We start from the raw sequence: 57671 nt of genomic DNA on the forward strand, positions 1-57671 counted from the left end.
GTTTTTAAGGTTCTTTTTAAAATTTTTTATAATCAGCTGATTAACGCTCATCCTGCACACCGCCCAGAACGCCCTGCGTTTTCATGATGTCCTTAAAGAAATCCTGTCTTGATTGGCCGCCCCTGTTCAGCTGCGTGTAGATCTGTCCGTCCTTAATAAAGATGACGCGGCTGCAGTAGCTTGCCGCAGCAGGGTCATGCGTGACCATGACAATGGTCGCTTTGAGCTTGGCGTTCAGGTCTGTCAGCTTGTTCAGCAGATCGGCAGCTGATTTGGAATCAAGTGCTCCGGTCGGTTCATCCGCAAAAATGATGCTCGGTTCGTGGATAAATGCGCGGGCTGCAGATGTTCGCTGCTTTTGACCGCCTGAAATCTCGTTTGGGTACTTGTCCTTCAATTCTGCAATGCCAAGCTCGCTAGCAAGAGTTTCAAATCGCTGATCTGCTTCCTTCTTGGGTACTTTTGAAATAGAAAGCGGCAGCAGAATGTTTTCCTTCACAGTCAGCGTGTCGAGCAGGTTGTATTCCTGAAAAATAAACCCGAGATGGTGCTTCCTGAATTCAGCCAGCTGCTTTTCTTTCATGCCTGTCATCTCTTTGTCCTCAATGCGGATTGTGCCCCCGCTTACTTTATCAATGGACGAAAGGACGTTTAAAAGCGTGGTTTTGCCGGAGCCGGATGCTCCCATGATGCTCACGAATTCACCCTCTAAAATCGAAAGATCAATGCCTTTCAGCACGTTCTGTTTATTAAATTTGTTACCATAGCTTTTCTGAAGTTTGGCTGCTTCTAAAATGGCCATCTGTTTGTGCCTCCTCTTTATTCAATACCTTTATTATAAAAAGAGGTAAAGGTCTTTTCCTTTTATTGTGCGAACAAATAAAGAAAGCATGTGACATTGTTGTCACATGCTCATGACAGCTGCGAAATCGTTCTTTTTCGGGAAGGAAAGAGTAAAGACCGTCTCCTGACCCGGAACGGATGCCGCATGAATCTCAATCAGAAGCGGGGCAGCAGCTTTTTTAGCCAAATAAAGGCCCATTCCGGTCGCCGCCTGATCCTGATGATTGGCTGTGGAAGTGAATCCTTTGTCAAAAATCCGGGGAAGATCTCTCGCCTCAATGCCTCTTCCGAAATCCCTCATTTCAAGCTTGGCGTTTCCATGTTCGAGATAGCTCCGGATTTCAATGTCAGATGCCGCGCTGTATTTCACCGCATTCGTCAGAATCTGCCTCAGAATAAACGCAAACCACTTTGCATCTGTGAGTACTTCCCGCTGCAGGAGTTCTATGTCAAAACCAATGCCCTTTTGGATACACCAGGCCTGAAGGGTTTTCAGCTCGCTGAAGAGAACATCCTCAAGGTCGATCATCTCAATATAAAGATCGTTCTCAATGAACGGGATTCGCTTTTGATGGAGCTGCTGGTCGAGCAGCAGGTGAATGCGGAGCCATTCATAGGTTAAGTTGGTTTTCGTCTGTCCGTCCTCCATCCGTTCAATCATCAGGTGCATCGCCGTCAGCGGGGTTTTCACCTCATGAATCCAGGACAGAAGGTCATCTTTTTCCTGCTCAAGAGAGATATAGTGGCGCTGCGCGTCTTTTTTCAGAAGCTCGGTGTGATCCACCAGCGTCTCCTCAACCAGCTCTTCAAAAGCGCTGCCGGGTACCGGAATACTTGTCACATCAAGATTTTTTTCCCTGTCCTGGAGCGCTTTAAAAAAGGCCGTTTCTTTCTGATAGCGGACAGCCAGGAACACAAGAAAGGACAGAAGGGATAAAAAGACGATATACAATACGCTCTTAAACGGAACCGCATTGTCAATGAACGAAATAAACAGGAACAGAAGATGAACCGCGGCAAAAAAGAGAATCCAGCTTATGCGCTCTTTCAAAAAAACACGGATCATAGAGTTTCCTCTTCCAAGGCCACATAGCCCTGTCCCACTTTTGTCTCAATAAACCTTCCGAGTCCAATCTCCTCAAGGCGCTTCCGCAGCCTGTTCACATTCACCGTCAGCGTGTTGTCGCTGATAAACCGCTTATCATCCCAGAGACTGTTGATCAGCTTGTCTCTGCTTACAATCTTATTCTTCTGTTCAATTAAAAGCTTCAGAATGAACATTTCATTCTTCGTAAGCTCGACGGTCCCTTGATCATTTGTCACGGAATTCCGCTCATAATCAACCGCAGCACCGCACCACGTCTTGAGGTGAACCTGTTCTGTGCTGTAGTTATAAACCCTCCGCAGAATGGCCTGGATTTTCGCAATCAGCACATCAAAGTGAAAGGGCTTCTGTACAAAATCATCAGCTCCAAGCTGCATCGACATCACCATATCTGTCGGATGATCCCGTGAGGATAAAAAGATGATCGGGACATTGGAATGAGAACGGATCATCCGGCACCAGTGAAACCCGTCGAACTTCGGCAGCTGAATGTCAATGATCACAAGATCCGGCTTCACTTCCGAGAATTCCTGCATCACCCTGCTGAAGTCCGTTATGCCGTAAACGTCGTACGACCATTGATTCAGTCGGTCTTTTATCTCTGTAAAAAGAGAAAGGTCATCTTCAATTAATAAAAGTTTAAACAACTGCCTCACCACTCAGATAGATTTCAGATACTTCAAGTTTATAGCAAATTTTGGACATTTTCCATCATGCAAAAAAAGACACCCCATAAAGGGTGCCCGTTAAAGAGATGCCTGAACCTCAGCAGGTGCCGCGTGCTCTTTTTTTCCATGAAGCATGTAGTAAAGCGCAATGCTTAGCATGACGGCAAATCCGAGGATGACGTAAAGCGTGCTGTAGCCTGTAACCGGAATGACGAACCCGAGAAGGTAAGGCCCAAACCCGAGTCCTGCATCTAAAAAGATGAAGAATGTGGACGTGGCAAGCCCCATCCGGTGCGGAGGCGTCAGTTTAACCGCAATCGCCTGCGTGGCAGACTGCATATTGCCAAATCCGAGTCCGATCAAAACGCCGGAGAGAAGAAACACCGTGCTCGTACTCGCCGTACTTAGAAGGAACAGCCCGGCTGCAAACAGCACAAACGCCGGATACATGACATAATTGGCCCCTTTTTGATCGAGCAGCCTGCCTGTGAACGGACGCGACACAAGGACAGCTGCGGCATAAACGATGAAAAAGAAGCTCGCTGTGCTGACAAGGTTAATGTCCATCGCATAAAAGTTGATAAAGGACAGAACGCTCGAATAGCAGAACGCCACAGCCAGTGTGATAAAAGCAATCGGCAGTGCCTGGGGCTCAACAAAGCTTGAGAGGCTGAATCCTTTAACGGCCGCATGCTTTGGCTGGCTGGCAAGAGGGGGAATTGTGACGAAAAAAGCAATCAGCAGGCTGAGGATGCCAAGCGCGACACAGAACATGAAAATCGTCTGGAAGCTCGCATGCTGGCTCAGATAAATCCCGATGAACGGCCCGATCGCTGTAGCAAGCGTCGCACTCATGCTGTAATACCCGATTCCTTCCCCTTTTCTTGAGGCAGGAATTATCTGTGCCACAATCGTTCCCGTCGCTGTACTTGCCATGCCTAGGGTAATCCCGTGCAGAAGGCGGTTAGCTAAAAGGAAGCCCAGTCCAAGTTCAAAAAAGTAAAAAGAAGTTGTGATCGTAAAGAGAATCAGCCCGGTATACAGAATTTTTTTCCGGCTGAAGCTTGCAATCAGCCTGCCGATGAACAGCCGACCAATCAGCGCGCCAATGATAAAAATGCCTGTCACAAGACCGGCTTCACTTGTTGATGCATGGTATTCATCCACCGCAAACACCGCGATGGTCACCATTAATAAGTAAAAAATCAGGGTTAAGAAAAAGTTAATGGACGAAACAACGATAAAGTCCTTCGTCCACAGTTTTGATTGATTCAACGGTCTTCACCTTACTCTCTAATATTTTTCCGGATGTCTTCCATGACCCGGATGCATGCGAGCTGTTCTTCTTCTGAGATGCCTTTCAGAATGTCCAGCTCATATTCATCAATGGTGATCCGGACCTTTTCATACAGCTTTTGTCCTGCTTCAGTCAGCTGCATCCGTTTCTCGCGTTTATCTTTTCCGGCAACCTGTTCAACATAGTTCAGCTCTTCAAGCTTGCTGATAGTCCTTGTCACCGTCGGCTTTTCAACGCCCTGATAGCCGGCAAGCTCGACCAGTGTCGCCGTCCCGTAATTGGACAAATAATGAAGAACAGACCACTGCGCCCTGTATAAATCATGCTTCGCAAGCTCCAGATTCAGCCTGTTTTCGAACGGTCTGTATAGAAGCAGAAGTTGCTGAAAAAATTTCTGATACGTTTTTATGGAAAACACCCCGCTTAAAATAGTTACCTTAGATAACAGTTATCCTAAGTAACTAATATAGCAGAGAAAATCAGCCGTGTAAACCGGAATGCCTGACTTGATGATTGACATGAAACGGGAATATATGTTATTTATTTAGTGGGTTAGCACTCTAAGGTGATGAGTGCTAAAAAAGCTGAAAGGAGATTTTTAACATGGCAAAAATGCAGTTTAAAGCAGAATCCAAGAGATTATTAGACATGATGATCAACTCGATTTACTCCCAGAAAGAAATCTTTTTGCGCGAGCTGATCTCAAACGCGAGTGATGCGATTGATAAAATCTACTACAAGGCTTTAACAGATGACAGCCTGTCATTTGATCAGAGCAGCTATTACATAAAAGTGAGCGCAGATAAGGAAAAGCGCACCCTTACGATTGCCGATACAGGAATCGGAATGACGAAAGAGGAGCTTGAAAACAACCTCGGAACCATCGCACAGAGCGGTTCTCTTGCATTCAAGAGCGAAAATGAGCTGAAGGACGGGCATGACATCATCGGCCAATTCGGCGTAGGATTCTACTCTGCGTTTATGGTTGCGGATGCGATAACGGTAACAACAAAAACAATCGGCTCAGGCGAAGCATACAGATGGCATTCTGACGGTGCGGACGGCTATACAATCGAGCCGTGCGAAAAAGAGGAAGTCGGCACGGAAATCGTCCTCAGCATCAAGCAGAACACAGAAGAGGATTCTTATGATGAGTTTTTGGAAGAGTACCGCCTGAAGGCTATCATTAAGAAGTACTCGGACTTCATTCGCTACCCGATTAAGATGGATTCAACGGTCAGCAAGAAAAAAGACGGCAGCGAAGACGAGTTTGAAGAGACGGTCGAAGAACAGACGATCAACAGCATGGTGCCGATCTGGAGAAAAAACAAAAACGAGCTGACGGATGAAGATTACGAGAACTTCTATCACGAAAAGCATTACGGCTTCGATAAACCGCTTAAGCATATCCATATCAGCGTAGACGGTGCTGTGCGCTACAATGCCATTCTCTACATTCCGGAGCAAATTCCGTATGACTACTACTCAAAAGAGTTTGAGAAGGGGCTTGAGCTGTACTCCAACGGGGTGCTGATCATGGAAAAATGCGCAGATCTTCTTCCTGACTATTTCTCTTTTGTCAAAGGAATGGTTGATTCAGAGGACCTGTCACTGAACATTTCACGCGAGATTCTGCAGCAGGACCGCCAGCTGAAGCTCATTGCAAAAAACATTAAAAACAAGATTAAGAGCCAGCTTCAAACCCTTCTGAAAGATGAGCGCGAAAAATATGAAACGTTCTACAAGTCGTTCGGAAGACAGCTGAAATACGGTGTGTACAGTGATTTCGGAGCGAACAAAGAAGACCTTCAGAACCTTCTCATGTTCTACTCTTCAAAAGAGAAAAAGCTGATCACGCTTGATGAATACGCAGCTGCGATGCCAGAAGGCCAGCCGTACATTTACTACGCAGCAGGCGAAAGCCACGAACGCCTTGAAAAGCTTCCGCAGACGGAAGTTGTGGCAGATAAAGGCTACGATATCCTGTATTTCACAGACGAAGTCGATGAATTTGCGATCCGCATGCTCATGTCTTATAAAGAAAAAGAATTCAAGTCGATCTCAAGCGGTGACCTCGGCATTGAAGCAGATGACAGCGACACGGGCACAGAGACAGACGAACAGGACAGCAAAGAGCTCTTTGAAGAGATGAAAACCATCCTCGGCGGAAAAGTAAAAGACGTCCGCATCTCAAAGCGTCTGAAAAGCCACCCTGTCTGCATCGCGACAGAAGGCGAAGTCACAACAGAAATGGAAAAAATCCTGAAAGCCATGCCGAACAGCCAGAACATCAAGGCCGAAAAAATCCTTGAAATCAACAGCAGCCATGACGTCTTTGCCTCGCTGAAAGATGCGTACGCAAACGACAAAGAAAAACTGGCGCTGTACACAAACCTCCTCTTCAACCAGGCCCTCCTCATCGAAGGACTGACAATCGAAGATCCGGTAGAGTTTACAAACGATATTTGCAAGATTATGGTGTGAAAATAGTAAGCCGGCAGGGACCAAGTGGTTCCTGCCGGTTTTTATTTTGGTGTGGCGAATCCGCGGCGGTCGATGTTTAGCTGACTTGGCGCAGTAGCAAATCAATTAATAAATGCCCAAGATCTTGTTAAAAAAAAGAGGTATTTGGTGTGCGGAAAGGGAGTTGGTTGTAAAACAGGGAAAGTTGGTTGTTACGCATTGATTGTTGGTTGTAAATGGAGTGAAGCTGGTTGTATTCGCCGAATTGTTGGTAGTATCGCACTCCTCCAGATGAGCGGATCCGCGCTGCGCCGTGATTTAGCCGACTTACATAGTCCAGGACCGCAATATTCAACTGACAAATGCCCAAGATCTTGCTGGAAAAAGAGGTATTTTGTGTGTAGAAAGGGAGTTGGCTGTAAAACAGGGAAAGTTGGCTGTAACGCATGGATTGTTGGTTGTAAATTGAGTGAAGTTGGTTGTGTTGGCCGGATTGTTGGTAGTAACGCCTCATCCCCGCTTAGCGGACTGCGCTGCGCCGTGATTGAGCCGTTTTACATAGTCCAGGACCGCAAATCAACTGACAAATGCCCAAGATCTTGCTGGAAAAAGAGGTATTTTGTGTGCCGAAAAGAAGTTGGCTGTAAAACAGGGAAAGTTGGCTGTAACGCCTGGATTGTTGGCTGTAAATTGAGTGAAGTTGGTTGTGTTGGCCGGATTGTTGGTAGTAACGCCTCATCCCCGCTTAGCGGACTGCGCTGCGCCGTGATTGAGCCGTTTTACATAGTCCAGGACCGCAAATCAACTGACAAATGCCCAAGATCTTGCTGGAAAAAGAGGTATTTTGTGTGCCGAAAAGAAGTTGGCTGTAAAACAGGGAAAGTTGGCTGTAACGCCTGGATTGTTGGCTGTAAATTGAGTGAAGTTGGTTGTGTTGGCCGGATTGTCGGTAGTAACACCCGCATCCCCGCTTAGCGGACTGCGCTGCGCCGTGATTGAGCCGCTTTATATAGTCCAGGACCCCAAATCAACTGACAAATGGCCAAGATCTTGCTGGAAAAAGAGGTATTTTGTGTGCCGTAAAGGGAGTTGGCTGTAAAACAGGGAAAGTTGGCTGTAACGCATGGATTGTTGGTTGTAAATTGAGTGAAGTTGGTTGTGTTGGCCGGATTGTCGGTAGTAACGCCCGCATCCTCAATTAACGGACTGCGCAGCGCCGTGATTGAGCCGTTTTACATAGTCCTGGACCGCAATTCAACTGACAAATGGCCAAGATCTTGCTGGAAAAAGAGGTATTCATCACCTAATCCACAAGAAAAAACGCCATTCCCCAGAATGGCGCCTTTCCCAATTACTTCGGATGCATTTTAAATTTCAAAAACAGCTCGTTATAGTAAGCAAGGTTCTTTTTCCCGAGGTTTTCGTACACTTCAAGCTTTTCCGTCAGCTCAGGCGGAGGATAGAATCGCTCGTCGCTGACCATGTCCTCAGGCATGTATTTCAGTGCCTCTTTGTTTGGAGTGGAGTAGCTTACGTACTCTGTGTTTTCCGCAGCCACCTTGGCATCAAGCATGAAGTTGATGAATTGATGGGCTGCCTCCACGTTCTTTGTCTGTTTTTGGGATGACCATGTTGTCGAACCAGAGATTTGAACCTTCTTCAGGTACAACGTACTCGAGGTCTTCATTTTCATACATAATTTCAGAAGCGACCCCTGACCATACGAGACCGATCGCCGCCTCCTGGTTTTCAAGAAGCATCCGGCTTTCATCCCCGACAACCGCTTTAACATTCGGAGTAAGGGTATCAAGCTTACGTTTGGCTTCCTCGAGGTGCTCCGGGTTCGTATCATTCAGGGAATAGCCGAGGCTGTTCAGCCCCATCCCCATGACTTCCCGCGCACCGTCAATCAGGAGGATCTGGTTTTTAAGCTCCGGATCCCAAAGGTCGTTCCAGCTCTCGATTTCCTTCCCGCCGATCATGGACGGGTTGTAGACGATGCCGACTGTTCCCCAGAAATAAGGAATGGAATACTTGTTTTCAGGGTCAAAGGGCAGGTCCATGAAGCGCTGGTCAATGTTTTTCAGGTTTGGAAGCTTTGAGTGATCAAGCGGGATCAGCAAATCTTCCTGCCGCATTTTATCAATCATATATTCAGACGGAACCGCAATGTCATACGTCGTACCGCCCTGTTCAATTTTCGTCATCATTGCTTCATTCGAATCAAATGTTTCGTAAATGACCTTAATGCCGGTTTCCTTTTCAAAGCGGTCAACTAAATCCGAATTAATATAGTCCCCCCAGTTGAAAATGGTCAGGGTGTTGCCGCCTGAATAACCCTGAGACGAGTTCAGCTCGGAAATGGCGTATAAAAGAATGCCGGAAACGAGAGCAATGGCAATAAAGACGCGAACCAGCTTCTTCATTTTTTAACCCCCCATCCGTTTTGTCTGTTCCGCTGGGTGATGAAGTAGTAGACAATCACAAGCAGTACGGTAAACAGGAACAGCAGAGTGGACAGCGCATTGATGTTCAGAGCGATTCCGCGCCGTGCAAGGGAGTAAATTTCAACAGAAAGCGTCGTGAATCCGTTCCCTGTCACGAAGAAGGTTACCGCAAAGTCATCAAGCGAAAACGTCAGGGCCATGAAGAACCCTGCGAAAATACCGGGTGTGATGAACGGAAGGACAACCTTTGTCATCACATTCCATCTGCTTGCTCCAAGGTCGCGCGCTGCATCGAGAAGTGTCGGGCTCATCTCCATCAGTTTTGGCAGCACCATCAGGACGACAATCGGAACACTGAAGGCAATGTGAGAAAGAAGCACTGAGTAGAATCCGAGCTTGATTCCTGCCATTGTAAACAAGATCAGGAATGATGCCCCGATAATTACGTCCGGACTTACAATCAGCACGTTATTAAGCGAAAGTAGCGTATTTTTTGTCTGTCTGCTTTTAAACGAGTGGATTGCAAGAGCACCCATGACCCCGATAATCGTTGAAATCAAAGCGGACAAAAGCGCGATGACAAGGGTGTTCAGCACAATGATCAGCAGCCTTGTATCTGTAAAAAGCTCTTTATACCAGTCAAGCGTGAAGCTTTCAAAATTGTACATCGTACCGCCGCTGTTGAACGAGTAAAACACAAGGAAGAAAATCGGCGTGTACAAAATCATGAAAATCAGCACTAAAAAGATGCGTGACAGAGGGGATATTTTTTTATCCAACTTACATACCCCGCTTTCTGTTTCCGGTAAGGAAAATAATCAGGAACATAAAGATAATCAGGAATACCGCAATAGTCGAACCCATTCCCCAGTCCTGCGTAACTAGGAAATGCTGTTCAATCGCCGTTCCAAGCGTAATGACCCGGTTTCCGGCAATCAGCCTTGTCAGCATGAACAGGGACAGAGCCGGGATAAACACAAGCTGGCAGCCTGCCTTCACGCCGTCAATCGTAAGCGGGAAAATGACCCTCCTGAAAGCGGTCCAGCTTGATGCACCAAGGTCTCTCGCTGCATCGAGCAAAGTCGGGTTCAGCTCATTCAGCGAGTTGAAAATCGGCAGGATCATAAACGGGATGAAAATATAAACAGAAACAAAGATAAAGCTGAAATCTGTAAACAGCAGCTGCTGAGAACCGATTCCGACCGCATCAAGGAAGCTGTTGGCCACACCGTACGTTCCGAATATTCCAAGGAACGCATATGCCTTCAAAAGAAGGTTGATCCATGAAGGAACAATGATCAGCAGCAGCCATAAATGCTTATGCTTCGTATAGGTGAGCAAATAGGCCGTCGGATACGAAATCAGCAGAGATAGAGCCGTTATTAAAAACGCATACCAGAAAGAGCTGAGCGTCATTTTCAAATAAACAGGTGTAAAGAAATTCTGGTAATTGGCTAGCGATAAGTTGCCTTCAATATCGATAAATGAGTAGTAAAGAACAAGAACAATCGGTGCGATAACAAAAAGCGCGATCCAGAGTGCATAAGGAACCATGTACAAATTGCGGGTCAGCTTATTTTCCATGCTCTTCTCCGTCTTCATAAGCTTCAAGGCGCTTATCAAATTCTTCTTCTGTTTCATTAAATCTCATAACATGAATGGCCTCGGGATCAAAATAAAGACCGATTTCATCCCCGACCACCGCTTTTTTCGTCGAGTGAACGAGCCACTCATTCCCGTCCGCGTCGTAGCTGCTTATCTCATAGTGAACACCGCGGAAGAGCTGGGAATCTACGCGCACCTGCAGTTTCCCCCGCTCTTTCGACGTGATTTCAAGATCCTCAGGACGGATGACAATTTCAATCGGTTCGTTTGGATTCAGACCCTGGTCGACACACTCGAATTGTTTGCCGGTGAATTCAACAAGGTAGTCTTCTACCATCGTGCCGCTGACAATATTGGACTCTCCGATGAAATCGGCTACGAACCGGTTGATCGGCTCGTCATAGATGTCTGTTGGCGTTCCGCTCTGCTGAATTTTCCCTTTATCAAGAACGAAGATTTCATCGGACATGGCGAGTGCTTCTTCCTGGTCATGCGTGACAAAGATAAAAGTGATGCCGAGGCGCTGCTGCAGCTCGCGTAGTTCATACTGCATTTCCGTCCGCAGCTTCAAATCAAGGGCAGAAAGAGGTTCATCCAGAAGAATGACTTCAGGCTCGTTGACGATTGCACGAGCGATTGCAACACGCTGGCGCTGTCCGCCTGACATCTCCTTGATCTCGCGGTTTTCATAGCCGTCAAGGTTTACAAAGCTTAACGCTTCCTTCACTTTCGACTTGATGTCGGCGCTGTTCATTTTTTTAATGCGAAGGCCAAATGCCACATTTTCAAAAACATTCAAGTGAGGAAAAAGAGCATAGTCCTGAAAAACGGTATTCACCTGACGTTTATTGGCAGGAACATCGTTGATTTTTTTGCCGTTGAAAAGGATTTCACCTTCAGACGCTTCGGTGAATCCGGCAATGAGCCTTAGGATTGTTGTCTTCCCGCAGCCTGATGGACCGAGCAGGGTGTAAAATTTCCCGCGCTCAATCTCAAAGCTGACATTGTTAAGGACAGCAGTGTCATGATCGTATTGCTTTGTGACCTGCTTAAACTGAATAATGGTGTTTGTCATGATCATTCTCCCTCTTCGTTTGCTCACGCGCAAAGCAAGTAGTCATCTATATAAAATACGAAAAAACGTTCATTTACAGCGGGTATACATGTGAATAATTATACATGAAAAGACACAAGTATATCCAAATTGGGAATTGTAAGCCACATATGACATTATGAACTCATTTTGAGGCGACCGCAAGAAAATAAGTCAAGCTTCTTCCATGAAATAATTTCAAATTCAGTGCAATATCCACCCGCTTTTGGGGATAGTAAGGATTGTTAAAAAATCAGAAATGGAAGGTGTTTTATGTTTACAAAAAAATCAGCAGTAAAAAAAGCAGTCAGCAGTATTTTATTAGCTCTTATCCTATTAGTCGGCATGCCTCTTTCCGGCTCTGCAGTCGGTAAAGGAGCAAGCGGATCGGATGTATCTGTCATTCAGGGGATGCTTAAATCAGTAGGAAGCTATTCCGGAAAAATCACCGGTAAATATGACAGCGTGACAGTTCAGGGAGTAAAGTATTTTCAAAAACGATACGGTTTGCCGGTAACTGGAGCTGTAGATGACAGAACATTCCAGTCTCTTCTTTATGCGTACGCAAAAGTGAAAAATCTTTCTGGCGGCGGAGCAGGTAAAGGTGCAGGCAATGGCGGCGGAGCAGGAGCAGGTGAAGGAGGCGGCAATGGCGGAGGCCAGGGCGGCGGATCAGGAACAGGTGAAGGAGGCGGCAATGGCGGAGGCCAGGGCGGCGGAGCAGGAACAGGTGAAGGAGGCGGCAATGGCGGAGGCCAGGGCGGCGGAACAGGAACAGGTGAAGGAGGCGGCAATGGCGGAGGTCAGGGCGGCGGAACAGGTGAAGGTGCCGGAGAAGGCGGAGGCCAGGGCGGCGGAACAGGTGAAGGTGCCGGAGAAGGCGAAGGCCAGGACGGCGGAACAGGTGAAGGTGCCGGAGAAGGCGAAGGCCAGGACGGCGGAACAGGTGAAGAAGCTGGAGAAGAAGAAGGCCAGGGTGAAGAGCAAGGTGAGGCTGGTGAGGAAGAAGAGGAAAAAGGTGAGCTAGAAGAAGAAAAAGGAACTGAGGAAGAAGGCCAGGAGCAGGAAGAAAAACAGCCGGCTGAAAAAGAAGGCAACGAGAAAGAGCCTGCTGAAGAAAAAGCACCTGAAAAGGCCGGAGAAAAAGAAAGTGAAGGAAAAGAAAACGGCAAAAATTAAAAAGAAGAACGCTTTGGAGCATGCTCCAAAGCGTTTTGTTATTAGTCAGCTTTTTCTTCAAACAATTTAGCAATCTCCACAATGACGTAAACCGACTTCATCATGTTTTCAACGGAAATAAATTCATATTTTCCGTGGAAGTTCTCTCCGCCGGTAAAGATATTCGGCGTAGGAAGTCCCATGTAGGAAAGCTGGGAACCGTCCGTTCCGCCGCGGATCGGTTCAACGACAGGCTGGATGTCCAGGTTTTCCATCGCTTTATAGGCAATGTCAACAATGTGTTTGACCGGCTCTATTTTTTCTCTCATGTTGTAATACTGATCGTTCATATCGAGCAGGATGCGGTCGCTTCCGTATTTCTCTTTCAGTTTGGCAACGGCGTCTGCCATCGTTTGTTTTTTCTGCAGGAAGGCCTCTTTGTCAAAATCCCGGATAATATAGCTCAGTTTTGTCTGCTCCACATCCCCGCTGAAAGATAGAAGGTGGAAGAACCCCTCGTATCCCTCAGTAAGCTCCGGTGCTTCCGCGGCTGGCAGCAAGCTTTGAAGCTCCATGCCGATTTTGATGGAGTTGACCATTTTTCCTTTGGCCGTTCCAGGGTGAATGTTCGTTCCTTTAATGGTGACTGATGCACCGGCTGCACTGAAGCTTTCATACTGAAGCTCTCCAAGTGGCCCGCCGTCCACTGTATAAGCGTACTTGGCATCAAAAGCTGCCACATCGAACTTGTGGGGGCCGCGTCCGATTTCTTCATCAGGTGTAAAGGCGACTCTGATCCGGCCGTGCTTGATATCCGGGTTTTTCACTAAGTAATCCATAGCTGTCATGATTTCGGCGATGCCTGCTTTGTTATCTGCACCGAGGAGAGTCGTGCCGTCCGTTGTAATCAGAGTGTGGCCGTGATAGTTTGCCAAGTTCGGAAAATCCTTTGGAGACAGAGTAATTTCACCGTTTAACGCAATGTCCCCTCCCTCATAGTTTTCGTGAATCTGAGGGTTCACATTTTTCCCTGTGAAATCAGTGGCTGTATCTGTGTGGGCCAGAAATCCGATTGTCGGAACCTGCTTGTCTGTATTGGCCGGAAGCGTCGCCATCACATAGCCGAATTCATCCATAGCAGCGTCTTCGAGTCCGATTGCCTTCAGTTCTTCCACGAGTTTTTTCCCGAGTGTAAGCTGTCCTTCCGTTGACGGGCAGGATTCATTGCTGTCATTTGATTGAGTGTCAATCTTTACGTAGGAAGTAAAACGTTCCATTATTTCTTGTTTCATAGTAGTCACTCTCCTCTTAATTGTTCCAAAACAGTTTGGGCATGAAGCCCTTCGTGAAAGTCTGCAAGATTTGCTTTTTCTCCTTTGAGCGCTTTTGTGAGCTCCATAACAAGTGAGCCGGTAAGACTCTCGTCTGCTTCGATCGGCAGCAGTCTCTCCCCAAGCTTACCGCCTTTGAGATCCGCCCAGTTGAGCAGGGAAAGAGTTCCCTCTGTCCCGTATGCGGTAAAGCGGATTTCTTCGTCTCCGGCAATCCCGCTCAGTCCGTCTATCAAAACGGGTGTGCCGTCTTCAAGCTTTAGCCTGGCAAGGATGCCGATTTCGCATGAATTTGGATCTTCAGGGAATTGAACGGACTTGTCCAAAACGGTAACAGGACCGAAGATTCGTTGAATTTGATGGATATAATGAACTCCGACCTCGAGCACAAACCCTCCCTGCTCTTTGCCCGCAACCCATTCATTTTGCTGCCACGGCCGGGGCCAAGCAGGGAAATGCATCTTCAGCTCAAGTCGTCTGAGCTTCCCAATATAGCCTTTTTTGATAAGAGATGCGAAGGTGCTGCTGCCGGCACTGTATATAAGAGGGAAATTCATGGCGTGAACAATGCCTTTTTCATCAGCAAGTTTTGCTAGACTTTCCGCTTCCTCAAGCGAGTTTGCCAGCGGCTTTTCACAAAGTACATGTTTCCCGGCAAGCATCACATCTTTTGCAATCCCGTGATGGAATTTCGGCGGAACGGCTATGTAAACAAGGTCAAAATCTGCTTCCTTCAAAAGATGAACATGGTCAGTAAATGACAAAACGTCTCCTATTTTCTCTGATGTTTCACGTGTAACGTCAGGATTCCGGTCGCAAATTGCTGAAATGTTGATTTCCGGATGATTGACAAAGCTGCTTAATACGCGTTGTCCGATGGCTCCTAAGCCGATAATGGCTGCATGTATCATGTCCTGTCCCCTTTGCTGATTACTGATAATTAATTATAATCAGAATTCAGGTTTTTTCCTAGTATAAGAGAGAATGGCTTGGGTTTGGTTCATCTGTTATTCTAATAAAGTCGTATATTATGCAGATCGGAGCAGGAAAAAATGACGATTGATCAAGTACAGCGGGCTCATCTTACAAGAGTCCAGGATTATATAGAAGAACAGCTGCACAAAAAATTGACGCTTACCCATCTTGCAAAGGTATCTACCTATTCACCTTATCATTTTCATCGTCTTTTTTCGGAATTTACTGGAGAGACACCGGCTGACTATGTGAAGAGGCTGAGGCTTGAAAAGGCAGCGCATTCATTGATTTATGAGCCTGAAAAACCAGTGACGGACATTGCAATGGACTGCGGGTTTTCATCCCTATCCTACTTTACATACACGTTTCATGATACCTTTCAGCACAGTCCAAAAGTCTGGCGGGAAGGTGGATACTTAGAGAAATTTCCGAGAGTATATGTAAATAGCAAGAAATCGAAACAAGATAGCAGTAAAAGGAAAGAAAACACGCAGCCTCCAGGGTATACTGGGTTTCAGTGGCTCAATCTTAATAAAGTAAAGGTCATGGTTCTGCCGAAGCGTGATGTCATCTTAAAACACCGGATTGGAGAATACTCAGCAGAAATCAGCCAGACGTGGGAGCATCTATACCGCTACTGTAAGGCAAGGGAGATAATGAATGAATCCACGATGCTGATCGGGGTTCCGCGTAACAATCCTTATTTGACACCACCCGAAAAATGCCGCTATGACTGCTGCATTTCAATTGAAGGAAATCATGCGATTGAAGGATTAGAAATATCTTCTTTCGATGGCGGGAAATACGCTGTCTATGAATTTGAAGAACCTCTCAATTACAGCATGAGAAAGCAGCTGATCGAATGTTATTCAGAGCTCTACAGCTACTGGCTGCCCAAAAGCGGTTTCCGCCACCTGGGAAATCCCGTGGAGATTGTACAGATAACTTCTATAGCAGGGTCACTTGAGCTTGAATGCAAAATCAAGGCTATTGCGCTTGAAATCGAACCTTATTAAAAGAAAGGACTGAAAAGAATGTTTGAGGAATTTAATATCATTGCTGTACTGGCAGGAGGTCTGCTTTATATGGCATTTGGCGCATTCTATTATTCACCGCTTTTATTCGGAAAAACCTGGACGAGCATGAATCCGGGTGGAATCAAAGATTCTGTCAAATATACAGGCTCTGCCGTCATTGCACTGCTAACTTCTTTTCTGATTTATACACTCATTCAATTAACTGGCGCAGACGGTGCGGGCCCGGGTTTATTAACCGGATTAATAGTAGGGGCAGTGCTTGCGCTTGCCTATTTAAAAAATACCCTTTTTGGACTGATGAATTGGAAATCATATGGCATTGCCGTGCTTGACCACGTGATTGCGTGTTCGCTTCTTGGCGTGCTGCACGGGTTATGGAGCTGACGAAGGAGGCGGATTGCCTTCTTTTTTTGTGTTCTGCTATCATTACAGCATGAACTCGAATGGAGATGGAGCTTATGACTATCAAGCCTGTGCACCCTTCCTTTTTTGAGAAGCCGACCCTTGAGCTTGCACAAGAGCTCTTAGGCCAGTTGCTTGTGAAAGAAACCGCTGAAGGAACAGCTGCAGGCATAATCGTCGAAACGGAAGCCTATATCGGGCCGGGAGACCGGGCAGCCCACAGCTTTGGCGGGCGCCGCACACCCAGAACGGAAGTGATGTTCGGCTCCGCTGGATACGCCTACACCTACGTTATGCACACCCATTGTCTCGTGAACGTTGTGAGCGGGGATAAGGATGCTCCTGAAGCCGTGCTGATCCGGGCAGTCGAGCCCGTTACCGGAGAAGAGCTGATGAAAAAAAGACGCCCTGGAGTCAAAAGAGACAGGGACATGACAAACGGCCCCGGCAAACTGACGAAAGCACTGGGCATCACAATGGCGGATTACGGCCACCCGCTGTGGGACAGCCCATTATATATTGTAGAAGGTATTAGACCGCACGGAATTTCAGCGGGGCCCCGCATCGGCATTGACAACAGCGGAGAGGCAGTGAAATATCCATGGAGATTCCGGGTGAGCGGAAACCCTTATGTATCGGGGACGAAAAAGAATAATCAGAGCTGAGAGTCCCTTTTTTGGGGGCTTTTTTTATTAGCTATCAATCCAGTGGATTGCAGCGGAAGGAACTTGACTCCTGCGGGATGAAGAGGGCACGGAAGATCCCGCAAGCGCAGCGAGGAAGCTTCCGGCACTCCCCGCGGAAAGCAAGTTCCTGGAGCGGAAAGGAACGGGTAGAGCCGAAACCGGACTTCTTTATCCAAAAACAGCAAGAACTTAATAAATTCTTAAACATTCCACTGACTGCCTATTAAGAATTTCCAATTACACTATAGTTATTCACCAGGTTTAGCTATACTTTTGAAAGGAGCGTGAGAAAAAATGGCAAATTATAACGTACTGGTCGTAGATGATGAAAAAGAAATCCGCGATGCAATAGAAATTTATCTTAAAAATGAAAATATAACCGTCATCAAAGCGAAAGACGGCGTAGAAGCCCTTGAAAAACTGAACGAGCACCAGATTCATCTTATCTTGCTGGACATCATGATGCCCCGGCTTGACGGCATTTCCACAACTTTTAAAATCCGTGAGAAAAAGAACATACCAATCATTATTCTAAGTGCGAAAAGCGAAGATACCGATAAAATTCTCGGCCTGCAGGTCGGAGCGGATGATTATGTGACAAAGCCGTTCAACCCGATGGAGCTGATTGCGAGAGTCAAATCCCAGCTGCGCCGCTTTGTGACACTCGGAACGTATGAAGGAGCGCAAAAAACAATTGATTTAAACGGACTGACCCTTGACCAATCAGCTAAAGAAGTCACTGTAAACGGCGAGAACGTCAAGCTGACCCGCATTGAATACAGCATTGTCGAGCTGCTGATGCTGAATGCGGGACGCGTGTTCTCCATTAATGAAATTTACGAGCGTGTATGGAATGAGCCGGGCTACAACGCCGAAAAAACGGTGGCCGTCCATATCCGCAAAATCAGAGAGAAGATTGAGATTGATCCTAAAAATCCTAGATATTTAAAGGTGGTATGGGGAATTGGGTACAAAATGGAGAAGTAGTCTGGCGTTTTTTTTCATCATCATGATGCTGACCTACGGAATCAGCGGGGTTTTTACCGGAATAGCAAATGGAGATAAATACTTATTCAAAAACTATTTTCAATCTGTTGAATATCAGGAACGGGTAAACTACTTTGCGAATCTTTTAAGCTTATATGAACTGAACGGTCTGACAAAAGAAGAAGCAAAAAAGAACGTCACTGTTTCTGCGGAAGAAATCGATGAACACCGCTACAGATACGGAAGTTTAAGCGAGCAGATGATGAATATTGAAGGACAGTATGATGCGGATATTTCAGCCGCCAAGGAAAACGGCAACACCGAGGTGGAAAAAGTCCTGACGGAAGAAAAGAATAAAAAGATTGCGGACATCACCATGAATTTCAAAGATGATGAGCATGTCAGGGAAAAGATTCTGGCGGAAAAACAGAAAGAAATTGACCGGTTTTTTGAAGAAATCTATAAAGATCCTAAACCGGAATTTGAAGCAATTAAAAACGAATTTTTCTATTATTTAAAAAGTATAGATTCAGAAGAGATTTACACGAACCTGCCATTATCCGCCAAGGATGATCCAAAAGCATTCTTAACTAAAAAAGACATGTATCATGTTGAGAACTATTCGGGAGCAAGAGGATATATTTATTCGACTGATGGTTTCAACTATTTCGGCAGCGGAGAAGTCATGAATTCATTTGACGGCCTGCAGGAGAAGAAATTCACCGGCCAGATCGCCCTGCCTAAAAACGCACCGTCAGACAGTGTAACCATGATTGAACTTCGTGATTTTCAAAAATCACAGACAATCTACTATGCACACTCTATAAGCGGAGTGCTGGCACTGATGATCAGTGTCCTACTTTTAAAGAGACGCCGTCTGTTTGATCCGATTCTGAAAAGCGTCTGGTCTGACAGGTATAACCGCTTGCCGCTGGATGTCAGATTTGTGCTTGCCGGAATTGCGCTTATCGGGAGCTTAATTTCCCTGTTTGGAGTAATCGACTACTATCCGTTCCGCTATGGATACGAATGGCTCTATTCCTTTATCTTTCTGGTTTTAGGAGCATGCTTCATCTCTGCTCTGATCATTCAATCCTTCCTTCTTGTCCACCAAGTTAAAATCGAAGGAAATCTGAAAAAAGAATGGAACACGACTCTTCTTTATAGGATGTCAAAAGCGATTGCAGATGCTTTTCTCATTCAAAAAGTTGGAATTCAGCTGGTTATTCTGCTCGGCATTGTATTCGGGTTTGGTATCGGTGTCGTTGCCGTTCTTTATGAGCCTGCCTTTGTGCTCATTTACGTTCCTGCTTTCATCCTGATCGGCATTCCGGCTGTCCTGTTTATGTTTAAGCGGATCGGCTATTTTAATCAGATTGTCGAGAACTCAAATGAGATCATGCTCGGCAACCTGGAAACAGACCTGCCTGTAAAAGGAAAGTCGGCGCTCGCTGCACTTGCGTCAAATATGAATGCTTTAAAGCACGGCGTGAAAACATCGCAGCAAAAGCAGGTGAAAAGCGAGCGTCTGAAAACGGAGCTGATTACAAATGTCAGCCATGATCTCAGAACACCGCTCACTTCGATTATCAGCTATACAGATCTCCTGAAAAATCCGGATCTCACCGATGATGAAAGAGCTTCCTATGTAGAAATCATTGACCGCAAGTCCCAGCGCCTGAAGATTTTGATTGAAGACTTATTTGAAGCTTCAAAGATGGCAAGCGGCAGCATCGAGCTCATCAAGCAGAAGGTGGACGTTTCCCAGTTGCTTCAGCAGGCGCTTGCCGAGTACAACGAAGCGATCGGTGAATCAGGGCTGCATTTTCGGGTAACGTATCCGGATGAGCCGGTTTATGCGGTAGTCGACGGTCAGAAGATGTGGAGGGTGTTTGAAAATCTGATCGGAAATATTCTGAAATACTCTATGGAAAACACGCGCGTTTATATTACCATGAAACAGTCAGGCAGCGAGGCGGTCATCTCTTTTAAAAACGTGACGAAATACGAACTGAGCGAGAATACGGATGAACTGTTTGAACGGTTTAAGCGCGGGGATTCATCACGTCATACAGAAGGATCGGGCCTGGGCCTGACGATTGCCAAATCAATTGTCGATTTGCATGGAGGCCAGCTTGAAATTGATGTTGATGGCGATCTTTTCAAGGTAACAATGATGTTGGACGCGGTTTAGCACGAAGATCTACAGCGTTTCAAAGTTGGGCCGCAGAAGTACATTTACTTGAAAAAATCCACGTCTTACTTGAAAAAGAAGCAGCGTTACTTGAAAAACAAGGCACATTACTTGCCGTGCATACAGAATTACTTGAAATTTTCCAAATCCATTCCAAAAAACAGCCGGTCTCAAGTGAGACCGGCTGTTTTCATATTTATTCTACATCTTCTTCCGGACGCGCCCAAACGGATACACTCTGGCCATTCACAGGGAATACCGCAAAGCCGTCGTCCTCAATGGTAATGTGCTCTTCGCGCGTGCCGGTCATGTCCACCCATACCTCGCCTGCATGGTGTTCACCGACGCACATGCGCTTTTCGCCGTCATCACCGTTTGAAATGACGACCGCACAGCCTGACCGCTCAAATTCATCCACGCCGCGTCTGACCCAGCCGATGGTGTTCGGATGATCGAAATAATCCTCCTGCTCGCCGTAGGCTCTCGTTTGTCTCACATAAAGAAGCGGGTCAATCGCTTCCCTTTTTCCATCCACAGGGTTGTCCCCGTCAATTCCGTAGTAATCTCCGTAGAAGACACACGGGTACCCATGTTTGCGGAGCAGGATCAGTGCGTAGGCACTCTGTTTGAACCAGTCCTCCACCCATGATTCAAGCGCTTCATCCGGCTGTGAATCATGATTATCAACAAATGTGACCGCATGCTCCGGGTGTGATCCTACAAGCGTATCCTCAAAGATTGTTGAAAGGTCAAAATCCTTCCCTGACTTTGAAGCTTCATGCAGCTTGTAATGAAGAGACACATCAAAAAGACTCATATTGTAATTGATTTTATCAAGGAAATCCTGGCATGCTTTTAAGTCTGATTTCCAGAACTCCCCGACAAAAAAGAAATCATCGCCGCGGTCTTCATACAATTCCTCTGCGAACCGGTGAACAAATTCATGGTTGATGTGCTTAATTGCATCGAGTCTGTAGCCATTGCAGTTCAGTGTATCCGCCAGCCACTTGCCCCAAGAGATCATCTCATCCTGTACGGCCTGATTGTCATAATCAAGGTTTGCAAACATCAGATAGTCATAGTTTCCAAACTCGCTGTCGACATTGTCATTCCAGTCTTTGTTGTCGCCGACGATTTTGAATACACCGATTTTATCATTCTTTGCATCATAATCTGTCCCGTTGAAGTGCTCGAAGTTCCACTCGAAATCAGAATATTTTCCTTTTCTTCCAGGGAAGGTGAATTTCGTCCAGCCTTCAATATTTTTAGGCTTAGACAGTTCCTCGGTCCGGTTTTCCCGGTCCACTTCAATGGCTTTAAACAGCTCGGTCTCATCAGCACCGGCTTTGTGGTTCATGACGAGGTCTACATATACATTAATGCCGACATTATGGCACGCTTCAATGGCGGCGATCAGTTCTTTTTTCAGGCCGTATTTTGTACGGACGCTGCCCTTTTGATTAAACTCGCCGAGGTCATACAGATCATAGACGCCGTATCCGACATCATCCCCGGACTGCCCCTTTGTTACAGGCGGAATCCATACCGAGTCAATGCCCCTATCCTTCAGCTCAGGCGCAAGCTCTTTCAGTCTGTTCCAATGCGTTCCGGTCGGTCTGACATGCCATTCAAAAAACTGCATCATCGTGTGATTCTGTTCCATCCCAAATTCCCCTTTTCTTGTGTTGTATCTGTTATCCTACTTTCTACCCTATATTTTTGAAAATGAAGCAGAATTTTTCAAAAAGAATATGCTCCGTTGGGGGAGCTGCGATTAAGCGCTTCCGTAAATGCTTTTCAAGGTTGCGTATGCAAAAGAAAACTTTATAATAAGAAATATTAAAATTTTCAGTATTCAGGAGGATGTCTATGGAACCAGCTACATCATCAGTAGAAAACAGAAAGAACCGCGGCATCTTTAACCGGATGCTGGACGGAGTGGAAAAAGCAGGGAACAAGCTTCCCGATCCGGTCACCTTGTTTATTTTGTTTGCGGTGATTGTCATTCTCGCCTCACATCTTGCAGCTGTACTGGGTGTAAAGGCAGTGAATCCTGCCACGAAGGAAACGGTTGAGGCTGTCAGTCTTCTTACCAAGGAAGGCTTCCAGAAAATCATGACGAATATGGTGAAAAATTTCGCGGAATTCCCGCCGCTTGGTCTTGTGCTCGTGACCATGATCGGGGTTGGGCTTGCAGAAGGTGTCGGACTGATTTCAGCTCTTCTCCGAAAGCTCGTTCTCGGAGCGCCAAAGGGGATTATTACGTTTTCAATCGTATTTGCAGGTCTTCTTGCCAATATGGCAGGGGATGCAGGATTTATCGTGCTGCCTCCGATCGCTGCGCTAGTGTTCATGAGTGTCGGCAGGCATCCGATAGCTGGTATGGTCGTTGCCTATGCCTCTGTCGCGGGAGGATTCAGTGCAAATTTAATTGTGAATATGCTTGATGCCCTCCTTGCAGGCTTCACACAGTCTGCCGCAGAGATTGTAGACCCTGACTTTCAGACAAATCCTGCGATGAACTGGTACTTCCTCGCGGGTTCGTGTGTGTTTTTTGTGCCGCTCGCCATCTGGGTCACAGAAAAAATTGTTGAACCGCGGCTGCCTGAATATAAGGGGCCCCGCATGCCGATGGACAAGCTGTCCCCTGAGGAAGCGAAAGGGCTCCGCTATGCGGGTGCTGCGACACTTATTTTCCTGCTTCTTGTTGCCGTCACCATCGTTCCTGAAAACGGCTGGCTGAGAGGAGAAAACGGTGCGGTCATTATATCACCGTTTATGAATTCCCTTGTTCCGATCATCATGGGTCTCTTCCTGTTCCCGGCTCTTGCCTATGGAATAGCCACGAAATCCATCCAGTCGGATAAGGACATTGCACAGGAAATCGCCAAATCGCTCGGCACAATGGGCATGTACATGGCGATTGCCTTTTTCGCGGCCCAGTTTATTGCCTATTTCAACTGGAGCAACCTCGGAATCATCATGGCCATATCGGGAGCTGATGTTCTTAAAGGCCTCGGACTTACCGGACTGCCGCTGCTGATTGGATTTATTCTCTTTTGCGGAACGCTGAACCTGTTTATCGCGAGTGCTTCAGCTAAATGGGCAATCGTCGGACCTGTCTTTGTTCCGATGTTCATGCTTCTTGGATATGACCCCGCCTTTACACAAGTGGCCTACCGGATCGGGGACAGCATCACAAACCCGATCACGCCGATGTTTGCCTACTTTGCCATCCTTCTTGCAGGTGCCAAAAAGTTTGATAAAAACATGGGTCTCGGTTCCCTTATTTCCGTGATGCTTCCGTACACGATCTTTTTTGGTATTGCATGGATCCTTTTCTTTATTGCCTGGTACTACCTTGGAATTCCGCTCGGGCCGGGTGCTGATATCTTTTTAAACTAATCAATAGGAGCTGAGCGCATGTTTTCAAAAGAACGATTGCTGAAGGAACTGGATCAGACCCCTTCTTATGAAGGAATAGATCCCCTGGAGCTTGCAGAAAAACTGTCAGCCCTTTTTGATATAGGAAAAACACCAGAGGGAGGAATCACAAGATTTCCTTATACAGATGAAGAAAACAAAGCAAAGGCGCTGTTTCGGTCCTGGATGGAGGAAGCTGGTCTTGAGGTGAAGGAGGATGCTGTGGGCAACCTTTTTGGCATCCTTCGCGGAACGTCGCCTGAGCTTCCCGTTGTGATGACAGGCTCCCACCTCGACAGCGTGCCGAACGGAGGGGCGTTTGACGGTCCGCTTGGCTGCCTGAGCAGTCTGCTCGCCATGAAGGCCATTGCAAAAAACGGCAAACTTAAGCGTTCCATTGAACTCGCGGTTTTTGTGGACGAAGAAGGAGCCAGATTTAAAAACGGCATTTTCGGAAGCCGGGCGATGATGGGAGAAGCAGGCACCGAAGATTTCAAAGCATTTCACGATGAACAGGGAAGCTCGTTATATGACGAAATGATCCGAAACGGCCATCAGCCTGAAAGGATAGCAGAGCACGCCAGAAATCCTAAACAAATCTATGCCTTCCTCGAGCTTCACATCGAGCAGGGAAAGCGGCTTGAATCAGAAGGGAAGGACATCGGCGTTGTCAGCGGCATTGCCGGTCCTTCCTGGACATCCTTCACATTTATCGGCGAAACGGACCACGCAGGGAACACGCCGATGGAGTTCCGGAAAGATACAGTAGCCGCAGCAGCCGAATTCATTTTGGCTGTTGAAAAAACCCCTCGCAGATTCAGCGAAACGGCTGTTGCGACAGTCGGCAAACTGAACGTTTTTCCAAACGGCACAAACGTGATTTCCGGCCGGACAGAAGCAGTGGCAGATGTAAGGGATATCGACCGTGAGGCCCGGGATGCTGTGATACAATCAATGAAGGAAGCCGCACAGACCATCGCAGAATCCCGCGGTTTGACAGTTGAAATCAAAGACGGAATTTCCATTGCGCCGGTCATTGTCCCGGATGACATTCAGGAGATTATCCGGCAAGCGGCAGAAAAAAGCGGCCTTACGACGCTTTCACTGCCTAGCGGTGCCGGACATGATGCGATGACACTTGGAAAATATGTCCCGTCCGGCATGATTTTCGTGCCGAGCCAAAACGGAAAAAGCCACTCTCCCGAAGAGTGGACCTCTCTGCCTGACTGTATAAAAGGGGTGCAGACAGTAAAAGAATCCCTTCTGCAGCTTGCAGACAAATAGGAGGAGAAAACGTGCTTGTACAAAGGGGACAAAAAGCGGATGTCACGAAAGGAAAACAGATTGACCGTCTGACGGTCAGGCTGGGCTTTCGATCAGCAAATCCGGATATGGAAATTGACGGAGCGGCTTTTCTGCTGGGAGAAAACGGAACATGCGGACAAGATGAGGATTTTATTTTTTACGGACAGCATCTCAGCAGAAACGGAGCAGTGGAGCACTCTGCAGGAAGCGGAGGGAGTCAGGAAGAAGTGAAGATCTCCCTCTCCTCTCTCCCAGGTGATGTCCGGAAAATCGCGTTTACACTGACCATTCACGAAGGGGCTGAACGCGGCCATCATTTCAAAGATGTGAGCGGTATCTATCTTGAGGTTGCAGATGCCTCCGGTGCCGAGCTTATGCGGTTTGAATGCGGAGAAGAGCTGTCGCTTGAAACGGCGATTGTGGCAGGCGAGCTTTATGCTCATAACGGAGAGTGGAAATTCAGCGCCATCGGCAGCGGCTTTCACAATGGCCTGGAAGGATTGTGCGCAAACTTCGGCATTGAGGTGAAAGGCGAGCCGCAGGAAGAAGCAGCCGCCGCCATAGAAGAACCGCCGGTTAAAGAGCCCGAACCCGTCCAGCCCCTTAAGATTAATCTTGAAAAAAAGCAGACAGTCTCCATCAAAAAATCAGCCAGAGTCACAACGGTCCTCAAATGGGACAGCAAAAAAGACCTCGACCTCTACTGCTTTTACGTCTTGAAAAACGGTGAATCCGGAAAAGTCTACTATAAGGAACTCGGCAAGGCGAACCAGGCACCTTTCATCACGCTTGACGGCGATTCAAAACTGGCAGGCAGCGAAACAATCATCATTCATAAACCTGAAGAGCTTCGCTACGCCCTTTTTGCCGCATACAGCGCCATCTCAAACGGATTCGGCAGCTTCAAATCCATGAAAGCGCGGGCAGTCGTCGACAACCACCAGGGCCAGGTCGTCACAGCCCCTCTCTTTCACAAAAACTGGTTTGCTTACTGGGTCGCCATTGCCCACCTAAACTTCACGAATGCGGCCAGCATGAGCGTCAGTCATGTTGAAACCTATTCAAAAAGCGGATCTGAACGGTCCCCCATGCTTTATCCTGACGGCACCTTCAAAATGGACGAAGGCCCAATCGAATTCAAACGAAACTAAAGAAGAAAGTCCCATCCCGCATTTTAGGAACAATGCGGGATTTTCTCATTTCTGGAAAAAAGAGATAATAAAGGAGTTTCATCATACCCGTCACTAGGGAATTGGTATGTGTAAATTGTAAAAATTCGGGAGATTATCATGCGATACTTTTATTGTTTAATGATTATTTTGATTGCTGCAGGCTGCTCAGAGGAAAAACTGCCTGATACGGAAGCTTTTAAGGATAAATTTACGCGAGGATTTATAAAGGAAGGTGAGGAAAAGGAAGACGGATATTATACATTTGAGTCAAAGACGAATGGGTATACTATGCTGTTTCCGGAACATGCAAAAGTATCTGAAAGTGATTTCGAATCTCATGAAGATAAATACGAGACATTAAGTCTTGGAGAGAAAATGATAAACCAGAATACCTCTTATTATATAAAACTAACGTACGAAAAGGCTCCAAACATAAATGACACCGATGTACATCTGGAACAGCTGGCCATTACCTCCGGCTACAAAGGAGACTTTAAAAGAGAAGAATTCAATAATAATATTGTCTATTCTGCCAGAGAAAATAACGAACAAAAAGGTCTCTTTTATTATATAGCCGTAATAAAAGCGAAAGACACAGACCAATTAATCCGCTTAACGTTTGACAGCAGCTGCTCAAACGGAGAAACAGAGTGTAACGTAAATCCTAATGAATTAAATCAGAGGCTGAAGATCATTGTGCATTCCATTCAGTTCAAATGAAATGTAAAGTCCAACCGGCTTCTGGCAGGAGAATCTATGATTAAAAAGTTTATAAAACTGAACTTGGCCATTATGCTAACTTTGACAGCCGGCTGCGGGACGGATTCTGCTGGCAAAGCTGAAAAACAGGAATACATCCCTGAAACAGAGGCATTCAAAAATGAATTTACACGAGAATTCATGAAGTCAACTGAAGAAACAGTAGATGGATTTTACACCTTTGAGTCAAAAACCAAGGGGTATACAATGCTGTTTCCAGTAAATGCGATAATCTCGACTATGGATTATGAACAGATTAAAACTTCATATGAGGCTCTAAGCTATAGTGAGGACGTAGACGAAGAGAACATTTCATACTTTATGACGGTAAATTTTGAAGACAGTTCAGATACAGATGATATTCAAATAAACCTTGGGATTCTCTCAGATGTATCAGGTTATGAAGGGGGCTACAAAGAATACACAAGCGGTGAAAAGACAATATACTTTGGAGAAAAACGAAAAGAAGAAGATGGTTATTATTCATACGTAGCCTATATAACATCTGATGGGTCTAATAAAGCAGTAAGTCTTACTTACAACAGTAATTGTTTAGATGGCGGAAATTCCTGTGAACTACCCGGTCCAGGAGAAAGAAAAAAAATAAAAAAAATTTTAGAGTCAGTAGAGTTTAAATGACATGCAGATCCGCTCACTATTTTTTGACAGGAGCCTTATTGTGATGAGAAAAACAACAATGCTGTTCATCATTCCTTTATTTGTTTTTGCAGGCGGATGCGGAATCAGTAGTGGTTCAGAAAGTGAAAAAACGAATCCAGAGTCGATCCCTGAAACAGAGGCATTTAAGGACGACTTTACACGTGACTTTATCAAGTCTCCTGATGAGGCAGAAGAAGGGTACTACACGTTTGTGTCAAAGACAAAAGGATACACAATGCTGTTTCCTGTAGATGCAACGATCTCATCTGCAGCGTATGATTCTCAAGATGATTATTTTGAGACATTTAATTTTGGTGAAACAGTTAATGGGAAAAATCTATCAAGATATATCACCGTTACATATGAAGATAAACCCTCCACCAGAGATGTTGAATTTAACCTTGAATTACTGACTGAGCACACTGGATACGAGTCGGAATTCAAAGAAATCAGAGCAGGAGACAACATCATTTACTATAGTAAGGGCACCAAAGAACTCACCCATAATGAAACAAACAAGAAGGTGAAGTTCTACGGTTATTTAGCCTATATTCAATCGCAAAAGGATCAAGAAGGACTGCACTTCTTTTATGAGACGACATGCAGAAAAGCAGATAAACCATGCGAGATTAATGAACAAGTTGAAGAGGAAAGAGCACTGCTGATGATGAAGTCGATTCAGTTCTAGTTTAAAAACACCTCGACAGGAGTAATTGTTTTGAGAATTAACATTCAGCTTCTATTGATTTGCATGCTTGCATTTACAGGCGGCTGCGGAATGAATAGCGAACAGGGAAACGAAAAAGTAGATCAGGAATCTTTACCTGAAACTAGAGCGTTCAAAGATGAGTTTACCAGAGGGTTTATGAAGTCAACGGAGGAAACAGAAGATGGATTTTACACCTTTGAGTCAAAAACCAAGGGGTATACGATGCTGTTCCCGGTCAACGCAAAGATCTCTACTATGGATTATGAGCAGATTAAAATTTCATTTGAGGCTCTAAGCTATAGTGAAAAGATAGATAAAGAAAACATTTCATACTTTATGACGGCAAATTTTGAAGACAGTTCAGATACAGATGATATTCAAATAAACCTGGAGATTCTTTCAGATGTATCAGGTTATGAAGGGGTCTATAAAGAATACACAAGCGGTGAAAAGACAATATACTTTGGAGAAAAACGAAATGAAGAAGATGGTTATTATTCACATGTAGCCTATATAACATCTGATGAATCTAATAAAGCAGTAAGTCTTAATTACCACAGCAGGTGTATAAATGAAGGGACTTCCTGCGAATTACCCGGTCCAGGAGAAAAAGAAAAAATAAAAAGAATTGCAGAATCAGTAGAGTTTGAATGATATGCAGATTCATTACTGACAGGAGCCGTTATTTTGATTAGAGCCATATTCCTATGCCTGATTCTGCTGGTGATTACAGGCGGATGTCAATCAGGAGAAGACCGCAAAAGCGTTGAAACAGCACAAAAAGCCCAGGAAGAAAGCGATGCAATAAGGGATGAGTTTACCAGTAGTTTTATTGATCCTGATACTAAACCACAAAAAGGATTCTATTTATTTAAATCAAAAACGGATGGTTTTACAATGAATTTTCCCGAAAACGCTACTTTAAACCAAGTGTTTTATGAAATAGATGGAAACCATTTTGAAAATATGCTCTTCGGTGCTAACGACAAAAATGAAAATACGACGTTTTCAATGATTTTGACCTACGAGAATCAGCCCGTTACAGCTGAAATAGAAGCAAATTTATCCTTGATTTCTGACAGCGTAAATTACAGCGGCGAATACTTCAAAGAAGAACTCCCTGACAAAACGATTTATTACGCTGAAAAAACCAGCAAGTCCAAAAATGGTGAGACAACGTTCTACGAAATCTTCGGATATGCAAAATCGGCTGACAGTGATCAGGCTGTAAGCTTCACAAACGCTGTCAGCTGTTTGAAAACAGAAATGACATGCAGGGTTGATGTAAATAAAGAAAAAATGAATACCTTAGACATAATGGAATCTGTTGCTTTCAGTAATTAAAGTGAAGCATCCTTATTCTTCTGACAGGGGCAATATCATAATGGACATAAGAATCATGCTGTTCTTCATTCTTTTATTTCTTTTTGCAGGCGGCTGTGAAATGAGTAAAGAAAAGAACAAAGGGAAAGCAAATCAAGAATCTATACCTGAGACAGAAGCTTTTAAAGATGAGTTTACTAGAGAATTTATCAAATCAACGGAGGAAACTGAAGAAGGATACTATACGTTTGAGTCAAAGACGAAGGGATATACAATCTTGTTCCCCCGAAGTGCTGTTGTATCAACAGGTGATTATGAGGCTGTGAAAGATCAATTTGAGAGTTTATCTTTCGGTGAAAAACAAATTGACGAAAAAATTTCATATTTTATTAAGTTGAGCTACGAAGATAACAGCAGTACAAGGGATATTGATACGAAATTAGAACTGCTCTCCAACGGTGTGGAGTATAAAGGGGAATATAAGAAAGCAGTACAAGGGGATTATATGATTTATTCGTCGGATGCTGGGCTAAAATACCCGGAGTATTACTACTATTTGGCCTATATCAAATCCGCTGCATCTGATCAAGCTATTCGATTCACTTATTTTAGTAATTGCATTGTTGAGGAGAAAAGCTGTGAGCTGATAACTGAAAAAGGAAAAAATCGGATCAATAAGATACTTAATTCTATCGAATTCAAAAAGTGAATTTATTGCTTAAAAATATGCCATACTTTTCAATGATATATTGTATTTCATCTCCTGAGAGGAGCCGCACAAAGTGAAAAAGATAATACTGCTGGTAACGATTGTGCTTGGAATTACAAGCGGCTGCGGAATGAATAGCGAACAGGGAAACGGAAGAGAAAATCAGGAATCTTTTCCTGAAACTAGAGCTTTCAAAGATGAATTTACCAGAGGGTTTATGAAATTAACGGAAGAAACAGAAGAAGGTTACTATACATTTGAGTCAAGGACAGAAGCGTACTCCATGCTTTTTCCCGTTAATGCAATCATCTCAGATATAGAGTACGATGTTGACGGAGATTCATTTGAAGCATTTTCAATTGGCGAAGACAAGGAGGAAGAGAATTATTCCTACTACATAAAAGTCATTTTCGAAGATAGAAAGACGACAAATAATATTTCTGCAAAGTTAAATGTATTATCTGATATGGCGGGGTATAAAGGTGAGTACAGGAAAGAAACCGGTAAAGGATATGATGTTTATTATGCAGCCAAAGAAGAAGTTAGTTTTGGGAAAAAAGCTGTTACTCACTTAGCTTATATAGGGGATACAGGGACAGATAAAGCAATATCGCTCAATTTCAACGGAGGTTGTACAGATAAAGAAAAGCCCTGCGGTCTCGACTCAAAAAATGTAAATGAAAGCTTTGAGAAAATCGTTGAATCACTTATCTTTAAATAAAGAATGAAACATTTAAACAGAAGTAAACGTCAGGTAAATGAACAAGACGCTTAAAGCCATACCAAGCACCAAGCAACTTCACATTATATTAAATTTCATCTCCGGAGAGGAGCCATCACAATGAAAAAAACAATACTGCTGTGTTTAACAATCATGCTTGCATTTACAGGAGGTTGCGGAATGACTAAAGAACAGGGAAACGGAAAAGTATCTCAGGAATCTTTGCCGGAAACTAGGGCGTTTAAGGATGAATTCACTAGAGAGTTTATGAAATCAACGAAGGAAACAGAAAAAGGATATTATACGTTTGAGTCAAAGACTGAAGCGTACACAATGTTATTCCCTGAAAACGGAAAGATTTCTGTTGGAGACTATGAACAGATTGACACTAATTATGAAGCTCTTAGTTTTGCTGAAAAACTTGATGAGGAAAACTTAACGTATTTTATTACTATTAATTTTGAAGAAAGCCCTCATGCTAAGAACATTTCGCTATATACTAAGCAATTGTCAACTGCTACAGGTTACAGTGGTGAGTATTCGGACTATAAGCTTGATGATAAGACTATTTATTATGGGGAATATGAAGATCGTGACAGCGGGCTGTATTTCTATAATGCTTATATCGTATCCAATGAATCAGATAAGGGTGTCCGCTTTGTATTTTCTGGTCGATGTATTGAAAATCCAAAATCGTGTAAATTATCTCCTTCAGCAGTAAAAGAAAAAACGAAGAAGATAATAGATTCCGTAAAATTTAAATGATTAAGGTGATAACATGAATAATAATGAAGTGTTAGCTACCGATTTAATTAGAGCCAGAATAGCCGAACTAGAGTATGAAGGGATTACCGAGGAAGACATTAGACGGATCTATATAGAGGAAACTGGTGAAAAGCCTCCTGTAAATATTAAAGTTTATCGCTCTGAGGATTTTAAACTAAATAAAAATGAAGATTCTGGTTTTGATGGGACTATCCTTCATTTTTATGATTATGAAAAAGGAATAAATCAAACATATACGATTACTAGAGGGAGTGAACATAAAGAGGGAAATAGTGAAAAGGATAGACCTTTAGATTGGATATATAATGCTATGGGAATTTTTTCAGGGCAAAACGATAGTCAGTTTGACTCTGCAAATCAATTTGAAGAATTGGTCAACGAGAAAATAAAGAAAGACCTAGAAAATAAGTCCAAGAGTTTAGGTGCAGACATAACTAAGGAAGAGATACCATTAAAAAAACTTGGAATCGGACACTCTTTAGGAGGTAATCTTATTCAAATGCTTGCTATTACTAGAGGAGACTTTGAAAAGGTTTATGCGATAAATGATGCTCCTCCTAGTGCATACCAATTAGCAGCAATTGATTCTAAATTCAGAGGTAAACTATTTATTGAATTTAATATAGATGAAACAGATTTCGACCAAATCTACACCATCCCACCCAAAGACCTGAAAGCCTTCGCCGAAACTTACTACAAAGAACAAGGCAAGAACATCCACCACCTCACGAATGAGGAGGATATGCTCTTTGCTGCTTCTGAGCTGCGCGGATTTTTGGATTTGGGAAGCCGGACGATGCTGGATTCGAATCCTGATTTTGAGAGTATCAGAGAGCGGATTGCGAATCTCTCGGATGAGGATTTGTATGAGATGCAGAAGTTTCTTGTGAAGTACGCCCCTGCGTACAAGGCAGGCGGCTACGACGGACTGATTAAGGCGATGACGGGAATTGATCTTGTCTTGGTGCAGGATTTGAAGAGTGAGTGGGAGGGCTTCAACATCACGGATAATCCTGTTGATACGCTGGATTCTGCCTGGGAAACGATGAAGAAGTTTGATGAGATGGCTGTGAGTTTAAGAGATTTCATCGAGCAGCTGCCTGTGCTTGCTGAGAACATACCGGTCATTCTCAGCATTTTCACGGATTTAACGAGTGAAGAAATCTCGATTATTGAGGGTGAGCTCGCAGGCATGGAGAATGATGTGATTGAAATCCGTTCGATGATAACTGATCTGATGAGCATGAGCACGATGGAGGAGCTGCTTACTCTTAATCCCTTTACCTTCTATGAAAATATCAAGGATATGACGGAACGGTTTGAAGCAATCTATTCAAAGATCAATGGGTTAATGGACAGGTTCGACAAGATCTTTGCTGCCATTGACAGAGCGAAGCTTGATTTCGGGGCAGCTGTCGAGGGCCACAGCCTGCAGCAGGTGTCAAACGCGCTTGCGAAAAAAGGAAGGCGCTATGAAGGCGGAAATCTTATTCTTTATAAAACGGGTGCAGACGGAAAGAAAATTGAAGTGAACCTTTCCTCTTCAGTACGGATTTATCAGAGGGGGATGGACAGCTATGAAGCCCGGGAAGAATCACTTAAGCGATATCAGGCTGCCTATGATGCAGCATTCCTTGATGATTTTGACATGAGAAAAAGGCATCTGCTGAATCAGATTCAGGATATGGAGACAAACCCCCGCGCTTTCAGGAGTATGTTTAACCTCGAGGATGCCGAGATCAGCAGCATTCAGGTGCATGAGCACATCCCGCCTCTCCCCTCTGCATTTGCTGACCGTATGGAGGAAGCTGTACATCATTTTCAGTATCAGTTTGATAAAGGAAGAAGGCTTGTGACTTCCATTAAAACATCGATTGAAAAAATGTTTAATGAAGAAAAGGACATTGCCGCCATTTTTGAGCTGAGATAGAAAGGGGTTATTTAGATGAACCAAATCTATAAAAGGCACCGGTTTGAATCGATTTCGGAACATCCCGGCAAAGCAGACCATGTCAATGCCCAGCTGAACCAAATCGCTTCTGAAGATGCAGCTCTGACCTCCTATATTACAAATGAACTGGCAGGCAGCTCCGCCCTGTTCATTGATGAAGTGTTTAAAGAGCTGAGTCAGCTTCAGCGGGAGAATGAACATGCTGTCAATCAGTATACCTACATGAATCACATGCTTTCGAACCAATACACTACTTTAATAGAAGAAATCCGCACCCAGAGCGTGACGATCCGCTATGATAAAAAAGAACCAGTAAGCTAGTCTAATACGTTATTCCACTAAATAAGACATTAAGGATCAGAAAATAAAAAGGACTTACCAACTACAAACTGGAATTTTTATTAAAATTTTTCCTTAAAATAGGTTTATTATCCATTTAATAGTGGGTATTTATAAATAGAATTTACTAGTAGTGAGATTTTTTTCCTCTCTTACATATTAGTAGATAGTTTGTACCATTTTACTAGTATCACCCAAGTAACAATTGACCTTCATGGTCTTTGTTTATACAATTAATGTAAATTCATGTAAAAGGAGAGATAATGATGTCAGGTATTATTCGCGTAACACCAGCAGAACTTGTCGATATGTCAAAACGCTACAGCAATGAAGGTGGAGAACTTGGTCTAATGATCGGCCGTCTTGACAGCATGATCGGTCAGCTTCAGGCTATGTGGGAAGGGGAAGCGAGCAACGCTTTCAGAGACCAGTACGAGGAGCTTAAGCCTTCTTTCGTGCAAATGCAGAATCTTGTAGAAGATATCTCAAGACAATTGGACAAAACAGCACACGCTCTTCAAGAAGCGGATGCAAACATTGCTGGCCAAATCCGCGGCTAATAGCATCTGAAAGACAATTTAGTGAAGTGCTAAAAAGGAGCGCCGATTCTATTTTAGATGAAGGCGCTTCTTCATTTTTGAGGTGAAAAGGCATGTATATAGAAGTGACGATAGATTTGAAGCATTATACAGGAGAAACATTTGATCTGAGGCTGTCGAACTATCACTCTGTGAAAAAAGCAGTGGATATTGTGTGGCAGGCAAAATGCATTTCTGACCCACCTCGAGAAGGGTACTGGGTGCGCGTTCCCAATAAGCAAATTGTCCTATCAGGCAACCATAAGCTTGTAGAATGCGGAATTACAACAGGAGACCGATTTGAAATCCTATGAAGGAGTCATTCTCAATGTCAGAAAAAAAACCGGCATATTTGGAGCAGCAGCTTGATGCTGTCATCGAAAAAGAGAAAGACGGCTATACATTCGTCTTTCAAACAGAAAAAGTAAAGCTTGATCATGTATCAGAGATTGAAATGATCAAAGAAATGGATCCGTCTATTAAGCGTGATGTAACACTGGCTGAAGATGAATTGAGGGTTCATGTTCAGCCTCCTAGAACTTATTTGGGTTTTTCCAGTTTAAATAAAAAAGATGAACGAAGCAAGTGGAATTTTTCCTATCAGCTGGTAAAAAAGGTAAAAAATCACTCGCTTTCACGTATACATCTTATTGTTTGTCCCGAGAATCTTCTTTTTGACCAGAGCTTTACCCCGTACTTTCTCCACTATGGCGTGATGGAGAGCATTCCCCCTTATGAACAGGACGGCGGCCAGCTGTTCCGGGAGGTAAAAGCCTGTGCGGCGGCTGCAGTGGATTCGAAATATTCGTTCGAGCAGTATTTGAAATTCAACGAGACGCTCGATGTTCCGCCTGTTCCGAAAGAAATTCTATCAGCAGATACATATGAACAGCTCCTTGAGCTTATTGAAAAAAACATGAAGGAAATAGATAGACGGAATGCAGCGCTTGTAACCATTCCCCAGAAAAAATGGAAGATGACGCGGTATGTTGCGCTGGGCTTTTTGATCCTGCTTGTACCGGCCCTTGCTTATACAGCTTATTCCCTTTTTTCCCTGAATCCTAAACAGGAAGCGTTTGTCGCGAGCAATGAACATTACCTGGGCAACAACTTCAGTGAGGTTGTCAGCACGCTCGAAGGCTATAGCATTGATGAGATGCCCCTTGTCGTAAAATATCAGCTTGCATCCTCCTACGTTGTGAACGAGTCACTTACAGAGGACCAGAAAGAAATGCTGAAAAACCGGGTGACGCTGCAGTCTGATCCGCAGTACCTTGAGTACTGGATTCATGTCGGCAGAGGTGAAGCGAAAGAAGCCCTTGACCTTGCGAGAAACCTTGAAGAACGAGATTTAATCATTTTCGGTCTGATCAAATATGAAGAGCAAATTAAAGCTGACAGTGAACTGGACAGCGAGGAAAAACAGCAGCAGCTTGAAAAAATCCGTGCTGAAATTGAGCAGTACGAAGAAGAGCAGGAAGCTCAAAAGAAAGAAGAAGAAGCAAGGCTTGAAGAAGAACAGCAGGCACAGGAACAGGTAGAGCAGCAGAAGGAAGAAGAAGAACAGCAGGCTGCACAAGAGGCAAAAGCCAAAGAGGAAGCTGCAAAAGCGAAGGCACCTGCAGAAAAGCCTGCCGCTCCTGCAGGTTCAGGCTCTAACTGATCATAGGCAACAGGAGGTGAAATCATGAGTACGTTATGGGTTTTTCACGGGGATTCCTATCAGCAGCTTCAGCTGAACGATGAATCATTCAGGCCGGTTACCATCGGTCCTGATATCCAGCATACATTGACGGTGAGAAATTTTCCGTTTTCATCCGGCCCGCTTAAGCTTGTAAAGCCGGACAACGGAAGCGGTCTGTCCATTCTCCAGGAAGACCGGGAAATTGGCGCGGCATCACCGGATGAACCGGTTGTTTTTGAAGATAACGGAGAAAAGCTGACGGTGTTTTTCACAGCAGCAGAAGAAGTTTCAGAGACAAGATTCATAGGTTCAAAGAAAGAGGTTACATTTTCGTCAGTAAGCAGGGACGCTCACATTTTCAAAGAAAATCAGTCAGCAGCACTCGGAAAAAACCAGCTGAGCCTGCTCCGGACAAACGGCAGCTGGAAGGTCGAGCCGGGTGATGAAACGGTTTACTTGAACGGCCGGAAAATCGACAGCATCACGCCGCTTGAGACAGGTGACCTTCTCTTCTGGCCGTTTATGACGGTGCGTCTTCTGGAGGAGGACCTTCTTCAAGTGACATGCTTTGAAGGCTTTCAGTCTTCCCTTCCGAAAACGGAAAAACCGCGCTCTGAAATGAGTAAAAAATATCCAATATACCGCAGGACGCCGCGGATGATCTATGAATTGCCGAAGGAAAAGGTCAATCTCACCTTCCCTTCCCAGGAGAGCGATGATCACTCACGCAGCCTGTGGCTGATTATCCTTCCGCCTCTTGTCATGATGATTGCAATGGGAATTGTGGCGCTGGTTGCGCCGCGGGGGATTTTCATCATCATTTCGATGGTGATGTTCGTGATGACCCTGATCACATCAACCGCGCAGTATTTCAGAGATAAAAGCACGACGAAAAGACGTCAGGAACGCAGACTTCGCGTTTACACACAATATTTAGAGGCTAAGCGCCGCGAGCTTCAGGAAGTATCGGAAAAGCAGCGCCAGGTTCTCTCGTTTCATTTTCCGTCGTTTGAGCAGATGAAGTACATGACCCATCAGCTTTCCGACAGGATTTGGGAGCGGACGCCTGAGAGCACGGACTTTTTGGAGCTCCGTATCGGTACTGGAACGGTTAAATCCAGCTATGAAATCTCACTCAGCTCAAACGATATGGCTAACCGTGAAGTAGATGATCTGCTTGAACAGTCCCAGCAAATGGAGAAGGTTTACAAAGAGGTGCGCGACGTGCCTGTAAGTGTGGATCTTTCACAGGGAGCGATGGGGCTGATCGGGAAGGAAGCCGTTATTAAAAAGGAGCTTCACCAGCTGATCGGACAGCTCGCTTTTTCCCAGAGCTACCATGATGTCCGCTTCGTCTTTATATTCAACGAAAAAGAGTACAAAACATGGGAATGGATGAAATGGCTCCCGCATTTTCAGCTGCCTCATGCCTATGCCAAGGGCATGATCTACAACGAACAGACAAGGGATCAGCTGCTCACATCCATTTATGAAATTCTGAGAGAGCGCGATCTGGAAGAAAAAAATGAGAAAACGAGATTTGCCCCGCACCTGATTTTCGTCATCACCAATCAGCAGCTTATCTCAGACCATGTCATTCTGGAATATCTTGAGGGTGAATTCTCTCATCTAGGGATTTCGGTTATTTTTGCGGCTGAGGCGAAAGAAAGTCTTTCAGACAACATTCACACGCTTGTCCGCTATGTGAACGACCAGGAAGGCGATATTCTCATTCAGGAGAAAAAAGCGGCCTCCATTCCGTTCAGGCTCGATTCGCATGAACGGGAAGGCAATGAATCTTTTGCTAGGATGCTGAGAACGCTGGATCACCAGATCGGCATGACAAATTCCATTCCGAAAAGCGTGTCCTTCCTTGAGATGGTGAATGTCAAAGAAGTGGACGAGCTTCCGATTGAGCAGAACTGGCTGACGAGGGAATCAGCAAAGTCCCTGGCTGTTCCGGTAGGACTTAAAGGGAAGGAAGATGTCGTAGAACTGAACCTTCATGAAAAGGCCCATGGACCGCACGGACTGCTTGCGGGAACGACCGGTTCAGGGAAAAGTGAATTCCTTCAGACCTACATCCTGTCTCTTGCGGTTCATTTCCATCCGCATGAAGTGGCATTTCTGCTTATTGACTATAAAGGCGGCGGAATGGCCCAGCCATTTAAAAATATGCCTCATCTGCTCGGAACGATTACAAATATAGAAGGCAGCAAAAATTTCAGCGCGCGTGCTCTTGCTTCCATCAAGAGCGAGCTGAAGCGCCGCCAGAGGCTGTTTGATCAGTATCAGGTCAATCACATCAACGACTACACGACGCTTTACAAACGCAATCAGGCGGAAGAGCCGCTGCCGCATTTATTTTTAATCTCAGACGAATTCGCCGAGCTGAAAAGCGAAGAGCCTGATTTTATCCGCGAGCTTGTCAGTGCAGCCCGCATCGGCCGGAGCCTCGGTGTCCATCTGATCCTCGCAACCCAAAAACCGGGCGGGGTCATTGATGATCAAATCTGGAGCAACGCAAGATTCCGCGTGGCGCTGAAAGTTCAAGATGCAAGCGACAGTAAAGAGATATTGAAAAATGCAGATGCAGCCTCCATTACGATTACTGGCCGCGGCTATTTGCAGGTCGGAAACAACGAAGTGTACGAGCTGTTCCAGTCTGCATGGTCAGGAGCGCCTTATCTCGAGGAAACATCAGAATCAGAGGATGAGGTGGCAATCGTAACGGATTTAGGTCTTCAGCCGCTTTCAAACCTCCAGTCTGCTGAGCAAAGCAAGAAGGATTCTGAGTCTGAAATTGAAGTGATCGTCGATAAAATTGAGGCGCTGCAGCATCAAATGGGCATCAAAAAGCTCAGAAGCCCGTGGCTGCCTCCACTCGAAGCAAGAATCTCGCGCCATCAGTACGGCGCAGAGGATCAGCATGAAATCTTCATCGGGCTTGTGGATGAGCCTGAAAAGCAAAGTCAGACACCGGTTGCATATCAGCTGATGGACGACGGCAACGTGGCCATTTTTGGTTCATCGGGCTACGGAAAATCCCACACCGTGATGCTTCTTCTAATGAGCATTGCATCAAAGCTGAGTCCTGAAGAAGCACACTTCTATGTGATTGACTACGGCAATGGAACGCTTCTGCCGCTGAGACAGCTGCCGCATACGGCCGACTATTTCCAGCTTGATCAGGAGCTGAAAATCGATAAGTTCATGCGGATCGTGCGCGATGAGATTTCGCGCAGAAAGCAGCTGTTCCAGCAGCAGGAAGTCAGCAGCATCAAGATGTACAACTCCCTGAGCAGTCATAAACTGCCTCTTATGTACATCACCATTGATAATTTTGATCTGGTCAAGGAAGAAATGCAGGAGCTCGAGGCGCAGCTGATCCAGTTTGCGCGTGACGGACAGTCACTCGGCATTTATATGATCTTCACGGCTACGAGAGTTCAATCGATGCGCCAGTCGCTGATGAACAGCATGAAGACTAAAATTCTCCACTACCTGATGGATACGACCGAAACCTATATGGCAGTGGGCAAACTTCCATTTGCGCCTGAACCGGTTCCGGGCAGGGCCATCATCAAAAAAGAATCGGTATTCTTCTCGCAAATGTTCCTTCCTGCTGACGGCAGGGATGATTATGAGCTTCTTGATGCCATCAAGGAAGACATCAGCATGCTGAAAGAGAAATACAGCGGAGCTAAACTTCCGCGCCCGATTCCTATGCTTCCTGCAGAGCTTTCTATGATCAATTTCACTCAGTTTACAGACGGCTCTCAAAAAACAGGAGTCATTCCGATCGGACTGGATGAAGAGCATGTCCAGCCTGTCAGCATCAATCTGGCCAAAACGAAGCATTGCGTCATTATTGGCCAGACTCAAAAAGGCAAAACCAATGTCCTTAAAGTTGTGCTTAATACGGCGCTTCTGCAGGCAACGGATTCAATCGGGATCTTTGACTCTATTGACCGCGGGCTCTCAAACTATGCCTCCGAGGACAAGATATCCTACCTTGATACGAAAGAGCAGATTACAGCATGGCTGGATGCTTCAGAAGAGCTTTTCAAAGAAAGAGAAAGCACATATTTGACCGCAATCCAACAGGGGGCGGTAAACAACCTGGCCTTCTCGCCTGTAATGCTCGTTGTCGACGGATATGCAAGGTTTCAGCAGTCGCTTGACAGCATGCTTCAGGAAAGGCTGTCACGCTTTATGAAAAACTACAGCCATCTTGGCTTTAACGTCATTATTTCCGGCAACAACAATGAACTGACAAAAGGATTTGATTCATTTACGACGGAAATCAAGCAAATCAGACAGGCTCTGATCCTGATGAAAAAATCAGAGCAAACGCTGTACACTCTGCCATACAGCAGAAAAGAAAGCGAAATACACCCTGGATTTGGATACTATGTGGAAAACGGCAAAGAAACGAAAATTCAAATTCCTCTTTGCGCCATTGAAAGGAAGATCTACACATGACAGATCAACGAAAACATACGATAAAAATGATTGCTGCGGTGCTGCTGATTCTTGCAGTGCCGGCGCTTTTCTTTCAGTTTATCGGGGACAACCCTCTTGAAGTGAGAGAAAATGCGACCCGTAATATTGCCGTTGTCAATGAAGATACGGGAGCGGAAAAAGTCGAAGAGGAAGAAAAGTCCGATTCGGAGCCTGTCCAGTTCGGAAAAGAAGTCGCAGCAATCCTTGATGATGAGTCGCAATATAAATGGACGATTCTTGGAAGAAGCGCGGCTGTCAACGGATTGAAAAACGGAGAATATGATGCCGTTATTTATATTCCTTCCAACTTTTCAAATAACATTCTGACCTATGATCAGCAGCAGCCTTCAAAAGCGGAATTTGAATACACCGTTCAAAACCAGCTGAATGCTGAAAACAGACAGAGAGTGCTCCGCGAGCTTGAAGACGCGACAAACCGCGTAAACAAACAAATGTCTTCTCTCTACTGGAGCTATGTGTCTCAGGACATGGAAAATGTGCGTCAGGAATTTGACCGCATCCTTGAGAAAGAAATCGCGTTTCAGAATGCCATGCTTAATTTTTACAAGCCAAGCTCAAAAGATTTAGCCGGCGAACTGACGCAGCAAAAGCAAATGCTTGAACAGCTGAAATCAACAATTGAGCAGGCTGAAAAAGAGAATCCTGACCGCAGGAATTCTGCTGAACAATTCGAAAAAAGCCTTGCTGCTTTCGTTGAATATGTCGAGAAATACCAAGCGTATCAAGAAGACCAGCAGCAGCTTCTGACATTGGCTCAAGAGGAGAGCCTGACAAGCATCCAGGGCGGTACATCTGATGTTGATCAAAGACAGGATGCGGCACAGGCTGCTTTTAAGACTGAAGGAGACAAGCTTGCTTCTGATATGACGACGATGCAGCAGAAGCTTGATCAAAATCAGGCTGCAGCCGAAAACCTCGGGAATGTAAGACTCAGCCAGACAGAGCGCCAGGAAAGAGAGCTTGCGGCTGTTCATAATGATTATGTAGACATGTTTATCTTGAAAGAAAATCAGGATACGCTGAACCGTCTTGAAGGAGAGCTTATTCCTCTAAGGCAGGCGATAAGCGGAAGTTCTGAAGAAGAACCGGGCGACGGGGGAGAACAGCCTCCAGGGGACGGCGGAGAAACGCCTCAGCCTGGAGAACCGGGTGAAGGAAACGCGTCCAATATGGAAGAAGAGCGGGCTAAGATTCTTGCCATATCTGAACAGCTGAAAATCTTGAAAGCCCTTCTTGAAACGGTGCCTGAGCCTAGACCCCTTCAAGTGGATGAGGTCATCGGCCAATTAGACGGCCTTTCTGCCCAGCTTGTTGAAGTCGAACAGGCCATAAAGGCTAAAGAGAGTGAAAACTCATGGAAAGGCGAGTATGACAAGCTTTTAGAGCTATACAATGCCCTTCTTGTTAAAAATACTGAGCTTTTCAATGAAAATCAGCTTCTGAAGGAGCAGATCACGGCACTTGAAGAACGCTTGAAAAAGCTGAGCGATAACGTTAATTCAGGGTCAGCAGCCATCCGTTCCCAGGAACAGGCGGTTTTAAACGCCCTGCCGGCTGAACGAAAACAAAAGCTGGAAGCAATCTTTAATGAACCGATCAAAAACGGTTCAATGAATGAAGTATTAAGCTACCACACGGTTCTTGCTCAATATGAAGCAGCCGTTTCGAGATTAAACAACCCTTCAGTACCGGCTAAAGATGCCGTGCTTTCAGATGAATGGCAAAAGACGAAAATCAATACCATCCTGTCCATTAATTCAGAGGAGCAGGGAGCATGGGATAAGCTGAATCAGGAACTTCCCGAATCAGAAAAGCAAATGGAAGACCTCCAGGCATCAGCTCTTGCTTTCATGGATGAATACAGTGCAGAGCTTGAGACGCAGCAGTCAGCCATCCTTGAAGATCTTATTGCGATGGAAGAGAGCGCAGCAAAGGTTCTCAGCCAGGTTCAGGAATCAGGCGATACAACTTCAAGAATGCCTCTTGAAAACTCGGATGGAACGACACTTGTCTCCAATCAGCAAACGATTGGACAGGAAATCGCGATGATGACAGAGCTTGTGAATTCACTTGGCGAGAGACAGGATACGGTTGTCAGCAGTACAGACGACCTTCAGCAAAAAGTGAATCAGGTTCAGTCCGAAGCCGATGTCCTGAATGAAAAGTGGTCAACAAACGTAGCGTCTACCCAGCTTGTAAGGGATGATGTGTTCAGCATCCTCGGCAACACATTTGTAGACGGACAGAACAATGGCTATGTTTACGAACACCTTGCAAATCCGCTTCAAATCAGCGGAGATGCACCGGCAGCGCAGGCGAAAGCTGTTCCTCCTGTCGTGATATTGGTCATTATTTTAATCAGCAGTCTGCTGATCGGCTACTTCAGCAACTATTTCAAAACGGCTCCGATGCTTGTCAGAGGTTCCATGTTTACACTTCTGAACCTCCTTGTAGGGCTGATTATCAGTGTATTTGGTCTGAATATTTACACCTTGACGAATGAACGGGCGATCCAGTGGTCCATTTTCACCATTCTGCTTGTATTCGCCGCCTCAACAGTTGTCCGGACGGCTTTCCTGTTCAGCAATTTCTTAGGCTGGGTTGCAAGCGTAGGACTTGTCGCATTCTTTGTAAGCCCGCTGCTTGCACTGGCTGCGCCGAATTTCAACTACGAAGATCCAATGTCGAAAGTGTATATTTCAATCCAATACGATGCTGAAAACCTCTTTACTCAAGGGATACTTGTACTCGCAGGCATCATCCTTGTCCTGACCATTCTGCCGTTTGTCGTCAATGCTTTTAAAAACACAAATGAACCGGCTGATCAGGATCATGCGCATGAAATGTAGAACACTCTCAGCGGCGATTCTGCTGCTTGCCCTCGTCTTATCGGGCGGGGCATCAGCACTTGCTGAGACAGATCTCAATCAGCTTGACCCGAATATTTATGAAGAAAAAGAGCGCAAGGAAAACACAGAGTACCTTCACGAAAAAGGTCTCTATGAAAAAAGAAAAGAAATTCCGGAAGAACAAAAAAGTTTAACCTTTCAAAAACCCGGAAGAGATGCTGAGGATGAACTGAAAGACCGCCTTTTCACTCAATACACAAAAGAGAACAACACCATCAAATCCAAAGCGGAGCAAATGGGGCTGTTTTCAGAAAGCACAGACCAGGCGTCAGGGACAGTCAGCACTGGCGAAGAACAGCAGCAAAGCGGGAACACAGGACTGCTGATGACATATATCCTTCTGATTTCAGTGGGGGTTTTGCTTATCATCGGAATTCTGATTCCTAAAATGACACAAAGCAAAAAAGCAGACAATTTGAGAGGCAGCCGGTAATACGGCTGTCTTTTTTTATGGCTTCAGAATTTGGTACACTGTAGAAAACAGTTGAACAGAGAGGATTGACCCTATGAAAGCATTAGTATTCAATCAGTTCGGCGGACCTGAGGTTCTCGAGATGGCAGATGTTGAGACACCGGTCATTGGCCCTGACGAAGTCCTCATACGAATGAAGGCTGTCGGCTTAAACTTTGCAGATGTTTACCGCAGAAAAGGAAATTACCACTTAGAAGGCTCCCCGCCTTTTATTCTTGGCTATGAAGGAGCAGGAATTGTAGAGGAAGCCGGCTCTAACATTACTCATATAAGCAAAGGTGACCGCGTCGGCTTTGCCGACGTTCCCTATTCAAATGCAGAACTGACTGCTGCTCCTGCAGATAAAGTCATTCCTTTACCAGAAGATATTTCTTTTGAAACAGCAGCAAGTGTTTTGCTGCAGGGACTGACAGCCCAGTATTTAACCTCAGACAGCTATGCCGTTCAAGAAGGAGATGTTTGCGTCGTACATGCAGCTGCAGGGGGTGTGGGCCAGCTTCTGACTCAAATGATTCGTATATTTGGCGGAAAGGTAATAGCGCTTGTTTCGACCCCTGAAAAAGCAGCGGTTGCTAAGAAAATTGGAGCTCAAGATGCCTTTTTATACAGTGATCATTGGGTGCAGGAAATTTTGGACGCAACAAAGGGGAGAGGTGCTGACGTCGTTTATGAATCAGTCGGGTCCACAATTATGGACAGCTTTAAGGCAGTAAGAACCGGAGGCACAGTTGTTTTCTACGGTATGGCAGGAGGAGATCCTGTCCACATCGATCCAAGGATGCTCATGGATACCTCCAAAACACTGACCGGCGGAGATCTATGGAACGTTCTTACTTCCCGGGATGAACGTATAAAACGGTCGAACAAGCTGTTTCAATGGATTACCTCCGGATCAATTGCCCTGGCAGATCCCGCTACCTTTCCATTAAACAAAGGTGCTGATGCCCACCGTCTGCTTGAAAGCAGAAAAAGCACAGGGAAAATCGTGATGATTCCATAGGGCGCTGCAGGGCGTTCTCCTGATCTTCTTTTCTTCGGTAAAGGAAAAGGCCTGCACAACCCATTACAACTCCCTGTAAGCCATTCTGAGGAGTGTGAAGCATACATGAACATTAAGGGTGTTGATCTTGACCGCAATACAAGATGCAGCCACTATTCTTCCGAAAAAGATATCATTGCCATCAAATTTACATGCTGCGGGATCTATTATGCCTGCTTTGAGTGTCACAGCGAGCTGTCAGGTCATGCTCATGAAGTTTGGAAAAAGGAAGAGTTTGATACAAAAGCCATCTTCTGCGGAAACTGCCATCACGAGCTCACCATAAACGAATACATGGAAAGCGGGTATGAATGCCCTTCCTGCAAATCGGACTTTAACCCGGGCTGCAGAAATCACTACCACCTCTACTTTGAGGCTTGAAGCGTTTATTAAGAAGCCAAAATGGGAAACTAATCAGAAAGAGGAGGAGATCGATTTGAAGAATTTAATTAGAAAAGCAATTAAATATGCACCTATCGTCTATCCGATTGTGAAAAAGATGCTGAACAAGCGCAAAGGAAGACGCACAACTTATTGATGCATATAAGGTCCTGCTCAGGCAGGGCCTTTTATTTATGCTTTTTTCCATAGAAAAAGCACCCGCAGTCAGCGGATGCCAGATCTCATGTTATGCTGTTTTACGCATTGAGCGAAGAATAAGGCTTAACAAGAATACGAAGATGATTGCTCCAAGCAATGCCGGAATAATCGCGATTCCTGCTAATGAAGGACCGAATGAACCAAGAAGTTCGCCGCCGATCCATGCTCCGATGATCCCTGCAATAATGTTTCCGATAATGCCTCCCGGAACGTTTTTCCCTAAAATAACTCCTGCCAGCCAGCCGATTAAACCGCCGACGATTAAGTATAAAATAATGCCCATTTTCATTCATCCTTTCAGTGTGGTTTTGTGTATTGCTGTTTCTATTCGTTGTTATTCCCCGGCTTTTTTAAAAAGAAACATTTTGTTTGAAAATTCTTTTTAGGGGCCTTCTTCGGGCATTCTGGCAAGTGACCGGACTTTCATGTAGTATGGGTAAAAGAATTCACAAAAGATTGGACGGAACATGCTATGGAAAAAACCATTTTGATCAAACGAAAATACGCAAATGAAATGAAAAGCGGCAATCCGCTTATCCCTAAAGATGCTCTTGTAGATTCCTCCGCTCTGAAAGAAGAAGGGGAATTAATCAGGCTCCTTGATGAGCAGCGCCAGTTTATTGGCTTGGGCTATTATGGCAGGCAGAATAAAGGAGCGGGCTGGATCCTGACTCATAAAGAAGGTGAACCCATTGACCAGGCCTTTTTTGATGAAAAACTAAAAACCGCCCTCTCTTACAGAAAGCAGCTGTTCGAAAGCACGGATACGACAGCTTTTCGCGTGTTTAACGGTGAGGGTGACGGCATTGGCGGATTAACCATTGATGTTTTTAACGGCTATTACTTGCTGACATGGTACAGCAAAGGCATCTATCAGTTCAGGACAGCCATCCTGGATGCACTGAAAAAGTACGCTGAACCTGCAGGCATCTATCAGAAAAAAAGGTTTGATACTAAAGGCCAAGTGGTGGATGAAGACAGCTATGTGGAAGGAGAACAGCCCGAGTTTCCGCTGATCGTGAAGGAAAACGGCGTTAAGTTTGCGGTGTATTTGAACGATGGAGCCATGGTGGGTGTTTTTCTGGATCAGAGAGAGGTCAGAAAAGCCATCAGAGATAAGTATGCACAAGGAAGAACAATGCTGAACCTCTTTTCTTATACGGGTGCTTTTTCTGTTTATGCAGCACTCGGAGGAGCCGTTAAAACAACAAGCGTAGACCTGGCGAACCGCAGCATGAGTAAAACGATCGAGCAGTTCAGCATTAACGGCATTGATTATGAAGCACAGGATATCATCGTGGAAGATGTGTTTCACTATTTCAAGTATGCCGTGAAGAAAAAGCTGAAGTTCGATATGGTGGTTCTTGATCCCCCGAGCTTTGCAAGGTCAAAAAAGGTTACCTTCAGTGCTGCGAAAGACTATAAAGATCTGCTGAAGGATGCGATTGCTCTGACTTCAGATAAAGGAGTCATCGTTGCCTCCACAAACTGCAGTACATTCTCTATGAAGAAGTTTAAAGGGTTTATTGAAACGGCGTTTAAAGAAACGGGTGAATCATACAGGATACTTGAGGAATTCTCTCTTCCGGCTGATTTTAAAACAATCAAAGAGTACAAAGAAGGCAATTATTTAAAAGTGGTGTTTATAGAAAAACGGTGAGCCGGTCTTTAAGACCGGCTTTATTTTCGCATAAAATAAATGCTTTTACGAAATAGTAATAAAAAATCCGGTACAGGGGAGATTACTGCACATGGTTCATCACAATATTAACTTAACAACTCCTGAAATCTCCGCATTGTGGACGACGCATATGCAGGAAAGTGCATCTTTATGCTTTTTAAAGCATTTTATGGTCCATATGGAGGACGAGGAAATTGCCCCTTTAGTTAAAGAAGCGATGCAGCTTTCGGCATCTAACCTGGAAACGGTAAAACGCTTTTTAGAGGGTGAAAACTATCCTGTTCCAGACGGGTTTTCAGATGCAGAGGTGGATTTGTCTGCACCGCCTTTATATACAGATCTTTACGCGCTTAGTTATGTGTACCGGACAAGCCAGCTTACTCTTGTCAGCGTCTCTACCCTCATTACGAATGTTGCCAGGACAGATCTGCTTGCGTTTTTTATTCAAGCGCAGCAGAAAGTAACAGGCTTGTACAAAATGTCCGTAGATTTGATGCTCTCTAAGGGGATTTATGACCGTCCGCCGAAAATGACCTATCCTGACAGTGTGCATTATGTTGAAAACAATTCCTATTTGACCGGCTGGTTTGGTGAAAGAAGACCGCTAAATTCGTTTGAACTTGGCGAAGCGTTTTTTATTATCGAGCGCAACTATATCGGTATTCTGCTGCTTAAGGGCTTCCTTCAATCCATGAAAGATAAAGAAGTTAGAGACTACTTGATAAGGGCTAAGAAGCTCGCTGAAAAGCAGGTGGATGTCTTTAATCTTCTGCTGAAGAAAGAAGGTCATCTGGGAACGATTCCAGTATCGCTTGAGGTTACGGATTCAGAGGTTTGCCCTTTTTCTGAAAAGCTGATTATGTTCATGATTACAGCATCAACAGGCGCCGCCATATCTCTAATTGGACGGAGTTTATCTTTGTCGATGAGAAGGGATGTAGCTGCTCATTATCTGCTGATAATGAAAGATATTATGCTCTTTACGGAAGATGGCACACAGCTGATGATTCGGCGAGGGTGGTTTGAACAGCCGCCCCAGTCAGAAATAAAGCCAGTGTGATCAAGCGGTATCCTTACTGGAATCCGCTTTTTTTCCATTCTTCCTTCAGGATAGAATGCATGATCACGTCATAAGGTTTTTCATCCTGGATAATATAATCTCTCAGTCTTCCTTCCTCTTTAAAGCCAAGCTTTTGAAGAACGCTTCTGGATGGTGTATTTTCAATCATGACTACAGCCCCGACGCGAATCAGCCCCATTTTTTCAAAGCCAAAGGACAAAATAGCTTTTATAGCCTCTATGCTGTAGCCCATTCTCCAGTAGTCACGTGAAATCTCGTAGCCTATTTCAGCGCGCTTGTATTTTTGGGACAGGGAATGATACCCGCACGTGCCTATCAATGTGCCGGAGTCTTTCAGCTCAATCCCCCAGCGTATGACCCTGTTCGACTGGTAGCCAAGCTTGAAGCTGTGTATCAGGGCCTCTGCTTCCTCTTTCGTCTTAAAAGCATTCATTCCGTAATACCTTGTTACTTCCTCTTTTGAAAAGGTCTGATAGATTTGTTCAGCATCAGACTGATCGATGCTTCTCAGTCTGAGCCGGTCAGTTTCAATCAATGGAAATGTTGACGGCATATTTGCTCTCCTCTTTCTTGTTGAAACTGTTTATTTCGACAGCATCCGGTTAAAATCCTGTTTTTTTGGCAGCATGTTTCGCTGAAATTCGACTGTGTGAACACCCGTTTTTCCGGACATTTTATCAGCATCGAATCTTGGAGTGTTTACATGTATACACAAATTGTTTACTTGTAAACAAAATGTAATCTATTGTATACAAATAATGTTTACAAGTGTACAAATGTGTACGCGTGTTGGTATATAGGGATGTGTACAATTTGTAACGGTTGTATACGTTTTTGTGTACGATTGTAAACGAAATTGTTTACATGTATACGTATTTGTAATCTTCCTTCTTCTATTGACGAATCTGGCAATCTTTAATACTCTTTAAGTGATTGGATTTTTATACTAATTCATGAAAGGAAAGGAATGACTGATATGACGAAATCTAGAATTGCAGCAATTGATGTCGGCAACGATGCCGTAAAAGCAATCTTTGGAAAATACGAATCTCAACTATACATACCAAACGTGATCGCAAGGGATATTGAAGACCGCCCTGTTATTGGAATTGAAGAACTGGACAGCAAAGATCCGCTGGACGGCATTCATATTAGAGTGCACTCCCCTGCCCTGAAAGACAACAATGCGATTTACCGCGTAGGTTCTCTTGCGACAAAAAGCGACAATGCTTCTGAGCTTGATCCAGGCAGCAGCAAATCAGAAGAAGACCAGACTCTTATTATGCTCTTTGCTTCTATTGCTCTTGATGCCGTAAAGCCTGAAAATGAAAAAGTGTTCCGCAGAAACAACAAAGTGATCGATGCCAACTACACGCTCGGAACCGGCCTTCCGCTGAGAGAAGCAAAAGAAGGAAAAGATGTGGGCTATCGTTCAAAGCTTCTTGGGAATGTGCATCAGGTTGAATTTTTAATTACACCTAAATACCAGGGGTTGAAGGTCAACATCAAGTTTGATGAAGTGAAAGTTTATCCTGAAGGATTTGCTGCCTACATTAACCTTGTGATGGATAAAGACTTAAACATTATTAATAAAGATCTGATAGACAAACGCATCATCATTCAGGATATCGGCGGATTATCGACAGATATCGCTGTGATTAAAAACCGCAACGTGGATGACGACAAAGCACAGGGCTTTAATCTCGGTGTTGTTGAATCACTTGAAGCGATCCGTGAGGAAATCCGCACTAAGCACGGTGTAGAGCTTGACAGCCGCCGTGATGTAGTCGAGATTATTACGAAAAAACAGGACCGCAACCACATTTATGTAAGAGGAAGCCGCACAAGCGTCCATGACATTACAGACCGCATCCTTCTTGACCTTGCCAAAAAGCAATACCGTCACTTGCGCAATGTATGGCAAAAGAACTCTCAGACTGAGATCTGCTACTTCGTCGGCGGAGGAGCCGTTGTGCTGAAAGATTACCTTAAAACACTGAACAACAATCTGGACGGCTACAATATCGACTTCTTTGAAGATGAAAATGAAAGCATCTGGATGATGGCAAATGCTTATTACAAGTTGATTTTTGATTTTTACCGCAAGGAAAACAAAGATAAAAGCAATGAAGATAAAAAAGCAGCTACTGCCAAATAAATAGGGTGGTTATATGAATAAGGGCGGTTCATCAGGCATTCAGAGGGGACAGGCGATCACGTTCCGCATCCCCTCAGATACCCCTGAGCATATTATCAAACAGCTTCAGAAGCTGAAAGAGACAGAAAAAAGGAATTTCTCAAGCAAAATTGCGGAATTCGTCACACAGGGCGTCAGTGATTCATTTGTCAAAGACAAAGAAAGCATCACCATCCCCATTCCGCAAAAGCTCAGCAAAGCTCAAAAGGACTGGATCAAGCATGAACACTCTGAAGCGCTGCTTGGCAGCATTGTTTATCAGATCCTTGCAGATCCGGTAAGAGCCGCTTCCCTGCTTGCCTCCTTTACGAGCAAATCGCTGGATATTGACGAGGCGCTCTATCTGCAGGAAGTGCCGAGTGTGCGTCCGGACTCAGATCCAGAACCAGAAGAGGATTTCGATCCTAATCAGGGCCTCGATGATTTTGACTGGGAAAAAGCCCTTCAGGAAACAGCTGCATCCACTGAGAAAGAAGAGAAAGAGGAAACCGCAGATGACCTGATTGGCGGGTTTTTGGAAAAAATGAATAAATAGAAAAAGCTAACCTTGAAACGTTAGCTTTTTTTGTGCAAGAAAGCATATATTCTTACAGGGAGGGCTGAAAATGTATGAGAAACTGACTGTCTTTCAAAAGAAACACAGAGATAAAGCTGCTGCCATGCTTTCAGAATCGTTTCACAGCAACCCCTTGTTCATTTATCTTTTTCCAGATGAAAAAAAGAGAAGAAAAATCCTTGAAAACGCGTACAAAGGAACAGTGGAAATCGTGGCTGCCGTCAGTGATGTTTATGTGACGTCAGATAAGGTCGAAGGGATTTTTGCAGTCAGAAGAACGGATAAAGCTGCTTCCTATTTTGTATTATGTGGAGCCATCATTAAAACCGTTTTAAGAAGTCTTCTCCTTATCAGGGAAGTTCCGCTGATTCCATTTATACGCAAAGCGCAGAAACTATCTTCCGTGCATGCGAAAATGGCCATCTATAAAAAACAAAAACCACATCTAGTCATAGACATGGTAGCAGTAGATCCGGCCTGTCGCGGCCAAAAATTTATGAGCAGAATGATAAGGGCTGCGCTCAAGGAAGCTGACAGCAAAAAAACATTCTGCGTTCTTGAGACAGAGACACTTGAAAATGTCCGTATTTACGAACATTTTGGCTTTCAGCTCTCACAAAAGATAGAAGTCATTGAAGGGCAGCTGACTGTCTATGTTCTCATCTATGATCCATATGATCAAACGAGACACTTATTTAACATCGATTGACTTGACTCTTCCAACTTGTCCATCCTGAAGTCTTACCTTAATGCCGTGAGGGTGAAAGGGGGAATTTGTCAAAATGTCTTTTACGATGCCAGGCGTAAGCTTGCCGCTTCGCTGGTCCTGCTTTAATACAATTTGAACGGACATGCCGGGCTTAACGTGCTCCCTGTTCTGGCCGTTCATCAGACGCCCATTCTTCTGCGCTGATTATTTGTTTTCTTTGACACCTGGCTTTTCATGCTCTTGGTCTGGTTGGAACCTTTAGCGCCGGCCTGGCCGTTTGCCTGTGCCTGTTTTTTGCTTTCAAGCTTTTGTTTAATCGCCTCTTGAAGGGTCATTTTTTTCTCGGACATGGGACATCCTCCTTTTTAATCATTCATTCATATTATACTACCTTTTAACAGAGAACAATAGAACTCTCTCTTGGGGACGCTTCTTTCTCCCGGGAAAGCAGCGTTCTGCTGTATACTTGTCATATAATCAATCAAATAGGAGGATTTTCTGATGATTGCTAAAATACCGGGAACCCAGCTGCAGAACTACCTCAAATTCCGCAAAGATCCCCTTGAATTTTTATACAAAACACATACTCTCGGAGAAATTGTCGCCATTAACCCCAGGTCAAAAAATACATCCTATATCATTCATTCAAGAGAAGCTGTCAAACAGATCCTGACGTTAAAAGAGGAGGCTTTTGTAAAAGGCTCTTCTTCAAAAACGCTGGGAAAAACGCTTGGAAACGGTGTTTTGACGAGTGAAGGAGAAGTGCACAGGCGTCAGCGAAAGCTCATGCAGCCGTCTTTTCATAAACGGAAAGTTGCGGAGTATGCAGATATAGCTGTTTCCATGACGGAAGAACTGCTTTCTTCTTACAGGGATGGAGAAACAAGATCCATTCATGAGGATATGATGAATCTGACTCTTCGGATTATCGTTCAAACCATGTTCGGAGAAAGGCTGAGTAACGAAACAAATCCTGTCGCATCAGCGATAAGCGATATTATTGAAAAAACGGCCAATTCTCTTCTGACTCCTTTTTCACCGCCTGATTTTCTTCCCACTTCGCAAAACCGAAAATATAAGCGCGGTGTAAAAACCCTGGATGAGCTGGCAGATCTGCTTATTGAAAAGGGCGAGAACAATCAGGACAGCGGCCATTTGCTCAGCCTCCTCTTTCAGGCAGCGGATGAAAATGGAGAGCCGCTGACAAGAACAGAGCTGAGAGATCAAATTGTCACGATCTTAATAGCCGGCCATGAAACGACCGCAAACGTACTGACGTGGATTTTTGCTGTCCTGGCCAAGCATCCGCAAGTGGAAGAAAGGATGCTGGCAGAAATAAAGGATGCGGGACAGCTGTCTTTTGAATCGATGAAGGCCCTTCCCTACACGCAGCAGGTGGTGCAGGAAACGCTCAGACTCTATCCTGCGGCATGGATTATCCTGCGGGAAGCGAAAACGGATGTTGAAATTGCAGGAACCCACTTTCAAAAAGGGTCTATCTTTCTTATTAGTCCGTATGTTATGCACCGGAATCCAGCATTCTTCAGTGACCCCGAAACATTTAATCCAGGCAGATTTTCAAAGGACAGCGGAGAAGAAATTCCCCTGTACGGCTTTTTTCCATTTGGAGGAGGGTCAAGAGGCTGCATCGGCAGCCAGTTCGCCATGATGGAGGCTGTCTTAATCTCTGCCTCGGTTTTAAGGGAATACAAGCTTGAACTCATTTCTCCGGACGAAAGGCTTCAGCCTGAACCGCTTGTCTCATTGCGTGTGAAAAACGGGCTTAAAATGAAAGCAGTAAAAAGATCCTGATATTTTCTGGGAAATAGCTGCTGTTTTATTTACCAGTCCGGAAGTGTACAATAAGAATCTAAGAAAAGACGGAGAATAGAGAGGAAACTAAATTAGAATGACGTTTTCAGAATTAGGAATCTCAGAAGAAACAGCTGCCGCCCTTAAACGCCAGGGAATCTCAGCACCGACACCCATACAGGAAAAGACAATTCCTGCTGCACTTGAAGGATTGGATATCATTGCAAAAGCACAGACAGGAACGGGAAAAACCCTTGCTTTCGTCCTTCCGATTCTTGAAAAAATAGAGGTGGAGCGGAATGAAATGCAGGCACTCATTCTTGCCCCGACAAGAGAGCTTGCCATTCAAATAACGGCGGAAATTAAGAAGCTGACAGACAGACTTGGAGGATTCGGCATCCTCGCCGTTTACGGAGGACAAGATGTTGAGAGGCAGATAAAAAAGCTTGGCCGCGGCATTCATATTGCAGTTGCAACGCCGGGCAGGATTCTCGACCACATCCGCAGAGAGACCATCGATTTATCCGGCGTTTCCATGCTTGTCATTGACGAAGCGGATCAAATGCTGCTCGCAGGCTTCCACAAAGATATTGAAGACATCGTATCCCAAACCTTCCAGTCCCGCCAGACGATGCTCTTCTCAGCCACGATCACGCCAAAAGTGAAAGAGCTTTCCAGACAATACATGTCGAACCAGAAAGAAATCACGGTGCAGGAAAAAAAGGTTACGGTCGAAAAAATCAATCAGCTTGTTATTGAAACGAATGACAGAGCCAAACAGGCAGCCCTGTTCCGCTTTCTTGACGAGCAGCAGCCCTTCCTTGCCATTATTTTCTGCCGGACAAAGATAAGGGCCGGCAGACTCATTGATGCAATGAAAGCAAGAAAGTATGAAGCAGAAGAGCTTCACGGAGATCTTTCCCAGGCTAAAAGAGAAAAAGTCATGAAGCTTTTCAGAGAAGCTAAAATTCAATATCTGGTTGCAACAGATGTTGCCGCACGCGGAATTGACGTAGAAGGAATTACTCACGTCTATAACTATGATATGCCTCAAGATGCAGAAACCTATATCCACCGTATTGGAAGAACAGGACGTGCCGGAGGAGACGGTATGGCGATTACATTCGCCGCTCCAAAAGATATGGACGACCTGAATACGGTTGAAAAGGGCATCGGCATGAAGCTGCCAAGACAGGTGATTGATATTCCTTCCTCTGAATACACCTCACAGCCGAAAAACAAAGATCAGGTATATCGTCCTGAAAAAGAAAACAGAGGTCAGCCGCGCCGCAAAACGAGGCGATAACAATGGCAAATCCATGGTCACCGGACCAGAGAGTTACAGCCGATCAGGCAGAACAGCTCATATCAAAGGATTTTCCCGAACTGCACCCCGTTCATGCCGAGCTGCTCGGGTATGGATTTGACAATACGGTTTTCAAAGTGAACGGCCAGTATGTTTTCCGGTTTCCGCGGAGAGAAATAGCGGTTGACCTGCTGAAGACAGAGGAGAGCGTGCTCCCTCTTATCCCCGATCTTGGAATGGCTGTTCCAGCTCCCTTATTCAGCGGAAACCCCGGCTGCGGCTATAAATGGCCATACCTTGGCTACAGGCATTTACCTGGAAAAACGCCGGTTAAATGGAATGGGGAACAGCAAAACCGGAATGCGCAAAAGCTAGCGTATTTCTTAAAAGCATTGCACGGCATCCCTGTTGAGACAGCCAAAAAATCCGGTGCTGAGCCGGACACACTTGGAAGACTTGATATGGACAAGCGCATCCCAATGATGAGGGAGACCGCGGCTAAGCTAAGTGATCACCTTCCGGAAAGTCCAATTGTACAGCGGCTGAAAACGTATGTGGAAAAACGGAAGCCTCTGAAGCAGGACAGCTGCAATTGCCTGGTACACGGGGATCTGCACATACGCAATGTTCTCGTAGACGAAGAAGGTTCCCTTTCAGGTGTAATTGATTGGGGAGATCTTCATATCGGGCATCCGGCAGTTGATCTCTCAGCGGTTTACGGATTTTTCACACCACATGCAAGAAAGGTGTTTTTTGAGATATACGGTGACGTGAGCTCCGCAACTGCAGAACTTGCGAGATTTAAAGGAATCTATACACTATCCCTGCTTTTGCTCTATGGAATTAATCAAAAAGACATTGACTTGATCAATTTGTCTGAACAGGCTCTTGGGACAGCTATGAACTGACGGAATCCAGATGACGGATTCCGTTATTTTTTTTGGAGGGGAATTCGCTCGAGTAAAAGCAGTTTAGTAAAACTGCGTCAGAGCAGCCTTTCAGACTTTCAAAAATATTCCACTAAAGTTATTTACAACGTAACAATGTTATGTTACATTCAAACTAGGTAGCGTAACAATGTTTTACGAAAGGAGGATTTAAGTGGAACAAGATGTTATTTCGAAAAAAGAACTGCTTGATGCAACCGGAATTTCTTACGGGCAGCTTTACAGATGGAAGAGGAAAAACATCATTCCTGAAGAATGGTTTATAAAGAAATCAAGCTTCACCGGACAGGAGACGTTTTTTCCTAAGGAGAAGATGCTTGAACGTGTGGAAGCGATAAAAGGAATGAAAGATGAGTATTCGCTTGACGAATTGTCGGCGTTTTTTTCCCCGAAGCCTGCGGAAGTGACTCTTAAAGAAGACCTTCTCATAAAATTTCTGAAGCCTGAGACATTGAAAGCATTTGGAGATCTGTTCCGAGGGGAAAGTTATGATTTCCACTCTATTCTTTTTCTTTCACTCGCAGAAGACCTCCGGGTAAAGCTCAATGATGGTCAGTGCAGAGAACTGCTTGAATTTCTGTCGGGCAGGTACATGGAAGCTGAACATAAAACAAGTGAACTGGTTGGATTTGAAAAGAACGGGGTCACCATGTGGGTGATCATCAGCCCGCCTTCTGAGGTAATTGCGGAAGCGGAACTGCTTGTGCGGATCAATTTGGAAGACAAAGTTAATCAGTTGAAAAAACGGCTTTCGACCATTTAATAATAAGGGGATGGGGAAAATGGAACAGGCAACGAAACGGCATGATTTAAAAATAAATGGATCCGGTTCTGCAGGCGGCGGCCAGTATGAGCATGTATCAATAAGCGGAAGCGGCAAGATCCACGGAGATGTTGAATGCGAAAGCCTGAAAATTGACGGTTCCGGAAAAGTGGAAGGCTCTGTTCTTGCAGAGCAGATTAAAATCTCCGGATCTTCAACATTGAAGGGGAAGATTGAAACAAAGCTTCTTAAAACGAATGGCAGCACAAAGTTTGAGGAAACGGTTTCTGCTGAAGAATTTACGGTGAACGGATCTGCAAAATTACTGAAAGAATTGACGGCCGGGGAATTTAAAGTGAACGGATCTGCAAAAGTGATGGGAAAGATTCAAGCTGAGCGAGTGGAAGTAAGCGGACTGCTGAGTGCATCAAATGACTGTGAAGCAGAGAGCTTCCGTTCAAGCGGAGTGATCCATGTCGGAGGACTGCTTAGTGCGGATCAGATTGAAATTTGCGTTGATCACTATTCAAAAGTGAAAGAAATCGGCGGCGAAACAATTACCGTCAGTGCCGAAAAATCATTTAATCTCTTCCGCCGCCTGTTCCGTTTTATGAATTCAGAGCCTTATCTTCACACAGAGGTCATTGAAGGAGATTCGGTCC

The 57671-nt window shown here is 44.9% G+C and carries 54 protein-coding genes and 1 pseudogene (2 of these 55 only partly in view); 38 read left to right on the plus strand and 17 right to left on the minus strand.

Features of this window, described 5'->3' with window-relative positions:
* From RKD52_RS00870 to RKD52_RS00895, 6 genes are all read right to left on the minus strand, one after another.
* Window positions 1-51 carry the 5' portion of an FtsX-like permease family protein gene (locus RKD52_RS00870; protein ID WP_454098285.1) on the minus strand. 1893 nt of this gene lie to the left of the window's left edge, so the window shows 51 of its 1944 coding nt (coding positions 1-51); it begins with the start codon at window positions 49-51; its stop codon lies beyond the left edge, outside the window.
* On the minus strand, window positions 41-802 hold the full coding sequence (locus tag RKD52_RS00875) for an ABC transporter ATP-binding protein (protein WP_454098286.1): 762 nt from the start codon (window positions 800-802) through the stop codon (window positions 41-43). Before RKD52_RS00875 ends, RKD52_RS00870 begins: the two co-directional genes overlap by 11 nt.
* A 102-nt stretch (window positions 803-904) precedes the next feature.
* Window positions 905-1909 (minus strand): sensor histidine kinase, encoded by a 1005-nt coding sequence (locus tag RKD52_RS00880; RefSeq protein ID WP_454098287.1) that lies wholly within the window; start codon window positions 1907-1909, stop codon window positions 905-907.
* A complete protein-coding gene (locus RKD52_RS00885) occupies window positions 1906-2595 on the minus strand; it encodes a response regulator (protein ID WP_454098288.1) in 690 nt (229 codons plus the stop codon). The genes RKD52_RS00880 and RKD52_RS00885 overlap by 4 nt, the downstream gene beginning before the upstream one ends.
* Window positions 2596-2694: 99 nt before the next feature.
* Window positions 2695-3891: an MFS transporter gene (locus tag RKD52_RS00890; protein WP_454098289.1), complete on the minus strand. Its 1197-nt coding sequence runs from the start codon at window positions 3889-3891 to the stop codon at window positions 2695-2697.
* An 11-nt stretch (window positions 3892-3902) separates the two neighbouring features.
* Window positions 3903-4331 carry a MarR family winged helix-turn-helix transcriptional regulator gene (locus tag RKD52_RS00895; protein WP_454098290.1) on the minus strand — a complete coding sequence of 143 codons (429 nt, stop codon included), beginning with the start codon at window positions 4329-4331 and terminating at the stop codon, window positions 3903-3905.
* A gap of 185 nt (window positions 4332-4516) precedes the next feature.
* Here RKD52_RS00895 and htpG point away from each other — a divergent pair, with 185 nt between their 5' ends.
* Window positions 4517-6397 (plus strand): molecular chaperone HtpG, encoded by a 1881-nt coding sequence (gene htpG / locus RKD52_RS00900; RefSeq protein ID WP_454098291.1) that lies wholly within the window; start codon window positions 4517-4519, stop codon window positions 6395-6397.
* A gap of 1330 nt (window positions 6398-7727) precedes the next feature.
* Here the strand turns inward: htpG and RKD52_RS00905 are convergent.
* From RKD52_RS00905 to RKD52_RS00920, 4 genes and pseudogenes are all read right to left on the minus strand, one after another.
* Window positions 7728-8802: pseudogene (locus tag RKD52_RS00905) on the minus strand (ABC transporter substrate-binding protein).
* Entirely contained in the window at window positions 8799-9602 is an 804-nt protein-coding gene (locus RKD52_RS00910) for an ABC transporter permease (RefSeq protein WP_369734936.1), read from the minus strand. Before RKD52_RS00910 ends, RKD52_RS00905 begins: the two are co-directional and overlap by 4 nt.
* A gap of 1 nt (window position 9603) precedes the next feature.
* Window positions 9604-10407, minus strand: a complete 804-nt coding sequence (locus RKD52_RS00915) for an ABC transporter permease (RefSeq protein WP_029283071.1) — start codon at window positions 10405-10407, stop codon at window positions 9604-9606.
* The gene (locus RKD52_RS00920) at window positions 10397-11509 is read right to left on the minus strand and encodes an ABC transporter ATP-binding protein (protein WP_454098292.1); all 1113 of its coding nucleotides are present in this window, start codon (window positions 11507-11509) and stop codon (window positions 10397-10399) included. Before RKD52_RS00920 ends, RKD52_RS00915 begins: the two co-directional genes overlap by 11 nt.
* 285 nt (window positions 11510-11794) lie before the next feature.
* Here RKD52_RS00920 and RKD52_RS00925 point away from each other — a divergent pair, with 285 nt between their 5' ends.
* Entirely contained in the window at window positions 11795-12700 is a 906-nt protein-coding gene (locus RKD52_RS00925; protein WP_454098293.1) for a peptidoglycan-binding domain-containing protein, read from the plus strand.
* 41 nt (window positions 12701-12741) lie between these two features.
* Here RKD52_RS00925 and pepT read toward each other — a convergent pair whose 3' ends face one another.
* Together pepT and RKD52_RS00935 are read right to left on the minus strand one after the other, a co-directional pair.
* Window positions 12742-13971 (minus strand): peptidase T, encoded by a 1230-nt coding sequence (pepT, locus tag RKD52_RS00930; protein WP_454098294.1) that lies wholly within the window; start codon window positions 13969-13971, stop codon window positions 12742-12744.
* Between the two features lie 5 nt (window positions 13972-13976).
* The gene (locus RKD52_RS00935; RefSeq protein WP_454098295.1) at window positions 13977-14921 is read right to left on the minus strand and encodes a Gfo/Idh/MocA family protein; all 945 of its coding nucleotides are present in this window, start codon (window positions 14919-14921) and stop codon (window positions 13977-13979) included.
* Window positions 14922-15062: 141 nt separating this feature from the next.
* On the opposite strand from RKD52_RS00935, the gene RKD52_RS00940 reads away from it, so the two are divergent.
* The 5 genes from RKD52_RS00940 to RKD52_RS00960 all read left to right on the plus strand — a co-directional run bounded on the left by RKD52_RS00940 (window position 15063) and on the right by RKD52_RS00960 (window position 20291).
* Window positions 15063-16001, plus strand: a complete 939-nt coding sequence (locus tag RKD52_RS00940) for an AraC family transcriptional regulator (RefSeq protein WP_454098296.1) — start codon at window positions 15063-15065, stop codon at window positions 15999-16001.
* A gap of 18 nt (window positions 16002-16019) precedes the next feature.
* Window positions 16020-16406 carry a DUF1761 domain-containing protein gene (locus RKD52_RS00945; RefSeq protein WP_454098297.1) on the plus strand — a complete coding sequence of 129 codons (387 nt, stop codon included), beginning with the start codon at window positions 16020-16022 and terminating at the stop codon, window positions 16404-16406.
* A gap of 74 nt (window positions 16407-16480) precedes the next feature.
* A complete protein-coding gene (locus RKD52_RS00950; protein ID WP_454098298.1) occupies window positions 16481-17089 on the plus strand; it encodes a DNA-3-methyladenine glycosylase in 609 nt (202 codons plus the stop codon).
* Window positions 17090-17404: 315 nt separating this feature from the next.
* On the plus strand, window positions 17405-18097 hold the full coding sequence (locus RKD52_RS00955) for a response regulator transcription factor (RefSeq protein ID WP_454098299.1): 693 nt from the start codon (window positions 17405-17407) through the stop codon (window positions 18095-18097).
* Window positions 18075-20291 carry a histidine kinase dimerization/phospho-acceptor domain-containing protein gene (locus RKD52_RS00960; RefSeq protein WP_454098300.1) on the plus strand — a complete coding sequence of 739 codons (2217 nt, stop codon included), beginning with the start codon at window positions 18075-18077 and terminating at the stop codon, window positions 20289-20291. The genes RKD52_RS00955 and RKD52_RS00960 overlap by 23 nt, the downstream gene beginning before the upstream one ends.
* Before the next feature lie 196 nt (window positions 20292-20487).
* On the opposite strand, the gene RKD52_RS00965 is transcribed toward RKD52_RS00960, so the two are convergent.
* A complete protein-coding gene (locus tag RKD52_RS00965; protein ID WP_454098301.1) occupies window positions 20488-21954 on the minus strand; it encodes an alpha-amylase in 1467 nt (488 codons plus the stop codon).
* A gap of 206 nt (window positions 21955-22160) precedes the next feature.
* Between RKD52_RS00965 and RKD52_RS00970 the strand changes: the two genes are divergently transcribed.
* The 21 genes from RKD52_RS00970 to RKD52_RS01070 all read left to right on the plus strand — a co-directional run bounded on the left by RKD52_RS00970 (window position 22161) and on the right by RKD52_RS01070 (window position 45738).
* The gene (locus RKD52_RS00970) at window positions 22161-23696 is read left to right on the plus strand and encodes an AbgT family transporter (RefSeq protein ID WP_454098302.1); all 1536 of its coding nucleotides are present in this window, start codon (window positions 22161-22163) and stop codon (window positions 23694-23696) included.
* Between the two features lie 18 nt (window positions 23697-23714).
* Window positions 23715-24998 (plus strand): allantoate amidohydrolase, encoded by a 1284-nt coding sequence (locus RKD52_RS00975; RefSeq protein WP_454098303.1) that lies wholly within the window; start codon window positions 23715-23717, stop codon window positions 24996-24998.
* An 11-nt stretch (window positions 24999-25009) separates the two neighbouring features.
* Window positions 25010-26170 carry a TerD family protein gene (locus RKD52_RS00980; RefSeq protein ID WP_454098304.1) on the plus strand — a complete coding sequence of 387 codons (1161 nt, stop codon included), beginning with the start codon at window positions 25010-25012 and terminating at the stop codon, window positions 26168-26170.
* A gap of 138 nt (window positions 26171-26308) precedes the next feature.
* A complete protein-coding gene (locus tag RKD52_RS00985) occupies window positions 26309-26911 on the plus strand; it encodes a hypothetical protein (RefSeq protein ID WP_454098305.1) in 603 nt (200 codons plus the stop codon).
* A gap of 36 nt (window positions 26912-26947) precedes the next feature.
* Complete coding sequence (locus RKD52_RS00990; RefSeq protein ID WP_454098306.1) at window positions 26948-27589, plus strand: hypothetical protein; 642 nt, start codon at window positions 26948-26950, stop codon at window positions 27587-27589.
* Between the two features lie 43 nt (window positions 27590-27632).
* Window positions 27633-28298: a hypothetical protein gene (locus RKD52_RS00995; RefSeq protein ID WP_454098307.1), complete on the plus strand. Its 666-nt coding sequence runs from the start codon at window positions 27633-27635 to the stop codon at window positions 28296-28298.
* Window positions 28299-28328: 30 nt separating this feature from the next.
* Window positions 28329-28973, plus strand: coding sequence for a hypothetical protein (locus RKD52_RS01000; RefSeq protein ID WP_454098308.1), 645 nt, complete (start codon window positions 28329-28331; stop codon window positions 28971-28973).
* 69 nt (window positions 28974-29042) lie between these two features.
* A complete protein-coding gene (locus tag RKD52_RS01005; RefSeq protein WP_454098309.1) occupies window positions 29043-29663 on the plus strand; it encodes a hypothetical protein in 621 nt (206 codons plus the stop codon).
* 40 nt (window positions 29664-29703) lie between these two features.
* Window positions 29704-30351: a hypothetical protein gene (locus RKD52_RS01010; protein WP_454098310.1), complete on the plus strand. Its 648-nt coding sequence runs from the start codon at window positions 29704-29706 to the stop codon at window positions 30349-30351.
* 73 nt (window positions 30352-30424) lie between these two features.
* Window positions 30425-31072: a hypothetical protein gene (locus RKD52_RS01015; protein WP_454098311.1), complete on the plus strand. Its 648-nt coding sequence runs from the start codon at window positions 30425-30427 to the stop codon at window positions 31070-31072.
* A 120-nt stretch (window positions 31073-31192) separates the two neighbouring features.
* The gene (locus RKD52_RS01020) at window positions 31193-31837 is read left to right on the plus strand and encodes a hypothetical protein (protein ID WP_454098312.1); all 645 of its coding nucleotides are present in this window, start codon (window positions 31193-31195) and stop codon (window positions 31835-31837) included.
* A 13-nt stretch (window positions 31838-31850) separates the two neighbouring features.
* Complete coding sequence (locus RKD52_RS01025; RefSeq protein ID WP_454098313.1) at window positions 31851-33788, plus strand: DUF6792 domain-containing protein; 1938 nt, start codon at window positions 31851-31853, stop codon at window positions 33786-33788.
* 15 nt (window positions 33789-33803) lie between these two features.
* The gene (locus RKD52_RS01030) at window positions 33804-34130 is read left to right on the plus strand and encodes a hypothetical protein (RefSeq protein WP_454098314.1); all 327 of its coding nucleotides are present in this window, start codon (window positions 33804-33806) and stop codon (window positions 34128-34130) included.
* Between the two features lie 284 nt (window positions 34131-34414).
* The gene (locus RKD52_RS01035; RefSeq protein ID WP_369734966.1) at window positions 34415-34708 is read left to right on the plus strand and encodes a WXG100 family type VII secretion target; all 294 of its coding nucleotides are present in this window, start codon (window positions 34415-34417) and stop codon (window positions 34706-34708) included.
* A 92-nt stretch (window positions 34709-34800) separates the two neighbouring features.
* Window positions 34801-35040, plus strand: coding sequence for an EsaB/YukD family protein (locus tag RKD52_RS01040; protein ID WP_029283122.1), 240 nt, complete (start codon window positions 34801-34803; stop codon window positions 35038-35040).
* Between the two features lie 14 nt (window positions 35041-35054).
* On the plus strand, window positions 35055-36389 hold the full coding sequence (gene essB, locus RKD52_RS01045; protein ID WP_454098315.1) for a type VII secretion protein EssB: 1335 nt from the start codon (window positions 35055-35057) through the stop codon (window positions 36387-36389).
* 24 nt (window positions 36390-36413) lie between these two features.
* The gene (gene essC, locus RKD52_RS01050) at window positions 36414-40895 is read left to right on the plus strand and encodes a type VII secretion protein EssC (protein WP_454098316.1); all 4482 of its coding nucleotides are present in this window, start codon (window positions 36414-36416) and stop codon (window positions 40893-40895) included.
* Window positions 40892-43786 carry a type VII secretion protein EsaA gene (gene esaA, locus RKD52_RS01055; RefSeq protein ID WP_454098317.1) on the plus strand — a complete coding sequence of 965 codons (2895 nt, stop codon included), beginning with the start codon at window positions 40892-40894 and terminating at the stop codon, window positions 43784-43786. Before essC ends, esaA begins: the two co-directional genes overlap by 4 nt.
* The gene (essA, locus tag RKD52_RS01060; protein WP_454098318.1) at window positions 43776-44279 is read left to right on the plus strand and encodes a type VII secretion protein EssA; all 504 of its coding nucleotides are present in this window, start codon (window positions 43776-43778) and stop codon (window positions 44277-44279) included. The genes esaA and essA overlap by 11 nt, the downstream gene beginning before the upstream one ends.
* Before the next feature lie 73 nt (window positions 44280-44352).
* Window positions 44353-45318 carry a quinone oxidoreductase family protein gene (locus RKD52_RS01065; protein ID WP_454098319.1) on the plus strand — a complete coding sequence of 322 codons (966 nt, stop codon included), beginning with the start codon at window positions 44353-44355 and terminating at the stop codon, window positions 45316-45318.
* A gap of 105 nt (window positions 45319-45423) precedes the next feature.
* On the plus strand, window positions 45424-45738 hold the full coding sequence (locus tag RKD52_RS01070; protein WP_454098320.1) for a CHY zinc finger protein: 315 nt from the start codon (window positions 45424-45426) through the stop codon (window positions 45736-45738).
* Window positions 45739-45985: 247 nt separating this feature from the next.
* Here the strand turns inward: RKD52_RS01070 and RKD52_RS01075 are convergent, their stop codons facing one another.
* The gene (locus RKD52_RS01075; RefSeq protein WP_369734973.1) at window positions 45986-46240 is read right to left on the minus strand and encodes a GlsB/YeaQ/YmgE family stress response membrane protein; all 255 of its coding nucleotides are present in this window, start codon (window positions 46238-46240) and stop codon (window positions 45986-45988) included.
* 189 nt (window positions 46241-46429) lie between these two features.
* Here RKD52_RS01075 and RKD52_RS01080 point away from each other — a divergent pair, with 189 nt between their 5' ends.
* Window positions 46430-47617 carry a class I SAM-dependent rRNA methyltransferase gene (locus RKD52_RS01080; RefSeq protein WP_454098321.1) on the plus strand — a complete coding sequence of 396 codons (1188 nt, stop codon included), beginning with the start codon at window positions 46430-46432 and terminating at the stop codon, window positions 47615-47617.
* A 91-nt stretch (window positions 47618-47708) separates the two neighbouring features.
* Entirely contained in the window at window positions 47709-48698 is a 990-nt protein-coding gene (locus RKD52_RS01085) for a DUF3231 family protein (protein WP_454098322.1), read from the plus strand.
* 13 nt (window positions 48699-48711) lie between these two features.
* Here RKD52_RS01085 and RKD52_RS01090 read toward each other — a convergent pair whose 3' ends face one another.
* The gene (locus tag RKD52_RS01090) at window positions 48712-49272 is read right to left on the minus strand and encodes a GNAT family N-acetyltransferase (RefSeq protein ID WP_454098323.1); all 561 of its coding nucleotides are present in this window, start codon (window positions 49270-49272) and stop codon (window positions 48712-48714) included.
* A 423-nt stretch (window positions 49273-49695) separates the two neighbouring features.
* Here RKD52_RS01090 and RKD52_RS01095 point away from each other — a divergent pair, with 423 nt between their 5' ends.
* From RKD52_RS01095 to RKD52_RS01105, 3 genes are all read left to right on the plus strand, one after another.
* Window positions 49696-50877 (plus strand): Alp7A family actin-like protein, encoded by a 1182-nt coding sequence (locus RKD52_RS01095; protein WP_454098324.1) that lies wholly within the window; start codon window positions 49696-49698, stop codon window positions 50875-50877.
* A 13-nt stretch (window positions 50878-50890) separates the two neighbouring features.
* Entirely contained in the window at window positions 50891-51451 is a 561-nt protein-coding gene (locus RKD52_RS01100) for a hypothetical protein (RefSeq protein ID WP_454098325.1), read from the plus strand.
* Window positions 51452-51521: 70 nt separating this feature from the next.
* On the plus strand, window positions 51522-52181 hold the full coding sequence (locus tag RKD52_RS01105) for a GNAT family N-acetyltransferase (RefSeq protein ID WP_454098326.1): 660 nt from the start codon (window positions 51522-51524) through the stop codon (window positions 52179-52181).
* Here the strand turns inward: RKD52_RS01105 and RKD52_RS01110 are convergent.
* Both RKD52_RS01110 and RKD52_RS01115 read right to left on the minus strand, forming a co-directional pair.
* The gene (locus tag RKD52_RS01110) at window positions 52164-52361 is read right to left on the minus strand and encodes a YwbE family protein (protein WP_369734981.1); all 198 of its coding nucleotides are present in this window, start codon (window positions 52359-52361) and stop codon (window positions 52164-52166) included. The genes RKD52_RS01105 and RKD52_RS01110 overlap by 18 nt on opposite strands.
* Window positions 52361-52531, minus strand: coding sequence for a hypothetical protein (locus RKD52_RS01115; protein WP_168713773.1), 171 nt, complete (start codon window positions 52529-52531; stop codon window positions 52361-52363). Before RKD52_RS01115 ends, RKD52_RS01110 begins: the two co-directional genes overlap by 1 nt.
* A gap of 151 nt (window positions 52532-52682) precedes the next feature.
* Between RKD52_RS01115 and RKD52_RS01120 the strand changes: the two genes are divergently transcribed.
* The 5 genes from RKD52_RS01120 to RKD52_RS01140 all read left to right on the plus strand — a co-directional run.
* Complete coding sequence (locus RKD52_RS01120) at window positions 52683-53993, plus strand: cytochrome P450 (protein ID WP_454098327.1); 1311 nt, start codon at window positions 52683-52685, stop codon at window positions 53991-53993.
* A gap of 97 nt (window positions 53994-54090) precedes the next feature.
* Window positions 54091-55299, plus strand: a complete 1209-nt coding sequence (locus RKD52_RS01125; RefSeq protein ID WP_454098328.1) for a DEAD/DEAH box helicase — start codon at window positions 54091-54093, stop codon at window positions 55297-55299.
* Window positions 55300-55301: 2 nt separating this feature from the next.
* Window positions 55302-56207 carry a phosphotransferase gene (locus RKD52_RS01130; protein ID WP_454098329.1) on the plus strand — a complete coding sequence of 302 codons (906 nt, stop codon included), beginning with the start codon at window positions 55302-55304 and terminating at the stop codon, window positions 56205-56207.
* A 193-nt stretch (window positions 56208-56400) separates the two neighbouring features.
* Entirely contained in the window at window positions 56401-57009 is a 609-nt protein-coding gene (locus RKD52_RS01135) for a DUF4004 family protein (RefSeq protein WP_454098330.1), read from the plus strand.
* A 19-nt stretch (window positions 57010-57028) separates the two neighbouring features.
* Window positions 57029-57671, plus strand: the 5' portion of a protein-coding gene (locus RKD52_RS01140) for a polymer-forming cytoskeletal protein (protein ID WP_454098331.1). Its footprint extends 140 nt past the window's final position; only the first 643 of its 783 coding nucleotides appear in the window; the start codon lies at window positions 57029-57031; the stop codon falls past the right edge of the window.

The organism is Metabacillus sp. SLBN-84, assembly GCF_053629595.1.

What these genes read in the sequence shown, in the direction of transcription:
- htpG (WP_454098291.1), top strand. Translation starts at nt 4,517, where the DNA reads ATGGCAAAAATGCAGTTTAAAGCAGAATCCAAGAGATTATTAGACATG.
- RKD52_RS00965 (WP_454098301.1), bottom strand. Translation starts at nt 21,954, where the DNA reads ATGGAACAGAATCACACGATGATGCAGTTTTTTGAATGGCATGTCAGA.
- RKD52_RS01105 (WP_454098326.1), top strand. Translation starts at nt 51,522, where the DNA reads ATGTATGAGAAACTGACTGTCTTTCAAAAGAAACACAGAGATAAAGCT.
- RKD52_RS01115 (WP_168713773.1), bottom strand. Translation starts at nt 52,531, where the DNA reads ATGTCCGAGAAAAAAATGACCCTTCAAGAGGCGATTAAACAAAAGCTT.
- RKD52_RS00920 (WP_454098292.1), bottom strand. Translation starts at nt 11,509, where the DNA reads ATGATCATGACAAACACCATTATTCAGTTTAAGCAGGTCACAAAGCAA.
- RKD52_RS00880 (WP_454098287.1), bottom strand. Translation starts at nt 1,909, where the DNA reads ATGATCCGTGTTTTTTTGAAAGAGCGCATAAGCTGGATTCTCTTTTTT.
- RKD52_RS01075 (WP_369734973.1), bottom strand. Translation starts at nt 46,240, where the DNA reads ATGGGCATTATTTTATACTTAATCGTCGGCGGTTTAATCGGCTGGCTG.
- RKD52_RS01120 (WP_454098327.1), top strand. Translation starts at nt 52,683, where the DNA reads ATGATTGCTAAAATACCGGGAACCCAGCTGCAGAACTACCTCAAATTC.
- RKD52_RS01040 (WP_029283122.1), top strand. Translation starts at nt 34,801, where the DNA reads ATGTATATAGAAGTGACGATAGATTTGAAGCATTATACAGGAGAAACA.
- essC (WP_454098316.1), top strand. Translation starts at nt 36,414, where the DNA reads ATGAGTACGTTATGGGTTTTTCACGGGGATTCCTATCAGCAGCTTCAG.
- pepT (WP_454098294.1), bottom strand. Translation starts at nt 13,971, where the DNA reads ATGAAACAAGAAATAATGGAACGTTTTACTTCCTACGTAAAGATTGAC.
- RKD52_RS01030 (WP_454098314.1), top strand. Translation starts at nt 33,804, where the DNA reads ATGAACCAAATCTATAAAAGGCACCGGTTTGAATCGATTTCGGAACAT.
- essB (WP_454098315.1), top strand. Translation starts at nt 35,055, where the DNA reads ATGTCAGAAAAAAAACCGGCATATTTGGAGCAGCAGCTTGATGCTGTC.
- RKD52_RS00950 (WP_454098298.1), top strand. Translation starts at nt 16,481, where the DNA reads ATGACTATCAAGCCTGTGCACCCTTCCTTTTTTGAGAAGCCGACCCTT.
- esaA (WP_454098317.1), top strand. Translation starts at nt 40,892, where the DNA reads ATGACAGATCAACGAAAACATACGATAAAAATGATTGCTGCGGTGCTG.
- essA (WP_454098318.1), top strand. Translation starts at nt 43,776, where the DNA reads ATGAAATGTAGAACACTCTCAGCGGCGATTCTGCTGCTTGCCCTCGTC.
- RKD52_RS01080 (WP_454098321.1), top strand. Translation starts at nt 46,430, where the DNA reads ATGGAAAAAACCATTTTGATCAAACGAAAATACGCAAATGAAATGAAA.
- RKD52_RS00985 (WP_454098305.1), top strand. Translation starts at nt 26,309, where the DNA reads ATGCGATACTTTTATTGTTTAATGATTATTTTGATTGCTGCAGGCTGC.
- RKD52_RS00995 (WP_454098307.1), top strand. Translation starts at nt 27,633, where the DNA reads ATGAGAAAAACAACAATGCTGTTCATCATTCCTTTATTTGTTTTTGCA.
- RKD52_RS00925 (WP_454098293.1), top strand. Translation starts at nt 11,795, where the DNA reads ATGTTTACAAAAAAATCAGCAGTAAAAAAAGCAGTCAGCAGTATTTTA.
- RKD52_RS01035 (WP_369734966.1), top strand. Translation starts at nt 34,415, where the DNA reads ATGTCAGGTATTATTCGCGTAACACCAGCAGAACTTGTCGATATGTCA.
- RKD52_RS00990 (WP_454098306.1), top strand. Translation starts at nt 26,948, where the DNA reads ATGATTAAAAAGTTTATAAAACTGAACTTGGCCATTATGCTAACTTTG.
- RKD52_RS01125 (WP_454098328.1), top strand. Translation starts at nt 54,091, where the DNA reads ATGACGTTTTCAGAATTAGGAATCTCAGAAGAAACAGCTGCCGCCCTT.
- RKD52_RS01090 (WP_454098323.1), bottom strand. Translation starts at nt 49,272, where the DNA reads ATGCCGTCAACATTTCCATTGATTGAAACTGACCGGCTCAGACTGAGA.
- RKD52_RS01065 (WP_454098319.1), top strand. Translation starts at nt 44,353, where the DNA reads ATGAAAGCATTAGTATTCAATCAGTTCGGCGGACCTGAGGTTCTCGAG.
- RKD52_RS00875 (WP_454098286.1), bottom strand. Translation starts at nt 802, where the DNA reads ATGGCCATTTTAGAAGCAGCCAAACTTCAGAAAAGCTATGGTAACAAA.
- RKD52_RS01025 (WP_454098313.1), top strand. Translation starts at nt 31,851, where the DNA reads ATGAATAATAATGAAGTGTTAGCTACCGATTTAATTAGAGCCAGAATA.
- RKD52_RS01010 (WP_454098310.1), top strand. Translation starts at nt 29,704, where the DNA reads ATGGACATAAGAATCATGCTGTTCTTCATTCTTTTATTTCTTTTTGCA.
- RKD52_RS01100 (WP_454098325.1), top strand. Translation starts at nt 50,891, where the DNA reads ATGAATAAGGGCGGTTCATCAGGCATTCAGAGGGGACAGGCGATCACG.
- RKD52_RS01020 (WP_454098312.1), top strand. Translation starts at nt 31,193, where the DNA reads ATGAAAAAAACAATACTGCTGTGTTTAACAATCATGCTTGCATTTACA.
- RKD52_RS01070 (WP_454098320.1), top strand. Translation starts at nt 45,424, where the DNA reads ATGAACATTAAGGGTGTTGATCTTGACCGCAATACAAGATGCAGCCAC.
- RKD52_RS00945 (WP_454098297.1), top strand. Translation starts at nt 16,020, where the DNA reads ATGTTTGAGGAATTTAATATCATTGCTGTACTGGCAGGAGGTCTGCTT.
- RKD52_RS01110 (WP_369734981.1), bottom strand. Translation starts at nt 52,361, where the DNA reads ATGAACGGCCAGAACAGGGAGCACGTTAAGCCCGGCATGTCCGTTCAA.
- RKD52_RS01085 (WP_454098322.1), top strand. Translation starts at nt 47,709, where the DNA reads ATGGTTCATCACAATATTAACTTAACAACTCCTGAAATCTCCGCATTG.
- RKD52_RS00970 (WP_454098302.1), top strand. Translation starts at nt 22,161, where the DNA reads ATGGAACCAGCTACATCATCAGTAGAAAACAGAAAGAACCGCGGCATC.
- RKD52_RS00915 (WP_029283071.1), bottom strand. Translation starts at nt 10,407, where the DNA reads ATGGAAAATAAGCTGACCCGCAATTTGTACATGGTTCCTTATGCACTC.
- RKD52_RS00975 (WP_454098303.1), top strand. Translation starts at nt 23,715, where the DNA reads ATGTTTTCAAAAGAACGATTGCTGAAGGAACTGGATCAGACCCCTTCT.
- RKD52_RS00940 (WP_454098296.1), top strand. Translation starts at nt 15,063, where the DNA reads ATGACGATTGATCAAGTACAGCGGGCTCATCTTACAAGAGTCCAGGAT.
- RKD52_RS01130 (WP_454098329.1), top strand. Translation starts at nt 55,302, where the DNA reads ATGGCAAATCCATGGTCACCGGACCAGAGAGTTACAGCCGATCAGGCA.
- RKD52_RS00955 (WP_454098299.1), top strand. Translation starts at nt 17,405, where the DNA reads ATGGCAAATTATAACGTACTGGTCGTAGATGATGAAAAAGAAATCCGC.
- RKD52_RS01095 (WP_454098324.1), top strand. Translation starts at nt 49,696, where the DNA reads ATGACGAAATCTAGAATTGCAGCAATTGATGTCGGCAACGATGCCGTA.
- RKD52_RS00935 (WP_454098295.1), bottom strand. Translation starts at nt 14,921, where the DNA reads ATGATACATGCAGCCATTATCGGCTTAGGAGCCATCGGACAACGCGTA.